General features: G+C 45.5%; 39 protein-coding genes and 1 pseudogene. 30 read left to right on the forward strand and 10 right to left on the reverse strand.

Translation table 11 applies throughout. The features are described from left to right. Positions 1–80: 80 nt before the first annotated feature. The 6 genes from QUB61_RS20650 (at position 81) to QUB61_RS20675 (ending at position 7,057) form a co-directional block, all read left to right on the forward strand. Positions 81–521 (forward strand): ATP-binding protein, encoded by a 441-nt coding sequence (locus tag QUB61_RS20650; protein WP_333130079.1) that lies wholly within the window; start codon positions 81–83, stop codon positions 519–521. Next, positions 484–945 (forward strand): response regulator, encoded by a 462-nt coding sequence (locus QUB61_RS20655; RefSeq protein ID WP_333129987.1) that lies wholly within the window; start codon positions 484–486, stop codon positions 943–945. The genes QUB61_RS20650 and QUB61_RS20655 overlap by 38 nt, the downstream gene beginning before the upstream one ends. A 177-nt stretch (positions 946–1,122) precedes the next feature. Then, the gene (locus tag QUB61_RS20660) at positions 1,123–2,598 is read left to right on the forward strand and encodes an ATP-binding protein (protein ID WP_333129989.1); all 1,476 of its coding nucleotides are present in this window, start codon (positions 1,123–1,125) and stop codon (positions 2,596–2,598) included. 372 nt (positions 2,599–2,970) lie between these two features. Then, complete coding sequence (locus tag QUB61_RS20665) at positions 2,971–3,537, forward strand: transposase (RefSeq protein WP_333130081.1); 567 nt, start codon at positions 2,971–2,973, stop codon at positions 3,535–3,537. A gap of 59 nt (positions 3,538–3,596) precedes the next feature. Further along, positions 3,597–3,932 carry a zinc ribbon domain-containing protein gene (locus QUB61_RS20670; RefSeq protein WP_333129991.1) on the forward strand — a complete coding sequence of 112 codons (336 nt, stop codon included), beginning with the start codon at positions 3,597–3,599 and terminating at the stop codon, positions 3,930–3,932. Between the two features lie 206 nt (positions 3,933–4,138). Beyond that, a complete protein-coding gene (locus QUB61_RS20675; RefSeq protein ID WP_333129993.1) occupies positions 4,139–7,057 on the forward strand; it encodes a response regulator in 2,919 nt (972 codons plus the stop codon). Between the two features lie 9 nt (positions 7,058–7,066). Here the strand turns inward: QUB61_RS20675 and QUB61_RS20680 are convergent, their stop codons facing one another. Beyond that, on the reverse strand, positions 7,067–7,363 hold the full coding sequence (locus QUB61_RS20680; RefSeq protein WP_333129995.1) for a hypothetical protein: 297 nt from the start codon (positions 7,361–7,363) through the stop codon (positions 7,067–7,069). Positions 7,364–7,439: 76 nt separating this feature from the next. Here QUB61_RS20680 and QUB61_RS20685 point away from each other — a divergent pair. Continuing rightward, positions 7,440–8,649, forward strand: a pseudogene (locus QUB61_RS20685) (RNA-guided endonuclease InsQ/TnpB family protein). 62 nt (positions 8,650–8,711) lie between these two features. Beyond that, positions 8,712–9,209: a hypothetical protein gene (locus QUB61_RS20690; protein ID WP_332960709.1), complete on the forward strand. Its 498-nt coding sequence runs from the start codon at positions 8,712–8,714 to the stop codon at positions 9,207–9,209. Positions 9,210–9,275: 66 nt separating this feature from the next. Here the strand turns inward: QUB61_RS20690 and QUB61_RS20695 are convergent, their stop codons facing one another. From QUB61_RS20695 to QUB61_RS20705, 3 genes are all read right to left on the reverse strand, one after another. Continuing rightward, positions 9,276–9,641, reverse strand: coding sequence for a response regulator transcription factor (locus QUB61_RS20695; RefSeq protein ID WP_039886668.1), 366 nt, complete (start codon positions 9,639–9,641; stop codon positions 9,276–9,278). A gap of 321 nt (positions 9,642–9,962) precedes the next feature. Further along, complete coding sequence (locus QUB61_RS20700; protein ID WP_333129997.1) at positions 9,963–12,296, reverse strand: polysaccharide biosynthesis tyrosine autokinase; 2,334 nt, start codon at positions 12,294–12,296, stop codon at positions 9,963–9,965. A gap of 135 nt (positions 12,297–12,431) precedes the next feature. Beyond that, a complete protein-coding gene (locus QUB61_RS20705; RefSeq protein WP_333129999.1) occupies positions 12,432–13,913 on the reverse strand; it encodes a polysaccharide biosynthesis/export family protein in 1,482 nt (493 codons plus the stop codon). A gap of 60 nt (positions 13,914–13,973) precedes the next feature. Here QUB61_RS20705 and QUB61_RS20710 point away from each other — a divergent pair, with 60 nt between their 5' ends. The 12 genes from QUB61_RS20710 to QUB61_RS20765 all read left to right on the forward strand — a co-directional run bounded on the left by QUB61_RS20710 (position 13,974) and on the right by QUB61_RS20765 (position 27,439). Beyond that, positions 13,974–14,198: a hypothetical protein gene (locus QUB61_RS20710; protein WP_333130001.1), complete on the forward strand. Its 225-nt coding sequence runs from the start codon at positions 13,974–13,976 to the stop codon at positions 14,196–14,198. A 32-nt stretch (positions 14,199–14,230) separates the two neighbouring features. Beyond that, positions 14,231–15,649 carry an O-antigen ligase family protein gene (locus tag QUB61_RS20715; RefSeq protein ID WP_333130003.1) on the forward strand — a complete coding sequence of 473 codons (1,419 nt, stop codon included), beginning with the start codon at positions 14,231–14,233 and terminating at the stop codon, positions 15,647–15,649. 119 nt (positions 15,650–15,768) lie between these two features. After that, entirely contained in the window at positions 15,769–17,103 is a 1,335-nt protein-coding gene (locus QUB61_RS20720) for a flippase (protein WP_333130005.1), read from the forward strand. Continuing rightward, complete coding sequence (locus QUB61_RS20725; RefSeq protein WP_333130007.1) at positions 17,100–18,317, forward strand: hypothetical protein; 1,218 nt, start codon at positions 17,100–17,102, stop codon at positions 18,315–18,317. Before QUB61_RS20720 ends, QUB61_RS20725 begins: the two co-directional genes overlap by 4 nt. Positions 18,318–18,355: 38 nt before the next feature. Continuing rightward, on the forward strand, positions 18,356–19,420 hold the full coding sequence (locus QUB61_RS20730) for a hypothetical protein (RefSeq protein ID WP_333130009.1): 1,065 nt from the start codon (positions 18,356–18,358) through the stop codon (positions 19,418–19,420). A 106-nt stretch (positions 19,421–19,526) separates the two neighbouring features. Next, entirely contained in the window at positions 19,527–20,453 is a 927-nt protein-coding gene (locus tag QUB61_RS20735) for a glycosyltransferase family 2 protein (RefSeq protein ID WP_333130011.1), read from the forward strand. A gap of 25 nt (positions 20,454–20,478) precedes the next feature. Continuing rightward, positions 20,479–21,738: a glycosyltransferase family 4 protein gene (locus QUB61_RS20740; RefSeq protein WP_333130013.1), complete on the forward strand. Its 1,260-nt coding sequence runs from the start codon at positions 20,479–20,481 to the stop codon at positions 21,736–21,738. A 333-nt stretch (positions 21,739–22,071) separates the two neighbouring features. Further along, on the forward strand, positions 22,072–22,980 hold the full coding sequence (locus QUB61_RS20745; protein ID WP_333130015.1) for a glycosyltransferase family 2 protein: 909 nt from the start codon (positions 22,072–22,074) through the stop codon (positions 22,978–22,980). A gap of 1 nt (position 22,981) precedes the next feature. Beyond that, positions 22,982–24,142: a glycosyltransferase family 4 protein gene (locus QUB61_RS20750; RefSeq protein ID WP_333130017.1), complete on the forward strand. Its 1,161-nt coding sequence runs from the start codon at positions 22,982–22,984 to the stop codon at positions 24,140–24,142. Continuing rightward, positions 24,142–25,377, forward strand: coding sequence for a glycosyltransferase (locus QUB61_RS20755; RefSeq protein WP_333130019.1), 1,236 nt, complete (start codon positions 24,142–24,144; stop codon positions 25,375–25,377). Before QUB61_RS20750 ends, QUB61_RS20755 begins: the two co-directional genes overlap by 1 nt. Positions 25,378–25,429: 52 nt before the next feature. Further along, entirely contained in the window at positions 25,430–26,512 is a 1,083-nt protein-coding gene (locus QUB61_RS20760; RefSeq protein WP_333130021.1) for an NAD-dependent epimerase/dehydratase family protein, read from the forward strand. Between the two features lie 78 nt (positions 26,513–26,590). Further along, positions 26,591–27,439 carry a WecB/TagA/CpsF family glycosyltransferase gene (locus QUB61_RS20765; RefSeq protein ID WP_333130023.1) on the forward strand — a complete coding sequence of 283 codons (849 nt, stop codon included), beginning with the start codon at positions 26,591–26,593 and terminating at the stop codon, positions 27,437–27,439. Positions 27,440–27,692: 253 nt separating this feature from the next. Here the strand turns inward: QUB61_RS20765 and QUB61_RS20770 are convergent, their stop codons facing one another. Next, entirely contained in the window at positions 27,693–27,938 is a 246-nt protein-coding gene (locus QUB61_RS20770) for a hypothetical protein (RefSeq protein WP_333130025.1), read from the reverse strand. Between the two features lie 138 nt (positions 27,939–28,076). Here QUB61_RS20770 and QUB61_RS20775 point away from each other — a divergent pair, with 138 nt between their 5' ends. From QUB61_RS20775 to QUB61_RS20790, 4 genes are all read left to right on the forward strand, one after another. Beyond that, positions 28,077–28,208 carry a hypothetical protein gene (locus QUB61_RS20775; protein ID WP_333130027.1) on the forward strand — a complete coding sequence of 44 codons (132 nt, stop codon included), beginning with the start codon at positions 28,077–28,079 and terminating at the stop codon, positions 28,206–28,208. Between the two features lie 3 nt (positions 28,209–28,211). Continuing rightward, the gene (locus QUB61_RS20780; RefSeq protein WP_333130029.1) at positions 28,212–28,427 is read left to right on the forward strand and encodes a hypothetical protein; all 216 of its coding nucleotides are present in this window, start codon (positions 28,212–28,214) and stop codon (positions 28,425–28,427) included. Beyond that, complete coding sequence (locus QUB61_RS20785) at positions 28,428–28,856, forward strand: hypothetical protein (RefSeq protein ID WP_333130031.1); 429 nt, start codon at positions 28,428–28,430, stop codon at positions 28,854–28,856. A gap of 523 nt (positions 28,857–29,379) precedes the next feature. Then, positions 29,380–29,715 carry a hypothetical protein gene (locus QUB61_RS20790; protein WP_333130033.1) on the forward strand — a complete coding sequence of 112 codons (336 nt, stop codon included), beginning with the start codon at positions 29,380–29,382 and terminating at the stop codon, positions 29,713–29,715. 481 nt (positions 29,716–30,196) lie between these two features. Here the strand turns inward: QUB61_RS20790 and QUB61_RS20795 are convergent, their stop codons facing one another. From QUB61_RS20795 to QUB61_RS20805, 3 genes are all read right to left on the reverse strand, one after another. Continuing rightward, positions 30,197–31,156 carry a DUF362 domain-containing protein gene (locus QUB61_RS20795; RefSeq protein ID WP_333130035.1) on the reverse strand — a complete coding sequence of 320 codons (960 nt, stop codon included), beginning with the start codon at positions 31,154–31,156 and terminating at the stop codon, positions 30,197–30,199. Positions 31,157–31,324: 168 nt separating this feature from the next. Then, positions 31,325–31,651 (reverse strand): hypothetical protein, encoded by a 327-nt coding sequence (locus QUB61_RS20800; RefSeq protein ID WP_333130037.1) that lies wholly within the window; start codon positions 31,649–31,651, stop codon positions 31,325–31,327. A gap of 176 nt (positions 31,652–31,827) precedes the next feature. Beyond that, positions 31,828–33,252: an aspartate ammonia-lyase gene (locus tag QUB61_RS20805; RefSeq protein ID WP_333130038.1), complete on the reverse strand. Its 1,425-nt coding sequence runs from the start codon at positions 33,250–33,252 to the stop codon at positions 31,828–31,830. A gap of 371 nt (positions 33,253–33,623) precedes the next feature. On the opposite strand from QUB61_RS20805, the gene QUB61_RS20810 reads away from it, so the two are divergent. Continuing rightward, the gene (locus QUB61_RS20810; protein ID WP_333130040.1) at positions 33,624–35,489 is read left to right on the forward strand and encodes a hypothetical protein; all 1,866 of its coding nucleotides are present in this window, start codon (positions 33,624–33,626) and stop codon (positions 35,487–35,489) included. Positions 35,490–35,763: 274 nt separating this feature from the next. Beyond that, positions 35,764–37,449, forward strand: a complete 1,686-nt coding sequence (locus QUB61_RS20815; RefSeq protein WP_333130042.1) for a DNA repair helicase XPB — start codon at positions 35,764–35,766, stop codon at positions 37,447–37,449. On the opposite strand, the gene QUB61_RS20820 is transcribed toward QUB61_RS20815, so the two are convergent. Then, positions 37,450–37,854 (reverse strand): hypothetical protein, encoded by a 405-nt coding sequence (locus QUB61_RS20820; RefSeq protein ID WP_333130044.1) that lies wholly within the window; start codon positions 37,852–37,854, stop codon positions 37,450–37,452. Between the two features lie 134 nt (positions 37,855–37,988). Then, positions 37,989–38,219, reverse strand: a complete 231-nt coding sequence (locus QUB61_RS20825) for a hypothetical protein (protein ID WP_333130046.1) — start codon at positions 38,217–38,219, stop codon at positions 37,989–37,991. Between the two features lie 474 nt (positions 38,220–38,693). On the opposite strand from QUB61_RS20825, the gene QUB61_RS20830 reads away from it, so the two are divergent. The 4 genes from QUB61_RS20830 to QUB61_RS20845 all read left to right on the forward strand — a co-directional run bounded on the left by QUB61_RS20830 (position 38,694) and on the right by QUB61_RS20845 (position 42,019). After that, positions 38,694–39,074: a hypothetical protein gene (locus QUB61_RS20830; protein WP_333130049.1), complete on the forward strand. Its 381-nt coding sequence runs from the start codon at positions 38,694–38,696 to the stop codon at positions 39,072–39,074. Continuing rightward, complete coding sequence (locus QUB61_RS20835; RefSeq protein ID WP_333130052.1) at positions 39,061–39,390, forward strand: type II toxin-antitoxin system PemK/MazF family toxin; 330 nt, start codon at positions 39,061–39,063, stop codon at positions 39,388–39,390. The genes QUB61_RS20830 and QUB61_RS20835 overlap by 14 nt, the downstream gene beginning before the upstream one ends. A 199-nt stretch (positions 39,391–39,589) precedes the next feature. Next, entirely contained in the window at positions 39,590–40,735 is a 1,146-nt protein-coding gene (locus tag QUB61_RS20840; RefSeq protein WP_333130054.1) for an iron-containing alcohol dehydrogenase family protein, read from the forward strand. A 99-nt stretch (positions 40,736–40,834) separates the two neighbouring features. Next, the gene (locus QUB61_RS20845; RefSeq protein WP_333130056.1) at positions 40,835–42,019 is read left to right on the forward strand and encodes an aspartate aminotransferase; all 1,185 of its coding nucleotides are present in this window, start codon (positions 40,835–40,837) and stop codon (positions 42,017–42,019) included. The last annotated feature ends 69 nt before the right edge of the window (positions 42,020–42,088 follow it).

The raw sequence follows: 42,088 nt of genomic DNA on the forward strand, positions 1-42,088 counted from the left end.
TGCAATGTGCAAGATCATTTCAGGGCTATTGAAAGCCCACACTGTACCTGTACTCAGGTCAGTGCTGGGTAATTTACGTAATCGCAAATCTGCTCACCAATGCTATAAAATTTGTGGAAGGCGCACCGCCCCAAGTGCTGATCTGGGCTGAGGAAATAGAGCAGCCTCAAGAGGGAGAGACAGCAGGAGAATTGGAAATGGGAACAGTGGGGCAGTGGGAGCATTCCCAGTTACTGATTGCCAGTTGCCTATTGCCAGTCCCCATAATCCGTCTGTGGGTAGAAGACAACGGCATCGGTATTGCTCCAGAACATCAAAAACGCATTTTTCGGGTTTTTGAACGGCTGCACGGTATCGAGTCTTACCCCGGAACTGGTATAGGATTAGCTATTGTAAAAAAAGGAGCCGATCGCATGGGCGGTCAAGTAGGCGTGGAATCTCAATTAGGACAAGGCAGTCGATTTTGGATAGAACTGAGGAAGCATGAGGCAAACGCAGACGATTTTGCTGGTGGAAGATAACCCCGTTGATGTTTTGTTGATGCAGCGGGCTTTTCGGAATGAGACTTTTGCTAATACTTCGCTGCAAATTGTCCGAGATGGAGATGCAGCGGTTTTTTATTTAAATGGTGACGGAGAGTACAGCGATCGCGATCGCTATCCTTTACCTGCGATAATTTTACTAGACTTGAAATTGCCCAGGCGATCGGGTCACGAGGTTCTGGTTTGGCTGAAGCAGCACCCGGAACTAAAACGCCTGCCGGTGGTTATGCTTACTTCTTCTAGGCAAACACTTGATGTCAAGCGAGCTTACGATTTAGGGGTGAATTCTTATTTGGTTAAACCCATCGGGTTTGCTTCTCTATTGGAAATGATGCAGAGTTTTAGCGAGTATTGGCTCAACTATACCGAACTGCCGGAACCTAGAGAATTTTTGGGTTTGTAGTGGCGGTTCCCCGGTTTTTCTTCCTCGTTTCCTCGTTACCAGACTCTTCCTGGTAAGCAGGAAATTAAGTTTCTATTCAGGAAGCCCGTCTTCTATCATCTTAAAGGGGCGACCTCCAACATTTTTATAAGCGATCGATCCGCACTTTATCTGAGAGCCAAATTATCAATAGTTAAAGTGGTACACATTCTGGTAATTGATGATAACCCAACGGATCGGCTGCTCGTCAAACGCGAGTTAGAGCGGCAATTATCGCAATTGCAAATAACGGAAATTGGCGACGATAGATTATTCGGGGAAGCACTGAGACGAGGCGGATTCCATCTAGTAATTACCGACTACCAACTGCGCTGGACGAACGGTTTAGATGTGCTTAGAACTATCAAAGCCACTTATCCAGAATGCCCGATCGTAATGTTTACGAATACTGGCAACGAAGAAATTGCTGTAGAGGCGATGAAATCCGGATTGGACGACTACATTATCAAGTCGCCGAAGCACTGCGTCCGCCTTGGCGTTGCGGTTCGCGCAGTGCTTGACCGAGTTGCCGCCTGGAAACGAGTCGCCCGACTGGAAAATCAACTTAATTCTCTGCTAGAACGCTTAAATGTCGGAGTTTTTCGAGCGACTTCCGAGGGAAATCTTTTGGAAAGCAATCAAGCTTTTTTGCACTTGTTTGATGCCAGCAATTTAGCAGATGTCCAAGGCATCTATCGGCAGCAATTGTTTTTGCAACCGCTAGATTCAGGGGAGTCTCGATCTCAAAACCTCGAAATTACCTTTCCTTTGGCAGACGGTCGAGTAAAATGGATTCGGTTTACTCAATATCTCTACAGCGCAGAAGGTGAAAGTACGATCGAGGGATTGGTTGAAGATGTTACGGAACTCAAGCAGGCTGAACTTGCTTTGCGCGAATTTAATGAAACTTTGGAAGATCGGGTGAGAGAGCGTACTGCTGAGTTAGAAGAAGTTAACGCACAGCTCGAATCGTTTACCTATTCAGTTTCTCACGACTTGCGCGCTCCTGTGCGGGGAATTTCGTTTTTTGTGGAAATGTTGCTCAAAGATAAAGTTAGCGACTTGGATGCTAGCGCACAGGATTACTTGTATCGGATTGCGGACGCTGCAAGTCTGATGAATACTTTAATCGAAAATTTGCTAGAGTACAGCCGCCTCAGCAAAGCTAACTTACCGCTAAAAGCAGTCTCTCTTAATTTAATTGTGGCTCGCTCGATCGCGCAACTAGAGACCGAAATTGCCCAAAAACAAGCTCGGATAACGGTTGTCGAACCGCTACCTGCGGTGTTGGCACATCCTTCTACGCTGCTGCAAGTCTTGGCTAACTTGCTCTCCAATGCTATTAAGTTCGTGCAGCCTGGGATAGCTCCCGAGGTGCGAGTTTATGCAGAAGCTGAGGAGGAATATATATATCTTTGGGTAGAAGACAACGGCATTGGTATTGCAGAGAAATCTCAAGAGAGGATTTTTGGGTTGTTCGATCGCCTGCACGGTCAAGAAGTGTATCCAGGGACGGGAATCGGGCTGGCGATAGCGAAGAAAGGAGTCGATCGGATGGGCGGTGCGATCGGGCTGGAATCGACTCTGGGAACCGGCACCCGCTTCTGGGTAAAATTGCGCAAGTGCGATTTTTGAAGAAGGAAGCTCGGCAATAGATTTTACTAGAAAAATTGGGTTTAAAGCCCCGTCCTTATAGGACGGCTTTAGTTTCTATAAAGTGTAAAGAATGATTAAACATACGCATTTTGTAAACATAGTGTTTCGTAATACGGTAAGATATTTGCATGATAACATTAGAGTTTAAGTTGAAAGGCAAAGCGAAGCAATACCAAGTCATTGACGAGATGATTAGGACGGCTCAATTTGTCCGAAATAAAACTCTTAGGTATTGGACAGAGAATCAAGGGGTTAAGTTAGTTGACCTGTACAAACAATGCGCAATTATGGCAAAAGAGTTTGAATGGGCAGGTAAGCTTAATTCGATGGCACGTCAGGCTTCTGCCGAACGTGCCATTTTTGCTATCCAACGTTTTTTTGCTAATTGCTTTCGCCAAGAAACCAGGAAAAAAGGGATACCCGCAGTTCAAGAAACACACTCGTTCGGTCGAATACAAAACGTCAGGATGGCTACTTTCTACCGACAAAAGATGTCTGACATTTAAAGACGGTTTTGCTGCTGGGAAGTTTAAGTTGCTCGGTAATATGGATTTGCATTTCTCTCCGCCTGACGAGCTCAAACGAATCAGAGTTGTGCGTCGTGCCGACGGCTACGGAGCCCAATTCTGTATTAACGTGGAGCGAAAAGAGGAGCCTATTCTCACAGGTATTGCTATTGGGATAGATGTGGGATTGAACCACTTTTATACTGATAGCGATGGTGAGAGGGTTGCCAACCCTCGCTATCTTCGTAAAAGTGAAAAAGCTTTGAAAAGATTGCACGATCGGATTGCTCGAAAGAAGAAAGGTTCTAGCAATCGAAGAAAAGCGATCGAGAAGTTAGGAAGGAAACACCTGAAAGTCAGCAGGCAGCGCAAAGACTTCGCCATTAAGACGACGCCCGGCGTAATAAAATAAGCGCGATTTTGTAGCCTAGGTCGATCTTCAGGTGCGGAATATGGTGAAAAACCATAAGCTTGCTAAATCAATTAGTGATGCAGCGCGGTCACAATTTGCTCTTCGGGTTAGAATACTTTGTCCAAGAGTACGACAGAACAGTAATTGCTGTTGCACCTGCGTACACTTCTTTCGACTGTTCAAGCTGTGGCAATACTGTCTTGAAAACATTTTCAACTCGCACCCATATTTGCGGTTGCGGTACGACATTGGATCGGGATCGCAACGCTGGTCGCAATATTTTGGCTAAAGGGTTGAAGCAAGCAGGAATCACTTTAAATACGGCGGGGCACGCCGAAATTAACGCTTGGGGACAGACCGATCTCTACTCGTTGGTGGCAGCAAAACAGAGATAAGTTCGACCGATCGATCCAAGAATCCTCGCGTCTTCAGACGCCCGGAGTGTCAAAAGCTGTAAGATATAATAAAATACAAGCAAATACAATCAACTTATTTGCCAGTCTAATTAACCAGCCAAGTAAATATTCAAATTATCGAGATTGCTTCATAACATATTCTTAGATTAAAGAATGTTTGCGCCAATACCAAAAGTAAAAGCCCAATGCTGTCAATTCTGTTAATCGACGACAACCCGAACGATCGCCTGATGATAGATCGAGAACTGAGGAAAACTTTTCCCGATTTAGAAATTAAGTCGGTTATTGATATCCAAACTCTCGAACAAATCCTGAGGGCCGGGGGTTTTGACATAGTAATTACCGACTACCAACTTCACTGGAGCGACGGATTAACTATTCTCCACAAAGTTCAAAGCCGCTACCCAAATTGTCCGGTAATTATGTGTACTGACAGCGGCAGCGAACAAGTGGCAGTCGAAGCTATGAAAGCGGGTTTGAGCGATTACGTCTTCAAAGGGCGGCAGTTCAAGCGACTGGCGGGGGCCGTGGGCGAAAGCTTGAAAAAAAAGCAGTTGCGCGAGAACTACGCGAAAACGTCGGCGCAGTTGGCAATTTCGGAGGAAAGGCTGAGGTTGGCGATCGAAGCCTCGAAAATGGGAACTTGGGATTGGAATTTATTAAATGGCGAGGTCGTTTGGTCCGAGGGACACGAACTGTTATTGGGGTTGGAAAAAGGCAGTTTTGGGGGAACTTACGAAGCGTTTTTTGCCTGCATTCACCCGGATGACCGGGCCTCGATCGCCGGGGCTGTTGCCTTTGCTTTAGAAAACAAAATAGAATACCAATACGAATTTAGAGTCGTGTGGCCCGACGGCAGCTTGCACTGGATCGCGAGTAGGGGCAAGTTTTTTGATGATGATACGGGTAAATCGGTGCGATCGATCGGCGTGGTTTGGGATATTACCGATCGCAAATTATCGGAAGCGCGGGTGCAAGAAAGCGAGGAAAATTTGCGCTTTGCTCTAGAAGCAGCTAACACGATCGCTTTTACCTGGGATGTGGCATCGGGGGAAGTCCGCCGTTCGTCCAATGCCGAAACACAGATGGGTTTGGGCCCAGATAGCACCTGCGGTACTTTTGAGCAAAAAAAGAATGCAGTGCATCCAGAAGACCGCGAAAGGTTTTTGGCAGATTTGGATGCCGCACTCACGGGCACGGGAGTTTACGAGTCGGAATACCGCAAACTGCGACCCGACGGGTCAGTGATTTGGCTTCACGACAAAGGGCGGATGGTTTTTGACGCATCGGGTAAACCCCTTCGGCTGTTCGGCGTGGCGATCGACATTACGGACCGCAAACAGTTAGAATACGACCGGTCGCGGGCGTTGGCGCGCCAGCAGTCGTATTTGCGCCGCCTGCAAAAGTTAACCTCCGCGTCAGTTGCCATCAACTCCACACTGTCGGTGGGAGAAATACTTCAGTTAGCAGCAGATAGCGCCCGCCAAATTCTCGAAGTCCACCAGGTAGCGGTCAACCTCGACCCTTCCACCCACTGGGATGCGGGAATTAGCAAGTTTTCCATGTCAGAAAAATACGCCGCGTGGCAAGATTACTGCCAAGAACCAGACGGTACGGGCATTTACCAGGAAGTGTGCCAGCAGCAACAGGCGATGCGGATGACTCAAAGCGATTTAGAAGCTCACCCGGGCTCGCAGGGGTTCGCCGAGGCTGCGGGCAAGCACCGGCCGATGCGGGGCCCGCTGGCCGTACCGCTAACGGCTCGGGACGGCAGAAATCTGGGATTGATTCAGTTGTCGGACAAGTACGAGGGGGAGTTCGCCGAAGATGATGAAACTATTTTAATGCAGTTGGCTCAGGCGGTGTCGGGGGCGATCGACAATGCCCGACTTTACGAGGAATCTCAGCAGGCAAATCGCATGAAAGATGAGTTTTTGGCAACTCTTTCTCACGAGCTGCGATCGCCCTTAAACGCCATTTTGGGCTGGGCGCAAGTGCTGCGCCACCGCAGATTGAATCCGGCTGCTACTGAGCGGGCTTTGTCCACTATTGAGCGAAATGCTAAATTGCAAACTCAATTGATTGATGATTTGCTCGATATTTCTAGAATTATTCGCGGCAAGTTGACTTTGAATCCTTGTGCGGTAAATATAATTTCTCTGGTGGAAGGAGCGGTGAATGCGGTGCGGTTGGCCGCCGATGCTAAGTCGATCGATTTGCGGTTTGCAATTATAGATTTGGGCTGGGAAACTGCTGGCTTGAACGAACCCGGGGAGGTTTCTGGCAATCGTGAATATCAGTTAAATCCGAGATTTTGGGTATCAGGAGACCCCGGCCGCTTGCAGCAAGTGATTTGGAATTTGCTGACAAATGCGATTAAGTTTACGCCGCGCGGGGGGCGAGTTGAAATCCGGCTTTCGAGAGTTGATTCGGAGATTGAGCTGTCTGTTACCGACACCGGAATTGGGGTGGCTGCGAATTTTTTGCCTTACGTGTTTGAGTCTTTCCGGCAAGCCGATGCTACGATTACTCGCAATTATAACGGTTTGGGGCTGGGGCTGGCGATCGTCCGGCAGTTGGTGGAACTCCACGGCGGCACGGTTTGGGCCCAGAGTCCGGGACTGGATATGGGATCGACTTTTACATTCCGTCTCCCTTCGATGCAGGTAAATTCGATGGCGGGCGAGGAAGAGCAAGTTTTGGCTGGCGCTGGTAATTTACTGGGAGTTAAAATTTTGCTGGTTGATGACGAGGTTGATTCGCGGGAATTTATGAGGTTTGTCTTGGCAGATTCCGGGGCCGCTGTCAGGGCTGCATCGTCTGCTGCTGAGGCGTTTGAGCTGGCCCAGCAGTTTGGGCCGGATGTTTTGGTCAGCGATATCGGGATGCCGGAGGAAGATGGCTATTCGCTGCTACGAAGGCTGCGCTCTTTGAACACCCACGGAGGGAAATTTGGGGCGATCGCTCTGACGGCTTATGCTAGGGATGAAGACCGCGATCGTGCTTTTGCTGCGGGTTTCGATCGGCATCTGTCTAAACCTGTGCAAGCCGATGTCTTGGTAGAGACTATAGTCAAGTTGAGGGAGCAAGAGCTAACAACTTAAAAAACTCAATTAATAATCGGTAATGGGGAATTGGTAATTGGTAATTGCCAATTGGCAATTGTGCGTCGCGAAAGAAACTGCTTTCTTTATAAGAAAGTAGGCTTTCATCCCTGTGGCTTCAGCCCAGGGATGAAAGCCACTCCGCAGGGTAAACCCTGCCGTGAATTTTTCTTTTTGTGGTTCAGGCAAAGAATCTATCCATTCATCCACGAGACTGCTAATAGTTCTATCTGATTGAGCAGACAATAAGAGTAACTGATTGTAACGCTTTTTAGTTAGCCTAATATTTGATCTTTTGTACTTCATTAATGCCTGACAATGGCTATACAATCATGTTACTATAGCAGTTAACAGGAGCAATTACCAAGGAGGTGATAATGCAATGCTGGTATTAGAGTACAAAGCAGTAGTTAGCCAAAAGCAAGAATTAGCTATTAATGAAGCTATTAGAACTATTCAGTTCATCAGAAACAAGGCTATACGCTATTGGATGGATGCGCCCAAAGAAGCCAAGCTCAATAAGATAGCTTTGAATAATTACAAGGGCAGCATTGCGAAAATAATTTAAGTTTGTAGAATAACTCAATTCAATGGCGTGTCAGTCTGCCACTGAAAGAGCCTGGATAGATATTGATAGATTTTACAGTAATTGTCAATCCCAAAAACAAGGAAGAAAAGGCTTTCCGAGGTTCCAGAAAAATAACCGCGAGCGTGGAATATAAAACTAGCGGCTGGTCACTTCATCCAACAAAACGGCGTATCACTTTTACCGACAAAAAAGGTATTTGTGAAGTTAAATTATTGGGAAAATAGGAGATTAATACATATTCTGTAAAATCTCTCAAACGAGTCCGAATCCTTAAACGGACTAATGGTTTTTATGTTGAATTTTGCTTGGCTATAGAAGTTCAATCAGAACCTAGAATAGCTGACGGTGAAATTGGCTTAGACGTTGGACTAGAGTATTTCTATTCTGATTCCAATGGACACCACGAACCAAATCCACAGTTTTTAAAGAAAGCAGAAAAAGCGATTAAATACGCTCAAAAACAGATTTATAAAAAGGAGAAAGGAAAGAGCCAGCGACGAAAAACACGGGCCAGATATGCTCGAAAACATTTAAGAGTAAGTAGACAACGGAGCGAACACGCAAAAAGAGTGGCGCGTAACGTGTGCAAGGCTAACGCCTTAGTAGTCTATGAAGATTTAAATGTTAAGAACCTGGTAAAAAATCATTGCCTTGCCAAGTCTATAAATGATGTAGCTTGGGCTGCTTTCCGTCAATGGTTAGAATATTTTGCTGTTAAATTTGGTAGCGAATTGCTGTTGCGGTTCCACCTCATTACACATCACAAAAATGCAGTGATTGTGGTGCAATAGTTAAGAAAACTCTGTCAACTCGCACCCATAAATGTAGTTTTGGATGTGAGTTACAGAGAGATAGGAATGCAGCAATAAATATTCTCAATTTAGGTAAAAATAGGTTGGGGTACAGCCGAATTAACGCTACAGGAGATGGAACCGCTACTCTACTTGGGGCAACCATGGTTGAGCAAGTTTTGTCGATGAATGTAGAATCCCCGCGTCTTTAGACCGGGGAGTGTCAATAGTTTGGGTTAATATGCTAAGATATCCAAAAACCACGGTAATGTAAGTGGACAAACTTCAGACAGACATAGAGGCAATTTACTCTCAGATTGAGGAATTGCGCCGGGAACGCCAGCAGCTTAGCAATGCCGCTATCGCCCCCGCCGGGGATTCGCCCCAAGCGATAGCCGATGCTTACCGCCGTCACGCGAGGGAAACAGCACAAGTGTCTGCAGAAGTCAAGGGGATTGATGATGCCATCGCCGCTCTGTCTGCTCAACTGAGTCAGAAAAAGCAGCAGTCGGTAAACTTGCAAAGAAGCAGTCCGATGGAGCAGCAAGTTGAAGAAGGAAGAGCGCAAGCGAGGGGACACGCGGAACGGATTAATGAACTGGCGGCCGAACTGGCGGCGGAAGTGAAGGGACTCAAAGCCATCGCCGACCAAATTAGTCCCAGCTACTGGCAGGTTTATTACAAGCCTTTTATTACTGGTTTTAAGAGTATTTCTGTTCCCTACGTGCGCTCCGACGGGGATGTTTGGACTATTGTCAATCGAGTAGTTTAGAGAGGCTGCGGGAGCAGAAATAAGAAGCACTCAAGACAATTTTTTTCCTGTCCCTATTCCTGTCCCTCAACCCCGCAGCAGTTGCTTAATAGTACCGACCAATTCCTGAGGGTGAAATGGCTTGGCAATGTAAGCGTCGGCTCCCTGTTTCATTCCCCAGTAGCGATCGAACTCTTCGCTTTTGCTCGAACACATTACCACCGGCAAATTTTGAGTTTTAGGGTCGCTTTTGAGCCGGCGACAGACTTCGTAGCCGTTCATCCGGGGCATCACGATATCCAGAACGACTAAATCCGGGCGGTTAGCCTTGATTTGCTCTAGAGCTTCTACGCCATCACTCGCTACCGTGACGTTGAGTCCTCTACCTTTGAGCAAGTCGGCGATCATCTCCCGCAGAGTGACGCTATCATCAACAACCATAACTGTACTCATAGAATAATCCCTACCAAGTTTCTGGGTTGAAACGTTCACATTAACGTTTACACTAACGTTCACCTTCAAAGGTGTCTTTTCCTGATTGAGATTGCGCTCTGCTAGATGTAGTTTACCCACTTTTGCTCATTTCTCAATCATTTTATGAGTAATTATCGCAAAATTAAAGCTCCGCGCAATCTCGGTTGACACACGAGGCTCTGTCAGTTAGTCTATCATTTTCTTTCTCAAATGGTACTTTTATCAAAAAATGAGGGTGTAGCTTGGTTGTGCGTTTCCGGTTGAGGACGGCGGCGCTGCGCCGCCTGCATCAAAATTTGTCTAATTAGGATTTTTCGTACCTAAAGCCGATAGTTTTTGGTCGTAGAGCGTCTTTAAAACGACCGGGCGCTGCCTGTAGCTGTGACCGGAGTTTTTGCAGCCGTTAGCAACGACTCCCAAGACGGAAGCTCCAGAAATTTTTAATTCTTCTAAAACTTTACGAACTTGCGATCGGTCTGTTTTCCCAATTTGCACGACCATGATCGTAGCGTCTGTGTGAGCTGCGATCAAGTGGGAGTCTGCCAATCCTGCTAGGGGCGGGGTGTCATAAATCACTAAGTCAAAAAATGCTTGAAATTGCTCCATCAGATAGTGCATTTTTTTGGAAGAAAGAAGCTTGATCGGATCGGGGGGAATGTGACCGGCGGTGAGTACGAACAAATTGTCTTGGTTCGGCGCTCGCTGAATCGCATCGTTGAGGCTGATGTCTGTGGAGATGGCATCGCCCAGACCGCGCAGGTTTGGCAGTCCTAACTTAGCGTGCAGTTGCGGGCAGCGCAAATCTGCATCTACTAACAATACTCGCTGTCCGACTGCTGCTGCTGTGGCGGCCAGGTGCAAAGCTACTGTTGATTTGCCGTCTCCGGCTACGGCCGAGCTGACTAAGAGCGATCGAATCGCCGTACCTGCAGTGAGCAAGTGAATGTTCGTGTAGAGCGATCGAAATGCTTCTAAAAATTGATAGTCCAAGTCGCTCAAAATACTTTGCCCCCCGAGCCTCCCAGCAGTAGGTCGAGCTTGGCCCGGTTCGACTACTTCCACTTTCTTGTTCGAGCCAGCCGGTGTGAGTTTCATCGGTGTGGGCGGTCGGCGCTTGATTTTTTTGGTAAACGGAATCACCCCTAGTATCGGCAATCTTGTGGCTATTCTCAGTGATTCTGGAGTGTGGAAAACAGTATTTAGTACCTCTACGAGCAAGCCGACTGCTATGCCCAGCAGACCGCTTAAAATTACTGCCAGCGCTAACTGTTTTTTGGTTTGTTTGACGGTAGCTGTTATATACCTGCCGAATTTGTCTAGCGGAATTTCCGGAGGATTGATCAGCACCCAGGGTATTTGCTGCTGAGCTGCATCGATCCGCAAGGCTTCTCGTTTTGCCAAGAAGTCCGAAAAACTCTTAGTAACTACTTGCAGTTCCCGCTGTAAATTGTCGTATTGTCTGGTTGTCACTGAAAAATTTCTAATTTTTTGGTTGAGAGCATTTTGCACAGCAGTCATTTCGCGATCGCGCGCTTCTAATTCTTTGATTTGGGTCTCCAAATTTCCCATCACCACTTCTCTTGCTTGTTGAGTGGCGGTTAAAATCAGTTCTTCCCGAGTTTTTCGCAGTGCTAAAATTGGCAAACTGTCTTCTCTGTACTGAGCTAATTTTATTGACAAATCCGAGTCTATTTTCTGAATTTGACCTAAGAGTCCGCCGTAAGCTTGTCCTTGGGTCATCAGTACCCCCTGGGGATTATTTTCGTTGAGTAAATTTTCATAGCTTTGGTAGAGGTTGCGCATCCCTTTTAGCTGTACTCGGATTTCTACTTGCCTGCCCCGAATGCCTTGAACTTGTTCAGACAGAGATTTTCCCTCTAGATCGGGTTCAAATAAGTTGCTCTGCTGCCGCAGTCTTTGGACTTGCAGTTGCAGAACTTCCACTCTTTCTCGGAGCTTGGGCATCTCCAGATCTATAAAATTAATGCCTTGATTAATGCCCATCAGCCGTTGCTGCAAGCTGTACTCTAGATAAGCTTTAGAAATTTTTTCCAATACGCCGTAAATTTTTTTGGGGTCTGAATCTTTGTAGCGAACTTCTAAAATTTTTGTGCCTTGCTGTTTGCCATCTTTTGCGTAGCTGAGGCGGTTGATCGACATTTTTGAGCTCAGTTCGCTATAGTTCATGTTGGGATACCAAGCTCGCAATTCCTGAATCACTGGCTGCATCATTTTGGGGCTGCGCAAAATTCTAATTTGGGTTTCGTAGTCTACTAAGCTAATTCCTTCTATATTAATTTTTGCTAAGTCGGCAGCGACGGTGTTGTCTAATTGTTTGGATAGCAAACCTTCAACCGTGGCTGGTTCTACTAACAGAGAAAATGAGCCTTCATACTCGAGCGTTATCTTTTTAGAAGAGATGAGGAGCGCTGTTCCTGCGAGGGCGCTCAAAGCAATGGTGACTGCTGCCATCACCAGGAAGCGGCGGCGCAGGACGCCTAACAGCCAGGACAAGTCTAGCTTTTCTTCCTCTGTCTCCTCGACCAAGTTATCTCTGTAGTTCTCTGTTGAGAACTCCGGCAGTTTGCCGTTTGATTTAGGTGTGAAGGGTTGGTAATCTTGTCTGCTATCCATATTCAGCCTAGGTATTTTTGAGGTTGATATTTTTGAGGTTGATATTTTTGAAGCTGCCGGGTCGCGACTGGGGAATCTTATTGTTTAGTTTATTCTAGCCTTTACGAGGAATTATCAACCTCACCAGCCGCGTTCTTACCTGAATAAAAATCGGAGAACGTTTACAAAATTTAACACTCCCGTAGCTGGCCCGACAGGCCCGATTACAGCGTTCATGCGGTCTACCAAGTTGGCGAGACCGCTGCGGGATACGATAATCATGTCGTTGTTGCGAAGTTGAGGATTGAGTTCTTCGTTAATTCCTTGAGTTAAATCGACTTCGATCGTCCGTTTAGTAGCTGTACCGTCGTTATTGAGGCGGACCAGCTCAACTTGATTCCTTCTAGCTCTCGTATTCTCGTAGCCAAAAAATCCTCTGGAAATTAAAGCCTGATTCAGCGTGGCATTAGCTGGGAGCCTCAGTGGATCGAGGGCTGTTTTGACTTCTCCTACTACATAAACGTTAATGCCGGGGGGAGCAAAGTTAGTGTTAGCCAGCACGCCAGCTTCTGCGGGGTTGACTATCGTGGCTTTGGGTACGACGATGGTGTCTCCCTCCTGGAGGATGGTATCTTGGGCGCCGTCGCCGGACTCCAGGAACTGCCACAGGTTGACTGGGATAATTTGTTCGCCTCTTCTGGTGACGCGGCGCACTTGGATTTGCCGGATGTCGGCATCGGGGGTGATGCCCCCGGCTAGCTGAATGGCGCGGATGACGGTGGGAAAGCCTTCTCGGGAGAGGTCGCTTGTGGTGTTGCCGCCGATGACGACGTAAGGCCCCGGGCGGTTGACTTGACCGACGATCGAGATCGATCGAGGTTTTTCTGGCGGCGGCGAAAAGTTGGATGTCGCAAATTGGCGAGCTTCTGCTTGGTTGAAGTTGGCGACTGTGGGAATCACGATTGTGTCTCTGTCTTGCAAAATGATATCTTGAGAAATGTCTCCTTCTTGCAGGAAATTCCACAGGTTGACGTTGAGCACTTGATCGGGGCCGTCTGGTTGGGGACGGCGGACGCGGATGTTGCGGATGTCGGCGACACCAGTGACCCCTTCTGCAAGTCTGATCGCTTGGGTAACGGTGGGGTACTGGACACTCGGCGCGACTCCCGGGCCGGGAGTCAGGGTGATGATGAAGTTTCCGGGTTTGGTGACTTCTCCGATGACGCCCACGTTGAGGGGGCGGGCGGCGACGAGGCTCACTGTGACTATGGGGTCTTTGAGGACGCGCCGGTAGGCGTTGCGGATGATATTGGTGGCTTCTACTAAGGTGCGGCCACGGATGGAGACCAGCCCGATCAGGGGCAGGTTGACTGAACCGTCGGAAAGGACTTCGTAGCCGCGAGTGAGGTCGGGTACTTCGAGTATTTCTACTAGAATGCGATCGCCACCGCCGAGTTTGTAGCTTTCGGGCGAGCGTCGAACACCCCCAGATTGTGCAGTGACTGTGTCGGGCCGCAATCGCACTTGCGCCTCCGCAGAAACCGGGAACCCGAGGGAAATACTCGCGCAGGCGATCGTCCCCAAGGTCAAACTCAAGAGGGGCGCGGTTATTTGTTTGGTAAAATCAGCGTTAATCACAGGCTACCTATTTTTTTGCTAGGATCATTCACCAGTTTAATCCCTTACCATTGAAATGCCATGTCGATCGCAGATACAGGGAAAAAAAATCCTCAAATTTTCTTCCCCTCCCTCCCAGGCACTTATGTATTCGCCAGAATTAAAGAAACCCTCGGTATTCCCGAATCCCTCTCCTCCTACCCAACCAACAGACTACTTAGATATGCAGCAGCTTACATAGAAGGCTCACGGGCGACAACAGCCTCGGTTTATTGTGTTATTTGGGTGGAATTAGCCCGCTGCTAAATTGATATTTTTATCACTGAGGGTAGATATTTATGGCGAGACTCATTAAGGATCTAATTCTCGGCAATAATTTGTTGCTAATTATATTGGGTTTGAGCGGATTGACGATCACTCTGTTCATATTTCAGATTGCCAGTAAAAAAAAATTAGGTGTAACTTTTGAAAAATGGTTTGCTGTTTTGTACATCTTCATATCTCCTCACGTCAATGTACCTCCTTTTAATTACCTACATTTTATAAATATTACTGCAACTGATGGCAGTAGTGTCAGTCAGCTTCCTTTTGTCTTTTATCCCTGGATAATGTTTGTTTTGTGCGGGAGAGTTATTAGTTTTTTAAAATTTAAGTTTGTCGAAGGATTATCATTTTTAGTGTTGAGAAATCCTTGTTTTTCGGTGTATTGTTTGCTACCAATAACATCCACACTGTGGTCCCTAGTTCCTGATATTACGGTGAAATCAGGAATGGCATTTACAGGCTTTACAGTTGTTTGTTTTTATGTAGGTGCGCGATATGAGTGGGACGAACTATCAGGCTTGGTGCGATGGGGCTATACCTCGGTCGGTATAGTTAGTGTTTTGCTGCACCCGAATGTGGGACGGGAATTTGCAGGGCTTACCAGCCACAAAAATTCTTTAGGCGGGCTCATGGTCATAAGTACAGCACTTTGGTATCTGCACTATTCCCAAGGCGCTAAAACTCAGAAAGAACGCTGGATAGCTCTGTTCTTCCTGTTCTTTTCATTTTATTTAGTGAGGGCTAGTAGCTCAGGGGGTTGTCTAGTTAATAGTTTGATGCTCCTATTTGTAGTATCATCTTTGAGTTTCCTCAGCAAGTTAAAGTTTCAATGGGCTTTTACTTCTCTTGTCGGTCTTACGGTCTTGGGAATCATTGGTAGCGTCTATATCATAGACAACTTAGAATCTATTGTTGTCGGAGGTTTGGGAAAGGATTTGACATTGACGGGGCGCACGGAGTTCTGGCCGCAATTGATCGCGGCCGCCAATCAGCGTCCTTGGTTTGGCTATGGATTTAATGGCTTTTTTGTACAAGATTTACTAGGCGATAAAACCCCAGCTTCTTTTGTATATACTCCGAGTGGATTTCAACCAAAAACTGCTCATAATGGCGGTATAGCAATATTGCTCTATTTCGGTTACCCGGGACTGATACTAATCTTAGTTTCTCTGGTGACTAATCTGATTTTTGCAGTGCGGGAACTGAGCCGTAGCCCGCTATCTCAAGCGGGAATACCGATTATTTACTTAGTGTTTATTATTTTGAATAACCTTACTGAAGGTTCTCTATGTGATATAGGGGATGTGTGGCTTGCCTACGTGTTAATAACAGTTAGACTCAGTATCGATAGTGGCAAATCTTCATCCAGCAACCACCGCAGTTACGGACGGGATTTGCCTCAGCTATCTGCATCCAGATTGAATCCCGATTAACTTGCAAAAGTTAAAAATCGATAGAACTATGATATACTATGTTAAGGAGCATGGTTTTTGATTAATTCCCCAGCGCTCTAAAAGTATATTTATTTCTGACAAGGACTCAAAACTTTCTGATGTTAGATAAGCTAAATGCGGTCAGTCAAAGGCTCGGTCCCGGCCTCCGCCAGGTACTCGGCAATCTGGCTTGGCTGTTGACAGACCAAATTTTGCAGATGGCTCTGGGTCTGCTGGTGGGAGTGTGGGTAGCTCGATATCTGGGCCCGGCACAATTTGGCTTGCTCAATTATGCGAGCGCCTTTGTGTCGCTGTTTTCCTCAGTGGCGACAATGGGATTGGGTACTCTGGTAGTGCGCGATATTGCTCGCAATCCCGACTGCAAAGAAGAGACTCTGGGGACTGCTTTCGCCATACAATTTGTAGGGGGAATCATCACTTTGCTGTTAACGGTGACAGTGATTTCTATATTGAACCCCAATGAGATTTTAACTCGCTGGTTGGTGGGGATTATCGCCGCCGGAACGATATTTCAGTCCTTTGAAACCATAAATTTTTGGTTTCAGTCGCAAGTTCAATCTAAGTATACGGTTGTTGCTAAGAATTCCGTATCTTTACTGGTGGCAGCACTGAGAATTGGATTGATTCAAATCAAAGCACCGTTGATTGCTTTTGCTTGGCTGAGGTTGGGAGAGGTGGCTTTCGCTGGTGTGGCGATCGCACTTGTCTATCAAAGCAGGGGAAATGATTTAAAACTGTGGCGAGTGAGTTGGCTGCGAGGCAAAGAACTACTTCAAGAAAGTTGGCCCCTGGTACTGTCTGGCTTGGCAGTTTTTATTTATTCCAAAATCGATCAAATTATGCTCGGTTCTTTAAATAAAACTGAATTGGGATATTACGCAGTTGCAGTCAAAGTGTCAGAAATTTGCGATTTTTTGCCCATGATTATTGCTTCTTCTATTTTCCCCAAACTGGCCAACTTAAGAGCTAAAAATTACGGCGAATATATAAAAAAGTTTCAGATTTACTCCGATTCTATGTTACTTTTGTGGTTGGGGGTTGCCTTACCAATCTCTCTGCTGGCTCCTTTCATAATCCAGATCCTTTACGGCGAGCAATACGCAGCTTCAGCTAGAGTGCTGTCAGTTTACGTTTGGGCTCAATTCGGGAGCAACTTCGGTATAGCTAGAAATGCCTATTTTGCTCTGGAAGGTCAACTTCGATATGGTCTTTACTTGACGGTTGTCGGTTCAATATTTAATATAGTATTGAACTCTCTGCTAATTCCTACTTATGGAGCTTTTGGAGCAACGGTGGCAACTTTGATAACTTATTTATATGTAATTATTTTAGTCAATTTTTTCATTAAAGAACTAAGACCTTTTGGTAATTTAATTCTAAATTCGCTAAATGTATACAAGGCGGCTTCCCGCTTGATAGGATTGATCAGATGATTAAAATTAAACCAAACATCGAACACCGATCGCACTGTCCCTATTCTGGCAAGGTACTCAAACCTGTCAAAGTATTGTGGCAAGGCACCCACGTCTGTGTTGTGTCTGAGTCTCCCGACGGCGGCGAAATCATTGACGAGTTGAGAATTGGTCACGCTGCTAAAACTGCTTACAGCATTAACTTAGCTCAAGGAAAAACTTTTGGTGATGACAAATATGCGGAAGAATTTTTAGCAAAACCTTTGCTCAAGTCTCTGCAAAATCCTCAAGCCGAACAGCTAGAAATTTCTCAAGAAATTTTCAAATCTTACGATCGGGTAATCGTATTAAACTGCATTGATTATCTTTACGGACACAGCCTTTTAAAGTTGCTGAACGCACAGAGGCATTTAGAATCTAATCCAGATTTTGGTTTGATTGTCATAGTCCAAAAATTTATGAGGTGGATGGTTCCCGAAGGAGTTGCCGAAGTCTGGACAGTGCCTATATCACTTAAAAATGGCGGATGTTACTATCCCAGCTTTGCTGAGTTTGTCAGTCAACAAATAGAACGTTTTGATGAAGTTTACGTCAGTGAAGCATATTCTCACCCCAGCCAATTTGATATTAGTAAATTTACGGGAGTTGCCAAACATGACTTTAACACATCTGAATATAAAATTACTTTTGTTTGGCGGGAAGATCGTCTGTGGTGCAATAAATGGCTGTTTCAAGTTTGCCGAAAGCTAAAGCTGCTGCAAATTCCTTTAACTATTCAAAATTGGAACGTGCGGAGGTTGTTTGCAAAGATGAAAAAACTGCTACCTTCAGCTAAATTTGCAGTTGCAGGTTTAGGGAGAAGCACTAATTTTCCTGAGTGGATTGAAGATTTTCGGGTGGAGAAGTTTGATGAAACAACTGAGCGAGAACTGTGTCAGGTTTACTCACAAAGTCGGTTGGCCATTGGTATTCACGGTTCCAATATGCTATTACCGTCGGGTCACGCTGGTATGACGATCGATATGATCGAGGAAAGGTGGGGAAACTTTGCTCAAGATATTTTATATCAAGAATCAGACCCCAGACTGTCTTCGTTTCGCTATCGATATCTGCCACTTCAGACTAGCTTGAGTAACTTAGCACATATTGCTTCAGAAATGATTCTCAAGCGATTGGATTTCTATTTTCACATGATGGGCGATTCCCTTCGGGATAGCTTCGCTTCACGGCTTTAATTAACCTCAAACTTTAAAAACAACAGGAGATATACGCCATGAACAACAGCGGCTCTGTTTACATAGTTACTGGAATGTGCTGTGATGAAGAAGGTCAGGAAAGTAAATATCCCCAGGGATCTGATGCTAAATCCTCATCGGAAAAATTTCAATCAGTTTACTGGCGATGTGCGGTGGTATATTTTGCTTCGAGCGTTAGAAATAACCCGGAAGCTGAGCATATCTTATTTACGAATGCCGATCGCGTTCCAAATATTGAAAGCTTTAACACCGTTGAGTTTTTCGACAAAATCGGAGTTAAAGTTGTCCAGATTCCATTTACCTATCAGCCGCCGCTGGAATACTTCCACGCATTCAGAAGTACGTTTTTTAAGTTTGACATTATTAAGTACTTGAAAAACCATTCAGAATTGGGCGATAGCTGCATTGCTTTGGACTCGGATTGCGTGTGGATAAACTCAGCAGATCGCACAATTGCCGATATCGAAAAACACGGTTTGACAACTTACGATCTAGAGGAACCAGATGACAAAATAATTAGCGGTTTAACCAGGCGGGAAATGCAGAAAATTTATCAAGAATTAGGCTATCAAGTAGACGATCCTCCCAAGTATTTTGGTGCAGAATTTATCGTTGGAAGCGGCAAACATATTAAAATATTGTCGGAGGAAATAGACTCTATTTGGAACATTTGCTTGCAAAGATATGCCGAAGGAAAAACCAAATTTAACACAGAAGAACAGATGCTCAGCTACATTTATAACAAGCTGGGATACGCTCGCAGCAGCGGCAACGCTTACTTCAATCGCATTTGGACATCGCATCTAATATATACGGCAACTGAGGCAGATCTAAACTTGGACGTGTGGCACTTACCAGCCGAAAAAGCATACGGAATTAAGCGACTGTTTGGACAAGTTGCTAATCCGAACTCGGATTTTTGGAATTTGCCTGTAGGAGAACAGTTTGCTAAATATGTTGCCGGTTATGTAGGCATCCCAAAACGCAATACTTCTAAGACTGTTCTGGATATGTTCGACAACAGAATGTCTGGCATAAAAAGGAGATTGTCGAAAGTAACAAGTGTTTTAAGTGCAAAATAAATAGCGGTAAGGTGCTTGTGGCGCACCCTACTAGATTCCCAGAAGGTAAGGTGCGCCACAAGCACCCTACTAGATTCGCAGCAATTACAATAGTGGAGTTGTGTAAATGTCTGATCTACAATTAAAGACACCAGTTGCTTTTATTATTTTCAAACGCCCGGAAGAAACTACTAGGGTATTTGCAGAAATTCGCAAAGTCAAGCCGCCTAAATTGTTAGTAGTTGCAGACGGGCCACGCCCCGACAAACCCGGAGAAGACGTGCAGTGCGCAGCAGCACGGGCTGTCATCGAGCAGGTAGACTGGGAATGCGAAGTTTTGCAGAATTATTCCGAAATCAATTTAGGCTGTCGCAATCGCGTTTCTAGCGGGTTAGATTGGGTGTTTGATACGGTGGAAGAGGCGATTATTATTGAGGATGATTGTTTGCCTGACAGTACATTTTTCTACTTTGCAGAAGAGTTGCTCGAACGCTACCGATACGACGAACGAATTATGTCAATATCTGGACAAAATGTTCAATTCGGAAAGCAGCGAACAGATTTCAGTTACTACTTTTCTCGCTACACTCACTGTTGGAGTTGGGCGAGTTGGAGGCGAGCTTGGCAGCACTATGATTTAGATATGAAGTTGTGGCCCCAAGTTCGGGAGGGCAATTTTTTGATGGATGTATTGGGAGATGCTCATGCTGCCAAAATCTGGACTAAAACTTGTCAGTTGTGTTACGAAAAAGCTATTGATACTTGGGATTTTCAGTGGACGTTTGCTAGTTTTATTCAAAATGGTTTAAATATTTTGTCTAATGTCAATTTAGCTGCAAATATCGGACACGGAACGGGGGGAACTCACACGGATGACCTCAGCAGTCCCTACAATAATATGCCTGTTGAACCGATCGCCTTTCCTCTGAAACATCCTCCGTTTGTGATTCGGGATGCGCAAGCCGATAACTTCACTCAGGATAGTTTATATGATTACGATCCGAAATTTGTCAAGAAAGTACAGCGAAAAATTAAACAATTTTTGAGAAAGTAAGTAAGCATGAGTTAAGGATGTTTTGATGAAAGTTTTGCTGGTAAGTCATTACGATATTAAAGGTGGTGCTGCGAGGGCGACTTATCGCCTGCACGAGGGTTTGCAAAGTATTGCGGTAAATTCCCAAATTTTGGTAAATGATAAGTCTAGTAATGATGAAAATGTGCGGTTGATGCCGCCAAAATTAGGAGAAAAGTTTAAGAGTCTCAGACCTAAATTAAATAGATTGCCGTTAAAACTTTATCCAAAACTAGGTAAGGTAATTTTTTCGCCACAATGGGTTCCTGATTCCTTGGCATCGGAAGTTGCTAAAATTAACCCAGATGTGATTAATTTGCACTGGGTTTGTGAAGGTTATATGCAGATTGAAACCCTCGCCAAGTTTAATAAACCGGTGGTTTGGACGCTGCACGATATGTGGGCGTTTACGGGTGGCTGCCACTACAGTGAAAATTGCGATCGCTACATGAATTCTTGTGGTGCTTGTCCGCAACTTCACAGCACTAAAGATACTGATATTTCTCGTTGGATTTGGCAGCGAAAAGCTCAAGGTTGGCAAAATTTGGATCTGAATTTGGTAACTCCGAGTAATTGGTTGGCTCAATGTGCGAAATCTAGTTCTTTGTTTAAGAAATATCCGGTTAAAGTAATTGCTAATGGTCTTGATGCTGAAGTCTACAAACCGCTGAACCGCCCGCAGGTGAGAGATAGTTTGAATTTACCTCAAAATAAACAGTTGGTGTTGTTTGGGGCGATGCAGGGAACAGACGATCGCTGGAAGGGTTTTTCGCTGCTAGTTCTGGCTTTGCAAAGCCTCAGTAAGTCGGGATGGCAAGACAAAATTGAACTTTTGGTTTTCGGTTCTTCTCAACCTGAAAATCCGATCGATGTTGGTTTTAAAACTCATTATCTCGGCCGATTGGAAGATGAAAGTTTAGCAAAAGTTTATGCAGCGGCTGATGTGATGGTTGTACCGTCGCGGTACGAAGCTTTTGGCCAGACGGCATCGGAAGCTTTGGCGTGTGGCACGCCTGTGGTGGCTTTTGATGTGACGGGATTAAAAGATATTGTCGATGGGCAACAAAATGGTTATTTAGCTAAACCTTATGAAACAGAAGACTTAGCGCGAGGAATTGCTTGGGTTTTAGAAGATCCCGACCGACATCAAAAGCTCTGTCGCAGCGCTCGCCTCAAAGTTGAAGAGAAATTTACATTAGAAGTGCAAGCTCGCGCGTACAAAAACCTATATGAAGAAATCTTGCAAGCAGCTAATGGTGTTGATTGAAGAAAGCCAGGATGACTAGTGTATTTGCTGAGAAGGCGAGGTGCTGATTTATACAACGACAGTTGACGCAATTACGATCGGTGCCAAGTAGGGAAATCACCAAATAAATTAGCAAATTGGGTTTATGAGCGAATATAGCGGGGCACTGAGTGATGAAGAATACAGTTGGTAACGATTCTGATGGTGGCCCGGTTTTAAAATAAATAAATTTCTCATTAAATCTCTTGATAGTGTGGTCAAGTTAAGTTAATAATTGAATAGGACTCGAACTCGATCGGTATTGCCGATCGTCCGAGGACAAGTTTTTACTCGTTAGCCCAATCTTTTAGATAAATGGAGTACACCAGTATAGCAGTCCTGATCACTTGTCACAACCGCAAGTTAAAGACGTTAGTCACTCTAGAGTCGCTGTTTAACCAAACATTAACAAGTGAAATTGCACTCAGCGTTTATCTGGTAGATGATGGCAGTACTGATGGCACGTCTGAAGGAGTACAGCAAAAATATCCTCAAGTCAAGCTTTTTTCGGGAGATGGCAATTTATTTTGGAATGGAGGCATGCGGATAGCTTTCAGCGAAGCCATGAAAGACGAGCCCGATTACTACCTCTGGCTCAACGACGATACGGTACTCGCTCCAGAGGCTTTAAATACGCTGCTGACAACCAGCCGCGAGTTATTTGAACAAGGAGAAAAAAAGGCGATCGTTGCCGGCTCTACTTGTGACCCGGATACTGGTGATTTTACTTACGGCGGTATAGTTAAAATTACCCCGTTGCTTCCCTTTAAATTTCGCTTTCTCAAACCTACAAAAGCACCTCAATCTTGTGACAGCATGAATGGCAACTGCGTTCTGATTCCTCGCAGCGTCGTTGACATTGTAGGCAACCTAGATCCAGCGTTCATTCATTACTTATCAGATTGGGAATACGGTTTGCGTGCTCGACAAAAAGGCTGTACAGTTTGGATAGCTCCGGGCTATCAAGGAATCTGTTCGCCGAATCCGCAGTCTACAAAAGTAGCTGCTGCTAATATAAGTGAAGGCTTGCAAAAAATGAATCAACCCAAAGGTTTAGCATTTCAAGATGCTACCCTTCAACCCTGGGAAGAATGGAAATTGTTTGCTCAGCGTCACGGTGGTTTATTGTGGCCGATTTATTGGTTGCTACCTTACAGAAGGTTAGTTTGGTTTTCAGTTTTGAGCAAACTGGGATTGACTAAAAACAAAACTCCAGGTGAATAGGATGGTTGACAAAAATGAAGTTCGCATCGCTTGGCTCGTTCCTTCTGCAGAGTTTGGGGCCTATTGGCCGCCTGTTTTGCATGAACTCAAAAAACTAATTCCGAACACGATTTTTTATACAGGTCGCCTCTGGCCTCGCTACGATCCGGAAGCTCCTGGTACAGAAGCAGTCGAAGTTGTGGGAGATACACAATTCATCACCACCCAAGAGATCAAAACGGGGTACAGTCGTGGTTATATTAAGGCTACTCCTGGGATTATTTTTCCTCTTTTGAAATTCAAGCCCCAGGTCATTTTTGCTAGTGGATTTTCGATCTGGACATTGGTAGCTATAATTTTTAAGCCTATAGGAAAATGGCGACTGGTTTTAGTTTATGAAAGTAGTTCCCCGAATGTAGACTTTCGAGATTCTAAGGTGCGCTCGACGATTCGACGCTGGATGGGTAAATTTGCTGATACCTTTGTTTCTAATAGTCGCCGAGGTAAAGAATATTTGGTAGAAGTGATTGGGGCCGCCGAAAGTAAGATATTTGCTCAACCTTACATGGTTCCTGATGCTAAAGCTTTGGTACAAAAGTTAGAAAATAATAAGTCTATTTCCTTGTCATTTCCCAAGCCAATTTTTCTGTGCGTGGGTCAAGTAATTTCCCGCAAAGGGATTAAAAATCTGTTAGAAGCTTGCACAATTTTGCAAAGCCAGGGATACTCGAATTACACAGTCATTATCGTTGGAGACGGGGAACAGCGATCGGAACTAGAAGCACTTACAAAAGAAGAAGGTTTAGAAAAACAAATTGTTTGGACAGGGTGGATTGAATACGGATACTTGGGATATTATTTTCTAGAAGCTGATGTGTTTATTTTTCCTACGTTAGAAGATACTTGGGGAATGGTGGTGCTAGAAGCGATGGCATTTGGTAAGCCTGTTTTGTGTTCAAAATGGGCTGGGGCTTGCGAAATGATCGTTGAAGGTGAAAATGGTTATATTTTTGATCCCTATCAGTCGGAAAGTATGGCAAACGCGATGCGGGACTTGATTGATTGCCCAGAAAAGTTAGTGAGGATGGGCCAAAAATCCCAGCAACTGATCGCTGAACATACACCCGAAAATGCTGCGAAATTAATAGCAGATGTGACTTCGCTAGTATTGGAGAAAAGTTGATGAAAATTCTTTTATCTGCGTTTGCTTGCGAACCTAATCTCGGCTCCGAAGAGGGAGTAGGATGGCATACTGTTATCCAATCTGCTAAACATCACGAAAGTTGGGTATTTACTCGCACGTTTTGTCGATCGTACATTGAAGCAGAACTAGAGCGGAACCCAGTGCCCAACCTGCACTTTGTTTATTTCGATCCCTTTGGGTGGAGCGAAGATTGGAAGGGGAGACAAGGATTGCTGCAACTTCACTACTATCTGTGGCAAATCTGGGCTTATTTTATCGCTCGCAAGCTCGATCGCGAAATCGGTTTTGACTTAGTACATCACGTAACTTATGTCAAGCATTGGTCTCCAAGTTTCCTGGCGCTGTTGCCGCATCCTTTTATTTGGGGGCCTGTGGGGGGTGCAGAAGCAGCACCAAAGCCTTTTTGGCAAGATTTTAGCCGCCGCGGCAAAATTTACGAAACGCTGCGAGCATTGGCTCAAAGCGTAGGAGAACGCGATCCGTTTGTGGGTCTGACGGCGCGCCGCAGTGCCGTGGCGCTGGCAACTACGGAAGAAACCGCAGCCAGACTGCGATTTCTCAAAGCAAAAAACGTGAAGATTTTCTCGCAAGTCGGTTTGTCGCAGCAGGAAATTCAAGAACTCGAGCAATTTCCCACCCCGCCGGAGCAACCAATTAGATTCATCAGTGTCGGTCGTCTCTTACACTGGAAAGGGGTGCACTTGGGACTCCGCGCATTTGCTGAGGCGAAGCTGGAACAATCGGAATACTGGATTGTGGGAGACGGCCCGGAAAGGCAGCGTTTGGAAGCTTTGGTAACAGAATTGGGACTGGCAAATAAAGTATTTTTTTGGGGAACGTTATCTCGCACTGAAACTCTTTCTAAAATGGGGGAGTCTCACGTTCTCCTCCATCCAAGTTTGCATGACTCTGGCGGTTTTGTCTGCACGGAAATGATGGGGGTTGGCCGTCCGACGATTTGTTTGGATTTGGGCGGGCCGGCTACTCAAGTGACGGCCCAAACGGGCATTAAAGTGGCTGCTACTGAACCAAACCGCGCTGTGCAAGGTCTAGCAGAAGCTATAGTGTGTTTAGCCCAGGATCGGGAATTGCGATCGCGCTTGGGTCGAGCGGGTCAAACGCGCGTCCGGGAAATCTATGATTGGAATATCAAAGGTAAATTCTTTGCCCAATTGTGCGAAGATATAGTCATCGAAAATCAGGATAACTTCTGATTTGTTGGATCGCACAAAACAAAGAAAACTATATTTTTTTAGGCGGTGAAACGTGGGCGTTGCAATCATTACGGGTTCGGCGGGTTTAATTGGCTCTGAGGCGTGTAAGTTCTTTGCCAAACAAGGCTTAGATATAGTTGGCATCGACAATAATATGCGCGAGTTCTTTTTTGGTGCTGATGGTTCTACAAACTGGAACCGCCAACTCCTCGAAAACTCCTTGGGTACTAAGTATAATCACTTAGCTGTGGACATTCGCGACTATGAAGCCATTATCAAGATTTTTCAGCGGTACGGGGAGTCGGTCGAGTTAGTAATTCACACAGCAGCCCAACCGAGCCACGATTGGGCTGCCCGCGATCCTCAAATAGATTTTACCGTCAACGCTAACGGTACTCTCAATCTTTTAGAAGCAACTCGCTTGTACAGTCCTAAAGCGGTTTTCATTTTCACTTCTACCAATAAAGTATACGGCGATACACCCAACAAATTGCCTTTAATTGAATTAGAACATAGGTGGGAAATTGAACCCGGCCATACTTACGAAACCGGCATTAGGGAAGATATGTCAATCGACCAATGCCTGCACAGTTTGTTTGGTGCTTCTAAGGTAGCGGCTGACGTTTTAGTTCAAGAATACGGTCGATATTTTCAGATGAACACCGCTTGTTTTCGTGGTGGCTGCCTGACAGGACCAAATCACTCGGGAGCTCAATTGCACGGCTTCCTCGCTTACTTGATGAAGTGCGCCGTGACGGGAACTCCTTACACCGTGTTTGGCTACAAAGGCAAGCAAGTCCGCGATAACATTCATAGCGCTGATTTAATTGCGGCTTTTTATGAATTTTATAAAGCTCCCAGAAGTGGCGAAGTTTATAATACAGGAGGAGGCAGGTACAGCAACTGTTCGATGTTAGAAGCCATCCAGATGTCGGAAGAAATTGCCGAACGCAAATTCAATTCGACTTATGCTGAAGGGAATCGCATTGGCGATCACATTTGGTGGATTAGCGACAATTCAAAATTTGCCAGTCACTATCCTGACTGGAAAATGAAATATAACGTTAAACAAATCCTACAGGAAATTTATGAATATAACCGCGAGCGTTGGGTGAAAGAAGGGTCGAATGATTGAGCAGGACAAAAAGAATGTGCATGGGAATTTTGGGGTAAACGATTGAATACAACGTTAAACAAATATTAGGGGAAAATTATGAGTGTAACCGCGAGCGTTGGCTTAAAGGGGTGTTCCATGATTGATAAAGGTAAAAAGAATTTACTCGGTGTGTTCGTTAATGCCGTTAATTATGAAGCGGCTGTTAGCAAAATTCTGGCGGCAGCCAGCGCCGGAAAACCAATGTCAGTTTCGGCTTTAGCTGTGCACGGGGTAATGACTGGAGTTCTAGACAGCACTCACCGCTATCGTCTCAATCACTTTGACTTAGTATTGCCAGACGGACAGCCGGTCAGGTGGGCGTTAAATTTGCTCTACCATACCAAATTGCCCGATAGAGTCTGCGGGCCGGATACGATGTTAAAAATCTGCGAACGTGCGGCAGAAGAAGGATTATCTATCTATTTGTACGGCTCTAAAGCTTCTGTACTGGAGGATTTATCTCGCAATCTCTGCCAGCGTTTTCCCGGGTTAATTATTGCTGGAACTCAGCCTTCTAAATTTAGGAAGCTCAAGTCGCGGGAAGAGAAACAGGAAATTGCGCAGCAAATCCGCAACAGCGGTGCAGCAATTACTTTTGTCGGTTTGGGATGTCCGCGACAAGAAGTCTGGGCTTACGAATACCGGGACGACTTATCAATGCCGCTGATTGCTGTAGGTGCTGCTTACGATTTTCATGCGGGTACTTTGGCTAAATGTCCTGAGTGGTTATCTAAGATAGGTTTGGAATGGCTGTTTCGGCTGATGAAGGAACCCAAGCGCCTCTGGAAGCGCTATGTTTTTTTGAATCCGCTTTATATGTGGCTGTTTTTGCTGCAAGCTTTGAAAATAAGACAGTTCGACCCCACAGACGCCACGCCGCCTGTAGAAGAAGTATTGTATGGTTGAAATTTCCCGCTCTGTGGTGAATTGTCAGTTTTCACTAATAAACAGCCAACAGCCAAAAGTAGAAGTAATAATTAATTATTTTGACTTTCGACTTTAAACTTGTGACTATGGGAATCTAGAATTAATGGGTTGTTTTTTGTAATTTTTGTTTGGCTTGCTTTGTAACTTACTGTCTAGGTAACAGAGGAAGTGTCAGCCTTCCTTGTGGTATCATTTTGATGACTCGCTCTAGACAGCTAGCGCAGTCGCAGCCTCAAGTTATGGTGGTGAGGTTTCCTATTTGGTCAGAGTTGATTTCTGGCAGAGAGGATTGGCTTTGGTCTTGATTTATTCCTGGATTGACTTGGATTTCGTCATTGGGTTCAATGCTTTTATTTGGGGAAATTGGGGTGCTAGGATTAGCGGGATTTACCGCTAAGAGCATTAAGGCTAAAGAACCGCAACAGCTCAGCAAAGCCACTAGGTTTTTGTTCGCGATAAATTTCCAGTAGACGTTCAAGATTTTAGTTTAACAGATCGATTTGAGGCGATCGCATAAAATTTCACTTTTTATTTGAGATTGCTTGTTTGTATTGAAAGTCCGCCTGCGCGGACTTTCAAGTTTGGGAAGAAGTCTAGTATAAATTCAGGCTTTGGTATGTTTGTGGGAAAATTAAAAATATTCGAGCCGATCGACCGCGCGGCTCTACAATTGATGGTATTGCTGAGTTGGGCGATCGGGTTTTTGCTCTCCAGGGGCGATCGATCTTTACCGAAAGTGCGCGATTAAAGCTTGCAAAACAAACAAGTAGGCGCGAGAGATACTGCTTTTATCCTGACTTTGGGCCGCCCAATGCATCGGGTTCGCCCAGAAGCAAATCTGCACGTCGAGCCGCCTTTGCCTGGAAAAATTAGTTGGTCTCGGCGGCCGCTGGTATATACTCTGATAGCGCCTCCTCAGTACGTGAAGCGCAGCTATCGGGCTCTTAATCGCACTTATAAAATTTAATTGCAAAAAGCGCGGGAGAAACTAGGTTTTGACAAACAAGGAAATGCGATCGCACCGTTTGTCAGTCAAATTAGCACGCGCGATCGAGTTTTTGTTTACAAACCCACAGAAGCCGCAGAAAAAGAGCGGTTAATTCTTTACAATCTGACCCGCCAACAAAAAATTATCCTCACTTCTGAGAACTTAGTAGTTAAAGATTTTAGAATTTACCCGGCGGGCGATCGCATTTTATTTTCTGCTAGCGAATGCTCGAAATACAAGCGCGGTTTGTACGAACAATCTTTGTATGCCGTAACCACAGGCAGAAGTTCCGATCCGGATCAAAAACCAGGCACTATCCACGAGATTTTAGGCAATCAAGACTACGAAAATCTCACATTCAACATCATTTCCGGTTACACCGGAATGATGTTGACGGTTGACTGTTGACGGTTGACTGTTCACGGCGTCAACAGTCAACCGTCAACAGTGAACTCGAATTTACTATTCCGATGCTAACGGATTTGATATGATAGGTCTGCCGACGGCAAGGATCTCGCTGTTGGGCGGGCCAAGAGGGGCAATGCAGAAGATATTGGTTTGTGGGTGCCGAGGCCGGAAATTTCCCCGATTCCCCAGGGGCTGTTGAGTCGCGCGGCCGGAGAATTGGCGTGAAGCGAAGCTATCCCCTCTTAATCGCCCAGACAGTGCAACTTTAGCCAATCCCCAAGCAGACGGCATCGCTATTTTATCCCTGACACCAAACGTCAAACCTTTAGACTTCATACCATCTTTTCGTAGAGTTTTTAGCTTCACTCCCGAGGGCAGACAATCGGCAATGCTGAAGTACAACAGCGATTTTACCCAATCAATATTTTTAGTAACAAATTAGGGATTACAAAAAGAATTTATCCGCACCGCCGGAGAATTCCTCAACTGTCACTTTGATCCCATAAATTCTCAGCTTTACTGCTTGTTAACCCGGCGCAAGCCCGGGAAAGATTTTCATGAGAAACTCACCCTCGAAGCAATTGATTTGCCGACATTTGCAGTAAAACCCCTGTTAGTTTTGCCCGACCAAGTGGAGACAAAAATGAGTTGGTCGCCCGACGGGTTAGAATTGCTATTATACCGGGTAGTTGCCAAGGAATCGGCACCAGTCACAAGAGATTTGAGAACAGATGGTCTAAGTGCGATCGCCCAGTCGAGTTTGATGCTATTAACTTTGAAAAAAACATCTAAATTTAATGGCGATCCATCACCTCAACCATTGCCTTTACCAGACCTCCGGCCTCAGTGGCTACCTTAATCAAACTTGTTTCAATCATAGGCAAAAGGATTCTTAAGGCAGTTAACAGTACGCCAAAACCGGATCGGGATCGTCGCATAATTGACTTTCGGTGGCTTGATTAGCCCGCATTGAGTAGGCAATAACCTGGTGCCTATGTTCTACGCCAGCTTTAAAAGTCTTCTCAAATTTGTGCTAATGAATCTTTATATTTTCTCTGTCTATTATAAAGACGATCGCAATTTTAGGGTGAATTTGGTTTAAATAAAGTGCAATTTATCAGTATGTGTACTAAAACACGATCCTCAAACTGCTTCGAGCTAGCAAGAACGATCGCGATTTCCGAATACGGCGATACAAATGCTTTAAACCATAGATTTATGACAAAGTTATTTATGTTTTATATAAATACATAAATTGTCACATGGCAATCATATTTCTTCACCATTAACAAGGCGAACGAGAAGGAATAAAAAAACAAATTTTACTCCTTCTCTCTTCGCTAATGCGAAGCCTTGATGCTGAACTTTTCTTTGATAAACCGGATATAAAAATGCCTGAAAGTAGACTGAATCACCCGCGGCATACCAAAGTCAATCGGCACCAGACTTTCCGGCAACTTCCAATCCCAAACCTTGAGAGTTTCCGGCTGCAAAAGCGGAAAATCTATCGCCTCTAAATTCGAGCAAAGTCCCAATCTCATCGCCGCAGCTACAGTGGGAACCGCCGCCGGATCGGCATTAATAATTTCAACTAAAGTTCGATCCAAAGCAAACACATCGTCAGACGCGCCCAAAATTCCCAAAAACTTAGGTTCGCCGCCGCTTGGCCCGTTACCTTCGTGACCGATAATGCCATCCAAAATCGTCAAATTTGGGTTAATTGCCCGGGCAGTTTCTACTAGCATTTCACCGAATCTGGCGCTATCTTTCCCAGCTTCCATGTGCCACCAAGCCTTCATTTTACCAGGCACGCAGCCGAACAAATTTTTCACGCCCATTGTCACGGTTAATTGAACGTGAGATTTGAGTTTTGGCAGATTAATCACTACATCTGCTTCCATGGCTTCTTTGCAAAGAAGCAGATGATTGAAATCTTCGCTGACAGTTTCGTAGCGTTTTCCTTGAAACTCAACTACTGGCAAATTCAGTTCTTCCAACAGCGGCAAATAACCGTTGGCTTTGGCTACACCCCTGGCGCTACCAAAAGCTGGACTATCACCTAAAAATGGTTTTCCTCCCGCTTCAATGACCATTTTAGCCACGCAGTAAACCAATTCCGGGCGGGTGACGCATTCTTTTGTAGGGCGAGAACCTGTCAGGAGATTGGGTTTGAGTAAAACCCGATCGCCCGATTTGACAAAAGCCGAGATTCCGCCCCAGGGTGCCAGCAAACTTTCTAAAGATGCTTGCAAGATTTGGCGATCGTATGAATTGGCACGAATTAAACTAACAACAGACATAATTTTTAATTCTTTTCTCAGGGAAATGGGGAATTAGGAATTGGGGATTTTTCCGGGGACTTACGTACAAATTCTATATGTAGGGTGCGCCTTGCGCACCTTACCGCTTGTCAGCTATTACTAATCACCGATTACCAATTACCCCTTACCGATAACTAGCAACTCGGTTTAAGTATTCGTTGTCAATCTACCAACCGCAGCCCGCTGCATGGTACTAACTCGCAGCGAGTTAGAGAATACTCCTTGACCTTGCAGTTCAGGGATAGCAGGTTTAACTTCCACTTTCACCAACCGGGCCGTGCAGATAAAAACCGTTTGATCTACTAAATGAAAAGTCAACCAAGGTTGATTTAACAAATGCAGCACTTCCTCTTGAAATTCTTGTGCAGGTATCGGGATAGTAAAGGTTTCCGTGTGACCTTCCACATAATGGAATGTCACTTGAGTTGTGTTCTCTTTATCTTGAGTTAATTTGCCAAAAGAACCTGCGCGCATAAATTTTGCTCCCCAACTTTAGACTATAAAAAAATTCAGAATTAAATCTCAAAAAATTGAATTCTGAATTGTTTAACTTTAACCAGTGACAGGGCTTAAGCCGAGCTCATAAGGCAGAATGCAGAATAATTATATCGAGTTCAGCATTCTAGTTTCTACCTGATACCTTCTTGAGCCTAAACGTTAGCAGAAGATGCCGGCATCGCACTCATTTTCTCTAAATCTAGAACTTTTGCCAAGTCTTCTGCACTCATTAAACCCCTTTCTAGCACAATTTGCCGCAAAGATTTGCCCGTTTCTAGAGATTCTTTGGCGACGGCGGCGGCGTTGAGATAGCCGATGTGAGTGTTGAGGGCGGTAACGAGGGCGAGACTGCCTTCTGCGTAAGCGAGACACCGATCGCCCTTTGCTTCTATTTTTGCGAGGCATTTGCTGCTCAGGGCGCTGATGGTATTGCCTAAAATTTCGATGCTGTGAATGAGATTGTAGGCGATCAGGGGCATCATCACGTTCAATTCTAATTGTCCCGCTTGGGCGGCGAGGGCGATCGCGCTATCGTAACCCATAACTTGAAAACAAACCATCGATGTCATTTCTGCCATCACAGGGTTGTATTTTCCCGGCATAATTGACGAACCCGGTTGCACAGGAGGCAGTTGAATTTCTTTCAAACCCGTTTTCGGCCCTGAGTCCATCAAACGCAAGTCGTGGGACATTTTAACGCAATCCTGAGCGAGATTTCGCAGTGCACCGGACACATTTACAAACGGTGCCATACTCTGCATAGCTGCCATTAAATGCCTTGCTGGTTTCAGGGGTTGGTCGATTAATTCTGAGAGAATTTCAGCAACTTTTTGACAGTATTCAGGGTGAGTGTTTAAGCCTGTTCCTGCAGCACTTCCCCCCAATCCCAGGGATGTCAAATCATCGGCTGCCCTGTCAATTCTCAAGGTATGTTCTCTGAGAATTTGCGCCCAAGCGCCGAAGGTATCGCCGAGTCGAACCGGCACAGCATCTTGCATATGAGTGCGGCCGGATTTAACAATATCTTTGAATTCTTCGGCTTTGTTTTCTAGGGCGAGTACGGCATCCGCCAAAGCCGGAAAAAGAGTTTTTTCTAAGGCCAACAATCCGCCGATCCGAATCGCAGTCGGAATCACATCATTTGTCGATTGACCGTAGTTTACATGATCGTTAGGACTAACGCGCTTGTAGTTGCCTTTTTCCTCGCCCATAATTTCCAAAGCGCGATTTGAAAGAACTTCATTAACGTTCATGTGGTGAGAAGTTCCGGCGCCGGCTTGGTAGACATCAACTACAAATTGATCGCGCAATTGGCCAGCTAGGATTTCATCTGCTGCTTGGACAATGGCTTGACTGATGTCTTGGGGAATGCAGCCGAGTTCGCCATTGGCTATCGCCGTTGCTTTTTTAATTAAAACACAAGCATCAACGTAGGTTGATAAAGGCTTAATGCCGCTAATCGGGAAATTTTCAATAGCCCTTAGAGTTTGGATGCCATAATAGACATTAGATGGGATTTGTTTGTCTCCCATAGAGTCGCTTTCGGTGCGGTAGCTGATGGTTGGGTGTTCGCTCATATCGCTTTGTTTGTGATGATTAGGAATTGGGATTTTTTTTACCGCTGCTGACTGTCACTGCTGTTTTACCGCGTCGGCGGACTCAGTAACATACAAGTCACGATTGTAAATAATTATCTCACACTCCGAGTTAAATCTCAAAACTCAAATTTTTAATTAATATTCTTACGGAAATTTGTGAAGAGTAGTTGTGTAATTACGACTTTTTTAGATGACCTAATTTTGTACTTTATTAGAGAAATTTTGCCTGTTAATAATAAATATTAAACCCTCCTTCGGATTTTTGTAACAAAAATTCAAATTACAAATCGGGGAAAGTTGTTATATTTGGTAGCACAAACAATTTTGCAACAGGCGAATTGCCAAAAATTATGCCGCGTTACCAAAACCTAGATGATGTTACTACCCTCCAAGAGGCACTCGAAGGAATAATTGTTGAAGATTTAAAAAAGCTGAATGCACTGTTGTCGGGCGATCGTAAATTAACCCGCAAAGCTGACCTGGTTGCTGGGATTAAAGAGCAAATGCAGGGACAAAAACTTAAGCAAGTTTGGGCGCAATTAGATGACCTGCAAAAAGCGGCAGTAGCGGAAGTTATACATGGGTCAGGTGGTTGCTATGATGCCGATGTATTTGTGGCAAAATACGGACAAGAACCAAACTGGGGAAAGAGCGATCGCTATGGATACAACCGAGAACCATCCATACTATGCTTGTTCTTCTACGGCACTGCGATACCCTACGATCTTGAAGAAAAGTTGCTGAAGTTTGTGCCAAAACCCCAAGCAGCTTCCTTAAATCTGGTTGGCGATCTACTGCCAGATATTTTTACTATACGTGTAGAAAAATATAGCTTTCGTACATCTAAAAAAGAGGTATACGAGTACGAACTTCCCTTGACAATTATTGAAATGGAACGGGCAGCCCCAAAGGATTTGGAAGCAGTTTTGCGTCTGATTCAGTCGGGCAAAGTTGCCGTTAGTGAGAAAACCGCATTACCTGGTGTCACAACTCTGAAAGCGATCGCCGCCGTATTGCAAGGGGGTGATTTTTATAACGACGAACAGCGCAAAGCTACCGTGGAAAAGGGCGATATATTCTACGAGGTTGGTAACATCAAATCCTTTGCTTGGGCCGCGATCGCCCAAGCGAGCAAATTCGCCGAACAATCGGGCAAAAAGCTAGTTTTAACCAAAGCGGGACAGAAAGCTTTGCAAGAATCACCTACTAAAGGTTTACAGACAGCATGGAAGCGCTGGTTAAAAACAAACACTTTTGATGAATTTCGCCGCATTGATGTGATTAAAGGACAAACAGGCAAGGGCGCGCGCGGCATGACAGCGACGGCGGGGCGGAGAGAGGCGATCGCCTCAATTCTAGCAGAATGTCCTGTCGGTAAATGGATTCTGTTTAGCGAATTTAGCAGGTATATGTTAGCAACGGGCAATCGGTTTGAAGTAACGCGCGATCCCGACACTCTCTATATTTCTGAATTTGGGTATGGTAACTTAGGATATTCGGGCAGCCACGATTGGCATATCCTGCAAGAAAGATATATGCGCTGCCTGTTGTTTGAGTATGTTGCTACCCTGGGAATAATTGATGTTGCCTATGCCGATCCGTCCCTCGTACCCAGCGATTTTGACGATCTTTGGGGAACGGATGATTTGAGATTTCTCAGCCGCTACGACGGCTTAATCTCTTTTCGCCTGACAGCTTTGGGGGCTTACTGTTTGGGATTGACTCACAATTACACCCCACCAGCAATTGAGTTCCGTCAAACACTCCGCGTACTGCCCAATTTAGATATTGTTGTAGCAGGAGAAGGCATCGCGACATCAGATGCGATCGTCCTCGATCTCTATACTAAAAAAGTTTCAGATGTCGTCTGGCAACTCGATCGACAAAAGCTATTTACCGCCATTGAAGCCGGATACCCGCTAGCAGAATTTAAAGAAGTTTTAGAGACAAGAAGTATCGAACCGCTACCCGAAACCGTAAAGCAATTTCTGACGGATGTTACAGAACGATCGAATAGTTTGCAAGATGCAGGAACTGTCAAGTTAATCGAATGTACTAACGCCCATTTAGCATTGTTGATTGCCAATGATTCCCGTACCAAAAAATTCTGTCAGCTAGCGGGCGATCGCACTTTGGCGGTTCCATTATTCCAGGAAACTAAATTTCGCAACGCCCTGCGGCAGATCGGCTACGTCTTACCCCAGCGGGATAAATAGTAATACCATTTCTCTAAAATTGTGCAACACTCTTCGACCCCCCCTAGCCCCCCCTTGCAAAGGGGGGGGACAAGAATACTGTTATTTCGTTTAAAATTGGTATAAGATAGTGTCCGGTGGTATCGATCGCACTCGCGCCAGGGTGAAGCAGTCGCATACAAATCCTGAAATTTATTGCAGGGACAATCGCCCGACTGCTTCACCCCTACAAGTATCTACAACCAATTAAAATTATCTGCGTTTATCTGCTTTTTATCTGCGATCGAAACAACCTATGAATTATGTTCCCGAAAATGCTTTGATCGTGCAAAGCGATCGATCGATCTTACTAGAAGTTCACGCTCCCACAGCACAACAGGCGCGAGAAGCGATCGCCCCCTTTGCGGAATTAATCAAAAGTCCCGAACACATCCACACCTATCGCATCACGCCCCTCAGCGTGTGGAATGCACGGGCGGCGGGAATGCCAGTTGAAGACGCGATCTCCGCTTTGCGAAAGTATGCCAAGTATCCCATTCCTGAGTCCGTAGCGCAAGAAATTGAACTGTTGGGGGCGCGGTATGGATTAACTGTAATTGAAAGAATCGATGCGCGTCGCCCCGATTTACAACTGCGAATTGCCGATTTGCCCCTAGCGGAATTGCTGGTACGGGACGATCGCGTCAAACCAATGTTGGGCAAGCGCATCTCGGATCTTTGCTTTCAAGTCGATGCCGGGAATCGCGGCGTACTCAAGCAAGCTTTACTAGCGGTGGGCTATCCGGCAGAAGATTTGGCTGGATATGTCGAGGGTGCCGAATTAGGGATTTCTTTGCGCGATCGTACTTTAACGGACTTGCCCTTTAAGTTGCGTGCTTATCAACAAGAAGCAGCAGAGGCATTCTATCAGGACGGGGAGGTAAAAGGTGGAAGTGGCACGATCGTCCTACCGTGCGGGGCTGGTAAAACCATAGTCGGGATGTTAGCGATGAGTTTGGTAAAGCAAAAGACACTCATCCTCACCAGCAGTTTGACTTCTGTACACCAGTGGCGCAGGGAAATATTAGACAAAACGAGTTTAACTGAGGATGCGATCGCTGAGTACAGCAGTGTCACCAAACAGACGGCTGCTGTCACCCTATCGACTTACCAAATGCTAAGTTATCGATCGAATAAAGATGATGAATTCCCGCATTTCGAGTTGTTTAATGCGGAATCATGGGGACTGATTATTTATGATGAAGTCCATCTATTACCTGCACCGATATTTCGGATCACTGCTGAATTACAAGCACGACGCAGGTTAGGTTTAACTGCGACATTGATTCGCGAAGACGGGAAAGAAGGCGATGTATTCACGTTGATTGGGCCCAAGCGCTATGACGTACCTTGGCGCGAATTGGAGGGACAGGGATTTATTGCCACTGCGAATTGTACGGAAATCCGGGTCGCCCAAAATGAGGCCCAAAAAATGGCCTATGCCCTGGCGCCCCGCCGCCAACAGTTTCGCATTGCTGCTGAAAATCCGGGTAAGTTGGATATGGTACAAAGTTTATTGCAAAAAGAGGCGGGACATCGCATTTTAATCATCGGTGAATTTCTGGAACAGTTAGATGCGATCGCCAAAATTACCGAATTGCCTCTGATTACCGGGAAGACAAAACAGGCAGATCGCGATCGGTTATACGAAGCATTCCGTCACAAAGAGATTCCGGGATTAATTCTATCTCGCGTGGGCAATTTTGCCGTCGATTTACCCGATGCCGATGTGTTGATTCAAGTATCGGGAAAGTATGGTTCTCGCCAAGAAGAAGCGCAGCGCCTCGGACGAATCCTCCGCCCCAAACCCGACGGACACAATGCCAGCTTTTATACATTAGTCTCGCTACAAACTTGCGAGGAAGATTTTGCCCGACACCGCCAACTATTCCTCACCGAACAGGGCTACAACTATCGCATAGAAGTTCAAAAAGATGGTTAGTTAGCAATCGATAAATTCTTGGTAAAACTGCTCATGCAAACCTAAGAAATTATCCATCCCCTCCTTTGTCAGATACCCGCTCTTCTTACCAGTGTGCGGGTTTTCTACGTAGCTATAAATTACTTTTGAAACATTAGGATTCTCGCTCCACCTAATGTTGAACGCTGCATAGTTTGGGAAAAAGGTCATTGCTGCATAAGCATCAATGTGGTCATGTATCCACCATGCCAATGCTGTCCAATCTTGAGTGCGATCGTAGTAAGGGATGAATGATGTAACAACAATACATACTGTTGCTCCCATATACCCAGCTGAATCTTTTACGTCCCAGATATGTTCTGCATAGTTGGACTCATTACTGGCACAGTTGTACTGATTTTTATTCTCTGCTCCTTTGGTGTTCACCGCACAAGAACGATAGGCTGAGCGGATAAGCTGTGTTGCATCTAGATTGCCTATGGTATTAGAGAGGGAGAGGGGGTGAAGGGGAGAGGGGGAGAGGATTTGACGATTTTTGATCGGGACTCGAAATATACAATTTAAATGCACAACAGCTTACTAATCCGACCAAGCGCATCTTGAATTGGTTCAAGCACCCTCTCACACAAATTCTTTCCTGCTGCGATCGCCAAGTCAGGATCGCTAGGAATGTTAGGGATACCTTCAATTTGAGAGATTTCTGAATAAAGAAACTCACGCATGAAAAAACTCTTAGAGAGTTGAACCCGTCCTAGCTCTTCCAAAGCTTTAACAGTTTGTGGCTTTCTCATAGACTGAACTACAGCAATTAGAGGTGAATAGCTTAATGTTAAACACTGACAGATAATTTAGAAGCATTGTTTCAGCCCAAAGCGAAGCCAGCTAACTGATAATTGTACCGCAGATGCGGTACAATACATGATAAACTCTAAAAATACCGCAACTTTCCCATGTCTGTCTACCCCTTCTTACCCCCGTCGGAATCTCCTGTTCTCGATCGACGGCGCACCACCCGACTCAAACATCTTACTCGTCGCATTTAAAAAAGCGATCTTTGATTACTTGCTACTGACTCGTTTAAGTATGTAGGGTTTGTTCGGCCCCAAAAAACAGCCCACCTTCAACGATTAAAACCAAAGAGGTGAGGAACTTCGAGCAGTTATATTGTTGAACTGGCTATAATCAAGAAAGCTCTCACTTTTGAGAGTCTCGATCAAATATGTAGGTAATGCAGAAATCTAACAAAGCTGAAGGGTAAAAATCCCATGAAACCAACTCTTAATAATATCGAAAAAGCCGTGTCCGAAAAATTGCGACTTCTGTCGAGAGAAAAACAAGAAGAAGTGCTCGATTTTGTGCAATTCCTCTTGTACAAATCACAACCGACAAAGCAGTTTAGCATAAGTTCAAAATCTAGCACTTCGCCAACAGAAACACTGTCCAGCCGGGTACTCAAATTACTACTACAGAGAAAGCCGTTGAGCGTAAGTTCAGAATCTAGCACTTCGCAAACAGAAACACCGCCCCTCAAGCGCTCGCTACTAGACGGCGAAGACTATTTAATTGACCCAGCTATTACTCGCAGTCATGATGCTTTTTTGAAAGGTTACGCACCCGAAGACGAAGGACTTTATGACGACTATTGAACCTGGTGATTTTTGGGTGGCAAATATTCCTTTTACAAACGGCACAGGCTCTAAAAAACGCCCCATACTTTTGCTGTGGTTGGATGGCGAGGATGTGGTAGCAGCCGCCGTCACCTCTGCCCAACCCCGCAGCCCAACTGATGTATTTGTTAATGATTGGTCTGTCAGCGGTTTGCGCGTTGCTTCAACAGTGCGTTTGTTTAGATTGGATTGTTTGGAAAAGTCTTTGTTGCTAGCGAAAATCGGGCAAATTTCTCAAGCAGATGCAGCAGCAGTGAAACAAGTCTGGGAGTTGTACGTTAAGCCTCAATTTTAATGATAATTCGATCGCCCGTATCTTCTTCATCAAATTAGCGATCGCCCCTCAACTCCCCCCTCCCATGCCCCAACCCCGCACAATACTTAATAAAAACTTTACAAAACTTACCAGATCGCCCAACATGGGTTAGAGTTATCCTAGAAAATCCAGCAATCCTGCAAAGCGTCAACCTTCTCGTCACTTATCCAGTGGTTCGATGACTCAAACCCAAAGCACCAAAACCGCCACCGCACCAGCAATTTATTCCTTGACAATTGCTCCCGCCTGTGTATTGCGGGGTCGATCGGCGATCGCACAAGCCGGAGATGCGATCGCCCGTTTCGGAAAGCGGCCGCTAATCGTCGGCGGCAGCAACTCCCTCGCCGCCGCCCAACCTTACCTGCAACCAATCCTCCAACAGCAGCAGTTACAATCCGCCGAAACATCATACGGCAAGGATTGCAGCGAAAGAAGCCTCGAAACCCTCCGCGAAGCAGCCGCCACCCATCAAGCCGATTTCATCATCGGAGTAGGCGGCGGCAAAGCCTTAGACGCAGCAAAACTCGTCGCCCATCAGTGCAAAATCCCGATCGTCACAATACCCACATCAGCAGCCACCTGTGCCGCTTGGACAGCCCTTTCTAACATTTATTCAGAACAAGGTGCATTCCAATACGATGTCACATTAGCCAGATGTCCAGACTTATTAATACTCGATTACGGTTTGATTCAAACCGCACCGCAGCGGACATTAGTCGCAGGAATTGGAGATGCGATCGCCAAATGGTACGAAGCATCAGTCAGCAGCGGACACTCCGAACAAACCCTGATAATTTCCGCCGTCCAACAAGCTAGAATACTGCGCGATATTTTATTCCAAAAATCAGCCGCCGCCCTCAAAGATCCCGGTAGCGAAACCTGGCAAGAAGTCACAGATGCCACCGTATTGCTAGCAGGAGTAATCGGCGGAATCGGCGGCGCCCAATGTCGCACCGTCGCCGCCCACGCCGTCCACAACGGCCTAACTCATCTATTAGCAAGTCACGGCAGATTGCACGGCGAAAAAGTCGCTTACGGCATTTTAGTACAACTGCGGCTAGAAGAAATGATGCAAAACAATCAACTCGCCGCTACCGCCAGACAGCAACTGCTAAAATTCTACGCCGAAATTGGATTGCCCCAAACTTTAGACAACCTCGGACTCGGAGACATTACCATCACAGAATTGCAGCGCGCCGCCGACATAGCCTGCAATCCTAATTCGGACATCCACAGACTGCCTTTTAAAGTCGTTCCCCAACAATTAATGGCAGCGATGGTTTCTACCACCGCACCTGTGGGAGAATTAAAGATTAAGAATTAAAACAGTTTGTAGTAGGGACTTTAGTCCTGAAAAGGCTGTGCTAGCAAGGACGAAAGTCCTTACTACAAACCAGGAAAACTGACAACTGACAAAAAATAAATGACTTTGGATTGGATTAGCCCTGCTGACAGGTTGCAAAAACTACCGCCCTACGTATTTGCCCGTCTCGACGAACTCAAAGCCCGCGCCCGCGAACAAGGACTCGATTTAATAGACTTAGGAATGGGAAACCCTGACGGTGCCACTCCTCAACCAGTAGTAGAAGCCGCAGTCGCAGCCATCCAAAATCCTGCAAATCACGGCTATCCACCCTTTGAAGGAACTGCCAGTTTCCGCCGTACTATTACTAAATGGTACAGCCGCCGCTACAACGTTGAACTCGATCCAGAAAGCGAAGCATTGCCTCTGTTGGGTTCTAAAGAAGGTTTAGCACATTTTGCGATCGCCTACATCAATCCCGGCGACTTAGTATTAGTACCGAGTCCCGCTTATCCAGTCTTATTTCGCGGCCCGATTATCGCCGGTGCAAAAGTTCACAACATCATCCTCAAACCAGAAAACGACTGGGTAATTGACTTAGCCGACATTCCCGACAGCGTAGCCGAACAAGCCAAAATACTCTACTTTAATTATCCCAGCAATCCGACTGGAGCAACTGCACCCCGCGAATTTTACAAAGATATTGTTGCTTTCGCACACAAACATCAAATCTTGCTGGTTCACGACTTGTGTTATGCCGAATTAGCCTTTGACGGGTATCAACCGACAAGTTTATTAGAAATTCCCGGCGGTAAAGAAATCGGCGTCGAATTTCACACGATGTCAAAAACCTACAATATGGCCGGCTGGCGAGTCGGTTTTGTAGTAGGAAATAGCAAGATTATTCAAGGTTTGCGCACCTTAAAAACAAACCTAGATTACGGTATATTTTCCGCTTTGCAAGCAGCAGCAGAAACTGCACTGCAATTGCCCGACAGTTACTTGCACGACGTACAGAATCGTTACAGGACTCGCCGGGATTTTCTGGTAGAAGGATTGGCAGAATTAGGGTGGAATATTCCCAAACCTCTGGCTGCAATGTATCTTTGGGTTCCCTGCACTCCGGGCATGAGTTCGACTGATTTTGCCCTCAATGTTTTGCAGCAAACTGGTGTTGTGGTGACTCCTGGCAATGCTTTTGGACCGGGCGGCGAAGGATATGTGAGAATTAGTTTAATTGCAGATTGCGATCGACTGGGAGAAGCCCTGCGGCGCTTAAAAAAAGCAAACATTCGCTATCATTAGTCATTAGTCATTAGTCATTAGTCATTAGTCATTAGTCATTAGTCATTAGTCATTAGTCATTAGTCATTA

This window comes from Microcoleus sp. C2D2 (assembly GCF_036702495.1).
Lineage (GTDB): Bacteria > Cyanobacteriota > Cyanobacteriia > Cyanobacteriales > Microcoleaceae > Microcoleus.

Excerpts from the sequence above, each read along its gene's own strand:
- QUB61_RS20840 (WP_333130054.1), top strand. The coding sequence starts at position 39,590 with ATGACTCAAACCCAAAGCACCAAAACCGCCACCGCACCAGCAATTTAT.
- QUB61_RS20765 (WP_333130023.1), top strand. The coding sequence starts at position 26,591 with ATGAGTGTAACCGCGAGCGTTGGCTTAAAGGGGTGTTCCATGATTGAT.
- QUB61_RS20655 (WP_333129987.1), top strand. The coding sequence starts at position 484 with ATGAGGCAAACGCAGACGATTTTGCTGGTGGAAGATAACCCCGTTGAT.
- QUB61_RS20745 (WP_333130015.1), top strand. The coding sequence starts at position 22,072 with ATGGAGTACACCAGTATAGCAGTCCTGATCACTTGTCACAACCGCAAG.
- QUB61_RS20675 (WP_333129993.1), top strand. The coding sequence starts at position 4,139 with ATGCTGTCAATTCTGTTAATCGACGACAACCCGAACGATCGCCTGATG.
- QUB61_RS20740 (WP_333130013.1), top strand. The coding sequence starts at position 20,479 with ATGAAAGTTTTGCTGGTAAGTCATTACGATATTAAAGGTGGTGCTGCG.
- QUB61_RS20720 (WP_333130005.1), top strand. The coding sequence starts at position 15,769 with ATGTTAGATAAGCTAAATGCGGTCAGTCAAAGGCTCGGTCCCGGCCTC.
- QUB61_RS20835 (WP_333130052.1), top strand. The coding sequence starts at position 39,061 with ATGACGACTATTGAACCTGGTGATTTTTGGGTGGCAAATATTCCTTTT.
- QUB61_RS20810 (WP_333130040.1), top strand. The coding sequence starts at position 33,624 with ATGCCGCGTTACCAAAACCTAGATGATGTTACTACCCTCCAAGAGGCA.
- QUB61_RS20700 (WP_333129997.1), bottom strand. The coding sequence starts at position 12,296 with ATGGATAGCAGACAAGATTACCAACCCTTCACACCTAAATCAAACGGC.
- QUB61_RS20805 (WP_333130038.1), bottom strand. The coding sequence starts at position 33,252 with ATGAGCGAACACCCAACCATCAGCTACCGCACCGAAAGCGACTCTATG.
- QUB61_RS20695 (WP_039886668.1), bottom strand. The coding sequence starts at position 9,641 with ATGAGTACAGTTATGGTTGTTGATGATAGCGTCACTCTGCGGGAGATG.
- QUB61_RS20815 (WP_333130042.1), top strand. The coding sequence starts at position 35,764 with ATGAATTATGTTCCCGAAAATGCTTTGATCGTGCAAAGCGATCGATCG.
- QUB61_RS20750 (WP_333130017.1), top strand. The coding sequence starts at position 22,982 with ATGGTTGACAAAAATGAAGTTCGCATCGCTTGGCTCGTTCCTTCTGCA.
- QUB61_RS20830 (WP_333130049.1), top strand. The coding sequence starts at position 38,694 with ATGAAACCAACTCTTAATAATATCGAAAAAGCCGTGTCCGAAAAATTG.
- QUB61_RS20715 (WP_333130003.1), top strand. The coding sequence starts at position 14,231 with ATGGCGAGACTCATTAAGGATCTAATTCTCGGCAATAATTTGTTGCTA.
- QUB61_RS20795 (WP_333130035.1), bottom strand. The coding sequence starts at position 31,156 with ATGTCTGTTGTTAGTTTAATTCGTGCCAATTCATACGATCGCCAAATC.
- QUB61_RS20775 (WP_333130027.1), top strand. The coding sequence starts at position 28,077 with ATGTTTGTGGGAAAATTAAAAATATTCGAGCCGATCGACCGCGCGGCT.
- QUB61_RS20735 (WP_333130011.1), top strand. The coding sequence starts at position 19,527 with ATGTCTGATCTACAATTAAAGACACCAGTTGCTTTTATTATTTTCAAA.
- QUB61_RS20845 (WP_333130056.1), top strand. The coding sequence starts at position 40,835 with ATGACTTTGGATTGGATTAGCCCTGCTGACAGGTTGCAAAAACTACCG.
- QUB61_RS20710 (WP_333130001.1), top strand. The coding sequence starts at position 13,974 with ATGTCGATCGCAGATACAGGGAAAAAAAATCCTCAAATTTTCTTCCCC.
- QUB61_RS20755 (WP_333130019.1), top strand. The coding sequence starts at position 24,142 with ATGAAAATTCTTTTATCTGCGTTTGCTTGCGAACCTAATCTCGGCTCC.
- QUB61_RS20730 (WP_333130009.1), top strand. The coding sequence starts at position 18,356 with ATGAACAACAGCGGCTCTGTTTACATAGTTACTGGAATGTGCTGTGAT.
- QUB61_RS20680 (WP_333129995.1), bottom strand. The coding sequence starts at position 7,363 with ATGAAGTACAAAAGATCAAATATTAGGCTAACTAAAAAGCGTTACAAT.
- QUB61_RS20800 (WP_333130037.1), bottom strand. The coding sequence starts at position 31,651 with ATGCGCGCAGGTTCTTTTGGCAAATTAACTCAAGATAAAGAGAACACA.
- QUB61_RS20825 (WP_333130046.1), bottom strand. The coding sequence starts at position 38,219 with ATGAGAAAGCCACAAACTGTTAAAGCTTTGGAAGAGCTAGGACGGGTT.
- QUB61_RS20725 (WP_333130007.1), top strand. The coding sequence starts at position 17,100 with ATGATTAAAATTAAACCAAACATCGAACACCGATCGCACTGTCCCTAT.